Source organism: Shewanella sp. 8A, from assembly GCF_023475945.1.
In the GTDB taxonomy this organism is placed as follows: Bacteria; Pseudomonadota; Gammaproteobacteria; order Enterobacterales; family Shewanellaceae; genus Shewanella; species Shewanella xiamenensis.
In genome coordinates, this window is sequence record NZ_JAMDJP010000016.1 from 57,053 (window position 1) to 107,728 (window position 50,676).

The following is a 50,676-nucleotide window of genomic DNA, read 5'->3' on the forward strand; positions in this document are numbered from 1 at the left end:
GCTCGATGCGAACACCATTAACAACCAGCGGCACTTGTGCATCAGAGCGGAGAGTCGCAAACACGTCATATGAACCTGTCACGACAGCACCATCACTGAGCGTCAGCGGTTTAGTCTCAATGATCCGTTTGCCATCCGCATGAACAAATTCATGAGTGACAGCAGGAATCATGACCTTCCCGTCCATACCATCCGCCAACATCACCTGACGAGGCTTGTACTCGAAGCCAACAGCCTTTTGTACCGCGTTGCCTTGGGCGTCCTCTCCCGCCACAGTCAGCGAGTAAGATTCCCCTTCTTTCAAAGACGGGAACATTACCGGGTACTCAAGGCGGAATCGCCCTTTCGACTCTTCGCGCCAGGACAACTGAACCTTGTCATCGGCTGGGCCTCCGACGAGGGCAATAGAGGTCAGCTTAGGACTCGGGTCGGCAGTATCAGTCAAGGTGATTACAACATCATCCAAAGACTGGATTGGTGCTCCATCACTGATCGATACGGTTAGTGTCGGCGCTGAATTATCTATGCTCATAGCATATTGGGAGCCAGTGAATACCTGCTTAACCTCATTACCGAAAGCATCTTTAGCTACGAGAGATATGCCGGTATATGTGCCCTCTGACAGATTCTCAGCAGAAAATGTGAAAAACCAATCATTTGTGCTACTACGAAGAACTTCAGTACGAGACAACGGACGTTCTTCGCCAGTCGAGGTTATCGCAGACGCACTTGAGTTGGTAGAAATAACCCACTGGTTAACACCCCATCCGTCAAATGAATCAGGCTCACGGAAATGAGCTTTAAAAATCCGCCCATTTCGTTCTAACCCAGCAATTTCAGGAGGGTTAAGGTCATAGCAGAACGATGCCCCAATCCGATCAGACGGAAGTTCAGGCTTCCCTTCCGGTCGAGACCAATATCCAGGCCACGAACATGAGCGCCCACTGAACGATATATCCGTATCCACTTCTGCATAAGAAGCATTTGCCGGAATTTTAGTAGTAGGCAACCAAGTTCCCCATAACTCCTGAGCGTAAGGTCTCGGCTCAACATGAAATCTCAGTTTTTTATAATGGTTAACTGAGCTCATATTAATGGTTTCACCGCGGACCCACTGACCATCATCCCTAAGATATTCAACATACTTACCGTTGGGAGCCAAGCTAACCGATGGATCAGTTTTCACACTGACGGATGTATTACCAAGAGAGTTCATAACCCAGTCGTAAATAATAAACGACTTAGTTTTTGTCCCATGTTGCTGGAATACATCAGCTTGCGTCTGCCGATAATCATATGTACCGTCTTCGGCAATGATATTGCCTTCAATACAGTTTTTATAATCACACCAGTTACCGCTTTGAGCACCGTAAGGTGAAGAAGGATAGGAGTTTGTTTTGGGTATCCGGTAGAGCACCCTGTAGGTATCGGAATAAATGGTCATTCCGTTCTGATAAGGCGCAAAACCTGATAGGGCCTGACCATTAACCTTAAAAGTTGAGGCCTGCGGGTTCTTAGGGTCATACACTGCTACTGGCTCAGGATTCTCTCCAGACTTTGCACCTACTGAATCCCAAGCAATAGGATAGGCTATTGACCCTTTGTTCCCTGCTTTATCCAGGGCCTCGAAATGAAGCGTATATCGATCCTCCCCATTAGGGAACACAGTGCTCCAGTTCAACAACTGGCCTTGGCCGTTGGCGTAATTAACCGAGACAACAGGACTACTCTTGCCTTTGCTATCTACAGCATACGCCTGTATAGAGGAAACCGAAGAACCGGCATCAGATGCAGACACATCTATACCTGAAAATCGGTTAGGACCTAGCAGTAGCGTTCCATCAGAAAGCGCCCGGATCCATTCCCCTTTTACTGTCACGTTTGCCAAACTTGGCGCTGTCGTATCGACTTGAAGCGGGTATTCATCAGTCTGAACGGAACTTCCGTCTGACGCCAGTATTTCGGCCCTTAGTTTGTAGACTCCCTCGGAAGGAGCTGGTAGTTGAAGTTCCGCACCATAGTAGGATTTTCCACCTACTGTAATGCGATCTGTAGCCCCAAGAAGGTGGCTGGTCGCTGTCGAAACCACTGTTCCATCCGACCGAAGTACCGAGATCTTGACCTTTCGGTCGATACCGGCACTCAAGGCAAACGAAACGTTGCCCGTCGGGTTGGCATAGTTAGCATTCGGAGGCAGAGACCTTTGGGCACCATTTGGAGCCTTGAAGGTATATTCCAGCAACTCTGCATGAGCAGCTCCAGCGGTAAGAACCGCCAAAGCTCCCAGCAACGCCGGAAGTTTAGGCTTGAAATTGATCATCGCATTCTCCATTAGTTTGAGTTACAGGAACCCAGTAATGGAGGTTAAGGGAGTGTTGACAAAAACACGGGCTGTGAAAGTGCCCTTTTTGAGCAAACGAGGAAAGAGTTTAGATTTGTTACGACTAGACTTTTTACAAAAAATAAGAGCAGCTTTTATGCTGCCCTTATTACGCCATCATTAACGGCGAAGTATCTTTTACACACCCAATCCATTACTGAGTTGCACAACCGTCGGAATAACCTTCTCTGCATGTTCCAGAGTGGCAGACATGATGGATTCTACTACTAACGGGGAGTTGTACAGACCCATACCGCCACCGATACCCATAGCGAAGGCCATGAGACTTTGGCGAGCGATACCACCGACAACACCTACGAGGATCATCGCACCCGCAACGATCCGACCCAAAGTACCCTGGGTCCAATCCTTGAGAGTTTCCCATACATCATCAAAAGCACCGCCACCAGTACCGGCATAAGCCTGATCTGGCACGAGTAGGAATACTACCACCAGCAACCCCATAAAAAGCAAGATTGCGTTGTTTTTACTTGAGGCATTCGCCAACTGATTTACGTTCATCAAGAACATCTCCTATTTAGTTGTTTCAGACTTCGGTTCGTGTGTTACCGTTTGCAGCGGTCTCAAAACTGGCTCACTTTGCGGTGTGCCATCCCCAATTACCCACCTGCGCGGTTCGATTTCGGTGTAGACATACCCTGTCACGATGAGATCACCATTGGTGTCCTCCCAGGGAGCTACCCAAATCCGCATAACCTGCGCGGGTGTGCGAATTGGAATTGGGCGATCCGGAAGACGTGGTGCGACATAATTGTCGATAACCGAATCCCCGGAGTTAGATGAGCTCACTGAAACGTCAGAGGAACCTCCGCCATCCGCTTCCGCTTTGGCCTCGACTTCCTCAGGCTTCATTGGGCGAGGGACATTTCCGTCATTAGTTGCGGCGTAAACGTCTCTCGCTGACATACACTGAACACCACTCGGCATTCCCGGACAGCTATACTCATCGCTACCGATGTTGAGTGAGGAACAGCCCGACAGAACTAGAAGAACTGCTCCCACCCCCAACATCTTTGCGGATCTTACAGCCTGTTCCTTTTGAGCCTTGCCTCTGGAACTGCCCTTTCTGGTCAAAATGTTCAAAATTTTCATTTCTTATTGCCCCCATTGGAACGAATTTGTAACTTGGTGCCCTTTGTCACAATGATGTCTACTTGGCGGCCAGCATCAACCTCGATGACCGGGAAGATACCTTCGGCCATGTCGATGTAGAATTGAGCGATACGGTCAAGCGCCTTACTAGCCCCCTTCGCAGCAGCCCCCTGAAACATCTGTTCAGAGAAAACTGACTGATACTGGGTATTTGAGCCAGGGTTGGTGTTAACAACTGGTACAGGGTTAACATCAAAGGCCTCAGACACGCCGCCAAGAAACCCAGCCATCAAGCTCTTGGCAATAATCTGCCCTTGCTTCGATACAACGCGGCCTCGAACACCAGCTTTTCCGTCCTCACCAACCGCATAAGAATCAAGCCTCGCTTCAATCACGCCACCGTCTTCCCTGACACAAGAGAATGTCTCACCGCGTAGGTAGGCTCGTTCAGAACTAAGGTCGCCATAGCCTGAAACAATCAGGAAACACTCTCTGACATCCGCACGGAAACGATTAGGCAATATGGCTTCTTTCTGAATCCGAAGAGTTGAAGGGAATGGATCTCGTCTGGCACCTTGGGAAGTAGGTGCATCCATACCGTTGATAAGTACACCTGTCAGGATGGAACCTGACGGTAGATATAGGGACTCATCATCTTTGTCGTCTTTCACATCAACTTCTGGGGCCTTCTGTGAGTAGCTCACAATCTGAATGCCTGGCTTAGTGGCATCACGGCCATCACCTTTGCCTGTTGCTGGAGCTCCACCCTTCGAGTCAGGGAGTGGTGCGTCACGGAAAAAAGATGCAGGATCTTTGTAGTCGAGCTTTTTCTCCATGAACCGCCCATCTTCACCAGATGCAATTGCACCATCAACATCGGTTCTAGCATCCCCTGTTGAAGAGGATTTTTTTCCGCCATTTTCAACCTTCTTTGCCAGTTCCATGTTTTTCTGAGTCAGAAGCTCAATGTCTTGACGTAGACGAGTAATATCTCTACCAACATCGCTGGATTTACCGGCAGTATCCTTTGTTTGCTCCAGCTCTCTTTTAACTTTCTCCAGCTCCTTTTTCAGGTCTGAGTTCTCACGAGACACCATCTTCACATCGGCAGACAGCGAATCTATCCCTATCTCACGGGTGTTTTTGTCTGTAAGAACATGCTTGATGGTTTCTTGCCTACCGCGTTTTTCTTCCTTCTTCGGCTCACCAGAGAACATCGTCACTACTGCAAAAAGAACGAATAGGCCACCAGCAATTGCTACCCAGCGTTTCTTTTGGGGGTCTAGCTCAGTCCAGAATCGTTTGATCATTGACCACCTCCCAAAAGCGAAGGGCGCTTAGACGTTGGAGCAATTCCACGCTTTTGTTTCTTCGCTACATAGAGTTCCGTTTTCTGGCCGGGCTCAAGCACGTTGAGCGGCCACGTAGTAACAGCAGCGACATCCCAGCTTCCACAAAGAGCCTCTTTGAACTCGATAGGCTGTTCAGAAACGTTCTGTGCTACACCGATGAATACATTTAGGTGATGCCCCATCATGTATTGCCCTTTACCGAAATCCACCTTAATCCCAGGGTGTGAGCAACTAGGTACAGCGACTCCGGCAGGGATACGGTTCAACGTGTAACCCTGTGGAACTTCCCCGATGGCAATTTTCCTGAACACAGAGCGGATAGTTTCGACGTAAGGCTGACTCTGCTCCCAAGCCTCAGCCTTGGAATTAGCAAATGCCCCACTGATCCCTACACCACCATCGAGTTTGAGAAATACTTCTCTAGGCGGAATACGGCGAGGAACCATAGTCAGGCTTAATGCTTGGGCTTCTGAGCCTTTTTCCGTAATGAACATAGTCACAGGATATTGTTTATCCGTAGCAACATAGACCACGTTCTCTTTGATACAAACCTCACCGCATTGACCGTTTTCGTTTGCTCCAGTCAGGGAAGTGGAGACAATCTCTGGATTACTGAAAGGTGTTACAACACGATTGGGATGACCAATGGCAATAGGGATTATTTGGTTTACGCCGGGCTGCATCGTCAGCATGGGGTTTTCATTTACATGACCCACTACTTCACTGGCGTTTTGTCCCGACGTCACAGGGGCTGGAACGTCTTTTTTCATAACGCTTGCCGGGACAACAGGAATATCATCCGAGGCATAGGCCATTGATGTTCCAAGCGCCAAGGACAGCGCCAGAAGCGAAATTTTAGCGTTGTTCTTCATTCTTTCTCCGGTTCTCTTCTTTGCGCTGGAGTTGCTCCAAAACAGCTTTGGTGCGTGGCTTTCCTACATAGGTGTCGATGTAGTCCAGCACGGGCGCGTAGTTTGAAATCTTGATAGCGAACTCGTAGGAGCGTTCGCTACGTTCCTCGTTAGAAGAAGCCCCTTTGACATAGGAATATCCGTAGACAAAAACCTTGTCGCTCTTGGGCTCATACTCAACAAATCTCTGCTCGAACCTCATGGTTACTCGGTCGTTCTTGATCTGCTGAGCTTGAATTTCGATGGCATCAATCACGTCTTGATAGATGCTCGGGGAGAGAAGCGGGGTAAGCCGTTCCTTAACGAAATCCACAGTTCCGGGAGTCACGTTCCCAAGCAACTGGGCAAAGGCAAAACCCCAAGCCTCTTTGTATGACTGGGAGGCGTTGTTTTTTGTCACCCAGGCTTCTTCTGTCAGAGTGAACGGCTGCATAGTCACAATTGTTTCCTTGCTGAATACCTGGATAACTAGCAACAAAACGATTGCGATGAGACCACCCTGAAAGACTCGACCCCACTTATTTTCTGTTTGGGTCCCTTCCCAGGTCTTGAGATACTTTTTAAAGTTCAAGGCAAATACCTCCGGACAAACGGGTTCTTGAGAGATTTGGCCTTGGTCATGATGAACCCGGCCCAGTAGATCATGTGGAGCAGGTATCCATCCGGATGGTTATCCCTGAACCGTCGATAAAGGTTGGTTACAAGTACCCCCCCTAAAAAGCAGATCAAGGCCTTACCGATGATAACCCCTATAGTCAGTCCCAAAAGCATTGGGGCCAACTCATCTGCGCTCCACAACAGCAGATGCGGTGGCTCATCAACCCGGCGCGGTATCTTTACAGGCTTCATAGCAACCCTCTTCTTTTCCTAGTGGACTGTATTCTCATTCAAGGGCACTAATTTTTTGCCACGGCTTCGCGCCCTTTTCGGGCACTTCCAGCGACAAATAAAAAAAGGCAGCCGAAGCTGCCCCTTTTACTTTCATCGGATTGGTTATTAGTTCTGAGAAACTGCAACTGAATCTTTTTCAGAAGAAGCAACGCCAATTTCATTGGCTGTGCGAATACCGGCCAGCGCCTCCTCTTCCTTTTGGGCCTTGGCTTTAAACTTGAACATAAAACTGTACGCCGCAAGCAAAAAGAAGCTGAAAATTCCCCAGTAGGTCTGAACAGTACCCAGAGCCTTAATAGGATCACTTGCAGCTCCGTTGACTGTATCAGCGGTCAGCTTGACCCACTGACTCCAGTCAAATCCTGCCGCAAAAGCAGACAACCAAAAGGCAACCGCTACGGGAAGGATAAAGATGCACATAAGCACAGCGTTCATCAAAAACCAGAAAAATTGTTTATTAACGTTCACACTTCCTCCCATTAACCTAGAAAATTGAATACGTGTTCCAGGTTCATCCCTGCAACAACACCTATAACGAACATCACCTGCCATACAAGGAACTGCCAGGAGATGAATGAACCAGATGAGCTTTCGCTTTCTCTGACGTGAGCTTGTGCGGACATAGACCCTCCGAATAACTTGTCGTCATCACGGAGTAATCGTCTCTTAATTGAGCAATCTAGGAACAGTGCTGTTACGGCCCATTTTGGGCACTTTGTGGAGGTTTATTCGAGGAGATGATAATAGAGGGAGGCGAAAAACTTTCACATGTGAAAGTTCAAAGCGGCCAATGGCCGCTTGTTTCACATTGTTCTATTGCGCCGGAGTTCTCGATAAGCATCCCATGCTTGCTCTGATGAGACACCTCGACGACCAACATCTGTGGCGCACTCAAGGTCCATATTGTACTGCTTAACCTTCTGGTCTGCTGTATCGCCCCAGCTCATAGCTGATGGGTACTTGGAAACACTAAACACATTTTCAAGTTCAGCCTGATAGTCGTCGTTTTGTAACAGAGGTTCGGTTTCACCATCATCCAAGCGAATGTAAGCCTTGCCCTGGAGAGCTTTCAAGTGCAAAGGCACCAGTAAGGTGGAAATCACTTCGTCAGCACGGATGTCCTTGTAAGCACACCAGTGCGGCTTCACGGTGATCACGCCATTAACCAAAACGATGTCACAAGCCAGCGTTGCTTCCACATTATCGTTGACATCTTGACGAGCATAGATTTCCACATAGCCAACCTGTTTGGTATCAACCTTGTCGATGAAACTCCAAAAGCTGGGGTACGACGTTCCATCGCTGAGCGTCAACTGACCGTCATGCTCTTTCAACATACGGTTCAGTTGTGCGGTGAAGAACTCTGCTGATACTTTTCTTGCCAATGGCTCCATATCACTCAGTCGTAGAGTGGCTCCTCCACTCCCCTCATACACCTCTCCAAAAAAGAAATCTCTCTTACGCATTAGACTTTGCCTCCTTTAATTGCTTGCTGGGTCAGCTTGATCCAGTTCAATGGGTTTTCACAGTCAACATGGTTGCCAGCGGCACCAACTACTGTTTTGTATGCCTCCGAGCCTGCCGCAGTGTGTACCGCCAGCATAAACGAAAACATAGGGTCATTTTGCATAGTTCCTATCATCATTGCACTGGAGGTATCTTTTAGCTGGCAGTTTTGAACCCGAAGATTGAGCACATCTTTTGCCACCATTTCACAGTCAGGGCAAACTTTCTCAAGGTTTTTGAGCTTTGCGTCGTCATTGAGCACATCAGGTGCAGCGATGGCAGTACCGGTCATAAACAATCCCAGCGCCAGCAGATGAATTTTCTTGGTTACGTTCATGGTTTCTCTCTATATCGTTCCAATTTCGTTTCTGTAGAAGAACAGTGGCCCTGAGACTGTTCTGAGCTCGGGCGTTATTTGCTTTACTCTTGAGCAGATGCGCTGCTTGAATACGTTGTGGTATCCGTACATTGCTGGTCGTGTGAATGCAGAGTAAATGATGATGGTGATAGCCGCGCCAGCGGCCCACCCGATCACATCTGGATAGAAAAGTCCTGATACGTCAGAAATTCGCTCTGGTGCAACCATGCTGCACAAAAACAGCACCCAGAACCATGCGACTGGCATAACAAAGACCATCTTCCCGACGCAAGCAATTAACACCTTAACCAAATTCAAAATCTGCACCCAGTAAAGCCATAACTCTGACAGGGACTGGCGACGTATCAACTGATAGACATTCCGTGGAATGTCACACAGATGCACACCATCTTGATTTAAAACGGAGTAGCTCATTCCCCCCTCCTATACCCGTTTTTGTAGGTTGCCGAACGTCAGGCCTACCAGAACGCAACAGGTCATCATCGTAAGTGGAATGACAACCGGATCGAGAGCTATAGGGACGAAGAATGCGATGAACAAACCAGCCATCAAGTACATTGTTCCGCGAACGCTATAGCGATGCAAAACTGGGCTTGCGTAGTCGAAGTTGGTCCGTTTGATGCGCCAGGTCATCATCCCATCGTACACAGCCGGTACAAACAGGATGAGCATATAGGGAGCCCAAGCAGCTAACAGCGCCAGTCTGGTATAGAACTGGTAAATGACGTTAACAAAGGCCTCCATGCGTCCCTTAACCCACGCGAACCAGCCCTTTCCCATGTCCTGCATACCCTTGGATTTCTGGCGCTCTTCTTCTGAGGGGATCAACGTTTGGTACATCCCTTCATAGAAGCCAGAATCAATAATGCTCGACCGGAACCAGGTAGATGCTTTGTCCTGTATCCAGTCTCTGGCTTCGATCCCGAGACTTTGCTCCACCAGCACAGACTCTCTTTTGATAGCTTTGTCTGTCCAGTCACCTGGGATCAGCAGCAATATCGCAAGTATCTCAATAGCCAGCAGCCATGCGACCAGCAACCACGGCTTGTTCATAGTCAGTTCTCCTTAAAACAATTTTCACACTTTCACAGGTGATGAGTTCATACAGCAAGCCGCGCAAAGAGGTTTCATCCTCGTGGGGCTGCGGGTTAATAGATAATTCTCCAGGATGGGAAGACAGCCACAGTGAGAACGGTTCTCCTGAATCGACAGACCATAAATCGCCACCGCAATCGACGATTTGTGCTTCCAGCGCCCGGCAAGTCTCGGTGATGAGAGTTTCTAAAAACGCCCCTATTCGGGCTGGGTCTTCGTACTTTTCTCTCTGTTCATGGAACACAAGCTGGCTGTAGCGATGAAGAGCCTCTTCAATGATCGGGTAAATCACTGGCTCTTGATTAGCCTTAATACCGTCTGTGATGTAGCAGCTCAGCTTCTCGATGATGACCTCTGATGCAGGCCAATCGAATTGAAGGATGCTCAGGATATGAGCGTTTTTGCGTCCACGATTTTTCAATTCATTCATAACCCGGTCAAAAGGGTTCACATCGACCATGATGGCTACCTCGTAGTTTCTATACTTCTTGTTACACATAGCTCTGCTCTTACTGGGTCAATATTGGCAGACGGCCTTTTACGATAGTTCCGCCTGAAATCTTGGCTATGTATTCCAGATTCGGAAGCATTCCCAGTAATTGGGCAGGGAAAAGATCCGCTTCCTCCTCCATCAAACGCTCGCCTTGGTTGCCTCCGTGCATAATGGGTTCCTTACCATCAGAATTCTGGCCCTGTGTACGCATAACGTACTTGAGCCGCGTCTTCGGCAAGTTATCCGCGATGTATTCTTGGGTTTCCCCATCAACAATACGCAGAGCGAACGTGTTGTTGATGTTCCCCAAGACTTGGAGCGCTTTGTCTTTGCTGCCCAGTCGAGCTGCGAAATCTGCAAAAGTCTGGGTTGCAACGAAAAGACGAAGTTTCGCACCACGTCCTTTGTTCAAAAGTTGGATGAATGGGTCGTTGATCACCTCAGCAGCTTCGTCAACAAAGATGTTTACGGGCCTGTTGTTGACGCCATAGTTGTATCTATCCCCAGCAACCGCTGTAAGGTCAGAAAGAAATATTGAGCCCATAGCGCTACCGACCATGTTGTCGGTCAGCGAGTCGAGGCCCAGGTAGGCTACTTGGGCGTTATTAATGATCTTCGCAGAGTCAGTGATTTGGCGTTCGTCACTTAGGTCAGTTGAGTCTGGCGATAACAATGGCCCCAACTCTCCGGACGTCAGCATATTCATGATCGGAAGGAGGTTTGCCACCATCTTGGAAAAGTGGGTTTGGTCGTGCTGGAACATCGACAACAAACCTTCAAGGTCTGAGTTGGGATGTTCAGGCTGAATGATTTCGTAATAGAACCTCATCAAAGCGAAAGCGATCTTTTCACGAGAGCCGTTTTTTACTTTCTCTAGGAAAGGCGCAGCTTCGGCCTCCCAGTCAGGCCTAACTCGTTCTGAATAGGCTTGAACGGCTCTGATGACTAGACCAGCAGCGCCACCTTCAAGGAAACGACGGAGTTTTGTTAGGTTAGGACGGTCATGGGTGATAACAAGCCCTTGAGCAATATTGTTAAGAGCCTGCCAGCCAAATGATTTGAATGGATCAGCCCCAGCTTCGGATGGAATCAATGCAGCCAATCGACTTGCGATTTCCGTTACACGGGTGAAATTTCGCAGGGGATCGATACGCACTGATTCTTCTGGGAATGCCGGGTGGAATGAGACGAATCTTTCCGGTTGTCCCATAGCTTCACAGGCCCGTCTGGCATTGTCTCGCATCTCCTTATCACCTTTCGGGTCTATGATAATCACAGCTTCCCCGCGCAGGATGGCCTGAGAGATCAAAATGTCGAACATACGGGTCTTGCCCGAACCGGTGGTCCCTACAATTAGAGTGTGCCCCTCTGTATGCTTTAGAGGCTGCATAAGTTTTTCTTCTTTTGGCTCAACCCCGTGAATCCAAGGTTGGCCGATAGGCAACTCTTTTCTCTTACCCTGTATTCTCCGGACAACTTTTTTAACCGTCGATTCTTTTCCGACGATAGATGTCCAATCTCGTTTCAGGATCTCAAACACGCGCTGGGCATGACGGTTTTCCCACAGGAACCCACTGCCAAGCCACATATCTTCCGGCGTATCTTTGATGTACTTCTGGAGCTCCGTAATGGAGATAAACTCTAAATCTCGGCCCCTCAAATGCTTTTGCAGCAAATGGAGCTTGATAGCCTTAGGCAAACGAGCCATTGCCATCACACCACAGATCCCCGTCATCCAATAAAAGGGCTCTGGAGGCATAGTGCTGACCTGCTCCACGGCCAAAGCAGCACCGGAGGCTGCAAGCCAGCCTGCCACAGCATTTTTTTCATAGTTAGGCCGCCACGGCATCTCGTAGGCGAGCGGGTCATAACTCATTGTCATTTTTCATCTACCTCTAAATACAATTTTCCTTGACGCTTTTTGAGCAAAGGGCGTTTTTGTGCCCGGCTCAACATCCCACAGAGGATGTGTTTTTTGATGCCGATGTTTTCCCCGGCAATCATGTCGAACGCTTTATCGCTGGTGACTAAGCAGCCGTTTTCTTCCAAGACAGGTGTAACTAGCCATCTGCCCGAACGTTTCTGGATCATGTCCTTGAGGATCAAAATCGCTTTCTCAGGGGTAACGCCAGGCGGCAAAAAGTCTTCGTCTTTGATGTCTTTCGGGTTTGTTTTAGCCTTTGGTGGTTCAAACTCCCTCACCTCTTGCTCTTCCCTTTCTCGGACCTCGATGTGACCAAGTTCCTTTTCACGCTCAACTTTGGTAACTACAACAGCTTCGGGTTGAGCCTCTCTCTTGGGAAGGCGAGCCACGTTCTGTTTTTCTTCAATCGGCTTGCTTTCATGCCCCGTAACCACAGAGGAGGTATCGCCTTTTTTCTCCTTTTGAGGTTTCTGAGCAGTTTTTCCTTTCGTGTCTTTTGCCGGTGCAGCTTGACCTGAACCAGCATCAGACTTCTGTTGTTGGTTTTTTTTCTGCATCGGTTGGCTTTGTTGCTTCGGAGCAGACTTGCTCTTTCTGACATCAGCATCAGGAGGAGATACAAGCTCAAAGACATCCTGGTATCCACCCATTGACGCTTCTACTTCCTTGATGGCCGCTACGACTGCATCTGAAAGTTGTTGCGCCAACACAATTGCTTTCACACCGCTGAAATCTCGCACTTTACGACCAGGCATAATAGGATCTGGAACAATCGCATTGGCATGGGATAGCTTTGAGAGAACTTCTGACGGCGCACCTAATGACCGAGCACCTTCTGGGTATAGGATTACGGCTTGGCCCTTCATCAGACATAGAACCTCTCCCAGCGTCTTTTTCCCTTCCAGAACAGGCATGATCGCCTGCTCAAGCAGAGCAGATGCTTCGCCATAGCCAGCAAGCATCTCAGACAGCAATGTCTTAGCGTCTTTTTCCTGCTGATTAGGTATGTTCGCTTGTGACATTTCTGTTGTGGCAGAAGCCTCTTCTGACTCAACGGCCAACATAGGCAATGGTTCAATAACCCATGATGGAGGCTCATCTGAACCACTAAACATGGGGAAGTCATCGCCCTGCAGGGAGTTTTGTTCTTCTGGAACGAAGTCAGCCTTGGGCTGTTCTAGCTCTGCCTCGTTGGAGTTTTTAAGACTCACTTCGTCAGCAATGCAGGCGTCAGTCGATGCGTTGAATGCGTCAAATGGGAAGTCGATGTCACCCAGTCCACCCCCAACATCCTTGAGGGCTTGCAGAGGGTTATCGTTCGCCAAAGGTGGCGCGTTTTTGGCAATGTCCTGAGGTGACAACTCTTCTTTTGCCTCAGGTTTCTCTGTTTGTTCTTCTGTGTCTTTTTTGGGTTTGGCCTTAACCTGTTTTCCCTTGATTGGTGTTGTGGCTGATGGTGCTTTAGACGAGTCCTTTGTTTCAGACGCGCCTTGGGCTGGTGTGTCTTCGGGTTCTGTTGAAGTGCTTTTCAGCATATCCATCGCATCACCGAAACCGAGACCGGCTAGAGCTTTCTCTGCTTCCTGCTCTGCGGCCAACATGTCATCGTTCAGAGACACTCCGCCTTCATCTTGATCGTCATCACTCTCATCAGGGTCAACGAACTCAATCTCAGCATCCTCAACGTCTCCAACAACTTCTGCTGCAACGGCTGATGGTGGCTCATTGGTAAACACCAAGTCGTTTGATTCGAGGCGGAGCATCAAAATCTTCAAAGAGCCTGTTGCTTCCTGGAGCATCTCCGGCAGCACTTCCCAGTATCGGTAGTACGCTCGCTCACCTTTTTCCTGCACAGTGTTTGGCACAGCAAAACCGCGCTCGATGAGAATGTCGGCCAGCGTATCTGGATCTCTTGGAATGCCGGGGATTTTGTCTTGACTGATCAAATCATAGAGATCTCCAAGCTGTTTCCATGCGATGAAAACACCTTGGTTTAGGTGCCAAACTTTCGCGCCAGGCTCATTGACTTTCCATTTCCCAGTTTTCACCAGGCGACGGATAGCATCGAACACGTACCGCTCTACTGGCACACCATAAGAGAACTCGTCCACATCAAGACGGCTTTGGCGAAGGTCCCTTGAAACACTCTCTTGGTCAGCACGAAGCATCAGTCTTGTAACAGGCTGATTGACAGTGGTTCCCGAAATAGCTTCAAGCATCGCCTCGATGATGGAAGGACCTGACTTGGAAAGAAACTCCTGCGTCTCAGCCGGAATAATTCGATGCCAAGCCAGTAGCGAGAATTGCTCATGCCTTTTGTGTCTCTTGTCGCGCCACCGAATAAAGTAACGCTCTATTCCGTGACGGTGCGCCCAGTCATGAAGTGACTCTGAATAAGGATTCCATGTGATCGATCCGTCTTTATCTGTAATAGACACATCTGACAACGGTTTGCCCACATCATGCAGGAGCCCGGAGAAGCAACTCGCCAACCGCCAACGAGGTTCATTGTCGCGGCGTTCCCGAGGCGTTCCCTCGATTGAAAAAATAACCGACTCAGAAGCCTGAGTTGCCCAAAAGGCTACTTCAAGCCCATGCCGGAACAACCCACCAGCTCCTCGGTGATGGTGAGATTCGGAAGCTGGCAGCAAGTGAACAAAAGCGGCATACCGTTGGATCACTGGCAAAACAAGCCGGTTGAAGTCGTCCACAGTGAAACCGAGAGAGTTCCGCACTTTCTCAATTAGTTCAGCTTGGGTTGCCAGTATCTTGTCTAGTGGGGCCACTGGCAGGCCCTTGGCAAAAGGTGGGTATCGAGGGATTTCTTCATCTTCCACGTCTTTAAGCGGCAACACTCTGGCGCTTGGCGTGGCCTCGATCACTCCACTTCGCCCACCAAATAACTTGTTCAGGGCTTTCAGCATGTAGGTTGACCATATTCCTATCGTATTTTTCGTCAGTACATGCTCTCAAAACACGTTTAGATCGCACACACGCCTATCTGTCCAATTTGGGCAGTTTGAGAAACCAGCTTTCCATCTCCCCCCTTTTAGAATGGGTTCATCGACAATTTTTGATGAGGAATGACACGATGAGACAACTGATAGCAATTCTGGGAGTAGCAATTTTGGCCGGGTGTGCCTCTAACGCCCCTGAACAAAAACCCCAATCCCAAGTATCCCCTGCGGAGAATGACAAACCGGCCCGAGTTAACCGGGAACTTTCTATCGCATGGGACAATATGGGACGCGGTGGTGCGGCATTGCGCCAACCGGGTTATATCCATGTGCTGGGCGACGGTAATGTCAGCGCGACGATTAACAAGGTGAAAGATGATTCCGCTGATGCAGTTAAAACTCCGGTTGGAATAGAGCAAGAAGGGGATGTAGGCGAAGCCATCAATACCTTCAAGTCCATGAACAAAGGTAAAGGTTACTCGCTGTACGAGTTGTCACGCTGGGAACGCTATTGCGATAGCGGCAAGGGCATGGATGAGCACGATTGGCGCTTTATTGAGGGTGAAGGTGCCACAAACATACCCCAGGACGTTGTGACTGGCTGCATACCGCCTGCTCATAACTATCAAGATTACCTGAATGCCTGGACGCACTTTTGCTCCAGTCAGGCCGTAACAGACGCAGATCGCCGTATTGTGCGCGAATCCGTGCGTCCCTACTCTGTGGTGAATCCATGCAAAGCTCTGAAATAAGAAATCACACAGAGCCTGGCCGAAAGGCTGAGCTCTTCGACGCTTTATCAATCATGCTCCAGGAGGCTGGTTCGAGGGGTAATACCCACGAAGCGGCCTATGTCATTTCTGGAGTCCTCGAAAACCTTTCCAGAGACTATCCCGAGATAAAAGTTCTTGCCCAAAACTGGACTGAGCTGGCGAATCTGGAATCAAAGATGAAGGGAGCTGCTTGATGGACCTTTATATCTGCGAAAAGCCTTCTCAGGCCAAAGACTTGGCAGGAGTAATGAAAGCCTCCCAAAGGGGAGATGGATTTATCCATGATGGAGGAAACAGGGTTATTACCTGGGCCTTCGGCCACCTTCTGGAATTGTATATGCCAGATGACTATGACGAACGATACAAGTCATGGTCACTGGAGACTCTTCCGATTGCTCCTGAATCCTGGCGGTACAACGTTCGCAAGAGTGCGCTAAAGCAGTACAAAATCGTTGAAGGCCTAGTCAAAAAAGCAAGTACCATCTACATCTCTACCGATTTCGACCGCGAAGGTGAAGCTATCGCCCGTTCGCTTTTGGATCGATTCCGCTACTCAGGTCCTATTCGTCGTGTTTGCTTGACTGCACTCGATGAGTCGAGCATTAAGAAAGCGCTAAATAACGTTAAGGACGGCAAAGAAACTGTCTCGCTATACTACGCTGCACTAGCAAGGCAACGCGCCGACTGGCTGGTGGGGATGAACGTAAGCCGACTCTATACAGTATTGGCGCGAGATGTAGGTTTCAATCATACCCTCCACGTAGGTCGGGTCATTACACCTACCGTAGCTCTCGTGTGTCAACGAGATCGAGAGATCGCGGGTTTCACACCATCCCCATACTGGACTCTGGGCGTGAACGTATCCGTGCAGAATGGTCAGTTTGCCGCTCAGTGGATACCGCCAGAGGAGTGTAGTGACGAACAAGGCCGATGTATCAATAAGGCCTATGCCGAGCAGGTATCTTCTCAAGTCAACGGTGCCAATGCAGTTATCAGCAAGGCAGAGACAAAACCAGGAAAAGAGTCTGCTCCCCTTCCCTTCGATCTGACTTCATTGCAGCAATACGCAAGTAAACGATGGGGATATACAGCTCAGCAGGTGTTTGATGCAGCCCAAGCTCTGTATGAAACACACAAAGCAACAACCTACCCTCGTACCGACAGTCGCTACCTGCCAGAGAGCCAAAAGGAAGACATTCCTGACATCCTACAGGCGCTTATTTTGTCCGATCAGAACGTCTCAGGGCTGGTAGCTGGCGCAGATCCTCACCGCAAGGCCAGAGTATTCAATGACTCTAAAGTGACCGCGCACCACGCGATCATTCCCACCCCAGCAAGAACAGACATCAGTGCCATGTCTGAGATCGAGTTAAACCTCTACGACGCCATACGTCGTTTCTACATCGCGCAGTTCTACAGCGAGTTCGAGTTCACCAAAACCTCCATCGAGGTGCAGTGTGGACGTCACCTCTTTGCTGCTTCCGGTAAGACCCCGACCAAACAAGGCTGGAAGGTTTTGTTTGCTTCTGACAGCGAAAGCAGCCCCAAGGATGAAGGAGAAGATACCGACGCGCCGGTTGAACAGGAGAAGCTCCCCAGGGTTAGTCAGGGCGAACCTGCCTTGCTCAATGGTACTGAGCTGATGAACAAAATGACGCGGCCAGCACCACACTTCACAGAAGCCACATTACTTGCCGCGATGGAGAACATTGCCCGGTTTGTGACTGAGGAGAAGTTCAAGCAGATCCTCAAAGATACAGCCGGTTTGGGCACTCCAGCAACACGCGCCAGCATCATCCAGGGAGCTGTAGATAAAGGCTATTTCAAGCGTCAGAAAAAGGTACTGCTTGCAACAGATAAAGCTCATGCACTTATCGCCGTGCTTCCACCAGCAATCAAATCACCTGGCATGACTGCGGCCTGGGAACAAGAGCTTGAAAAAGTCGCCACTGGCTCCGGAAACATGTCTGTCTTCATGAAGCAGATTTCCACTTGGATTTGCCAGATGGTCGATCAGCTCAAGGTGGCTGCGCCAGTTCTGACAAAAGAAGGTGGCGCGATGGCTAAAGCATTTGAAGGCGCGAAACCTCCTTCACACGAATGCTTTAACTGTGGTGGAGAGATGCACCGAATCAAAGGTAAAAACGGCTTTTTCTGGGGTTGTCAGAACGAGGCTTGTAAAAAGACATTCCCTGATAATAGAGGTAAACCCGAGAAGCGTATCGCTGCGGAGGATTGCCCAGACTGCCCAGATTGCGGTAGCCCTATGCGCCTTAGAAAAGGGAAGGCACCAGGTAAAAAACGAGCCTCTAAGTTTTGGGGTTGCACAGCTTATCCAGACTGCAAAGGCACAATGCCTTTCAAAAAATCAGACTTAGAATAAGGAATTAACTATGTTCGGATCAATCATCCTAGCTACCATACTAACCACAAGTTCAGCCATTACCGAAGATACGGGTGAAGGTATTTCATCTGGAATAATGGCGGCGTCAGCAAGCTATTTAGCACAAAATATAATGCCTCTCACTTCTGGACTTAAAAGTAACCATAGCTACCAGACCACGGAAGCAGTTGATATGGCAAAGGCTTTGGGAGGTCTAAAAGATCTTCCTGAATTTATTTACGTCATTACTGATGTAAATGCCCACATGGCCGATATGTGTAATCGCATCTGGGAGCCACAATCTTTGGCCCTAACCCCATTCATCGTAGAGATGGTAGAACTGCGGAAAACAAATGAAAATAACGCCTACGAGAAGGTGCTATCCGAACTCAACTGCTCGCATTTAGAAGATTAAAAAAAGGGGCCTTATGGCCCCTGCTTTCAATTGCCTAAATTTCTTTGAAACCTAATTTGCCTGCCAAATACCGTTCTTATATATCGAGACATCGCATCATAATCACCTCTATTTAACCAGTCATTAATTCGGAATGGCAAGTCTGGATCAAACGTCTTTTTGTGGAGCTGTGAAACAAACGCTTTACCGGCAGCAGACAGAGAATACGCTTTGTTTCTATCTTCGGCATACACAGATAATGCTCCACGTTGCATTGCTCTCACGAATATAGCGACTCTTGACATGGGAGACCCTATTCCTTGACACAAATCGTCCTTGTATTTCCCTGAGCCTCTCCATCTATCCATCAAACGGATTATTTCACTTTCACTCATTGGGTTGGGCTTGTCGGCCAAGACACAAAGTAACCGTAGGCCATGAGCGACCCACCAGTTTTATACTTCTATGGATTTTGCTTTAGCTGCTGCCAAGCTAAAATCTAGGAAGAAGTAGTGCGACTTTGATTCGCTTACAATAAATTGAGACAGGTACTTTTCTTTTCCATCCGAAATGTAGACTGACAGGAACATGCCAAGCATAGGAACATCTGTTTTTGATGCTATATCAATTTGTAAGTGCATAGGCTCTTTGGTTTCGCTATCGACAAATGAGTGCGTACCAGCAAAACGCGACTGAAAAGCAAGGCATCGGACCGCCTCTTCAAGAGTGGTTTTTCGCCCTTTATTGTAAGGGTTATATTTGTGGACAGAGAATCTAATTGCTTGTTCGCCTTCTTTATGAAGCATTCTCTGTGCCTCCCATAACGGTACGGTCATGAATTTCCCTCTGTTACTTAATTTTCTTTATTTTTCGTAGAGTCCAATTTACTCTGTATTTCTGCTTTTGTGGCGCGATGTCCGCGCTTTAAAATAGCATCCAACAGGCATCCAGTGAAAACATCCTTACTCGGCATACGGCCAAGCAACTCGACATACTGATCTTCCGTCAAATCATGGAGCTCACAATATTTTTTCACCGCCTTTTCGTAGGCTTCTGTGTAGCCATGTGTAGAAACCCGGAAAGCAATATCCCCATTATCACATGGCTCAAAAACCAGCTCTGATCCCTTGGGAGACTGGTGCGAGACAGTTGCTACTGCCCCTAGAGGAATCATTCCCCAACCATTTTTCAGTTCCCGCGTAGTTCTGACCAGTCTACCTTTGTACTCTCGTTTCAGTTTTGGATGCGGCACTACCGCGTATTGCTTACTCATTTCCGCTCCCCAGCACCAACGGTTCAATAACCAGCGCTTGAGCCTCGTCCCAGTCGGACACCTTTACGTCACCAAAAGCAAACGCTATCCGCATAGCCACTGTTGGCCTGCCCATTTTCATCAAATAAGCAGCCGCACCGGCACACATCGACTCTTGTCCCGAAGGTGCATAGTTGCCCTCTTCATCCCATTCACCACCGTACTTTGAATGCACGGTTTTGTGGCAGTGGAACGTCGTCATATCGTTTTCAACTATGTCGTTGATGATGCCTTCCAACCTACCAGGGGCAAGTTCGATAGCCCCTTCCTTTCGGAATGGGCAGTTGGCGCAAGGTTTCTTCAAACGGAGATGATTTGCTGTCTTTGGCATATCGCTCACTTTCATAGCATCATTTTATGACCTTATGATATAGGCATATTTCATGTAGTCAATATCTCACTAACAATTACTTTAAATGGGACGCTGACACGCCCATTTTGGGAAGAAGAACAAGTTATTTGGAGGTGGGGATCACGCTAGATTGGGGATTTGAATACTTTCACATGTGAAAGCTCATTATTCTTAGTATCGTTTTATTGTCTCTTGATATTATTTTATGATGCTGTAATAATCATAAATAAGGGCCGCATCGCTCTTCTACCTTCGTTGCAGCCCTTACAACACAATCAAGCTATTAAGGAGCTTTGTTATGCTGCAAGGCAATACTAACACGAATAAGCGCATCCCGCTCGCGGCGTTCATGAAATGGCCGCTGGCGAAACGTCAGGACTTCATCGATCGGGAAATGTCCGGTTGTCCCGACTTTATCAAGACGTCTTTGCTTCGGCACTAAGGCAATCAGGAAAGCTCATACGTATGTCCTTAAGAGCTTAAACTGCTGATATATTTAGATTAGTTAGTATTTTAAACACCCCGTTTTTTTGATCCCTCTTCAAATTCTGACGCTGGCAACGTTGTGCTAAAAATGCCAATGCTTCATTTATGGCCGTCACTAAATCTGCGCCATGGCTTCTGGCAATATCTAAACAAAAGGGTAACCACCAGATATGGGCTGATTTTGCACCGGTAAACAGTGAAATCACCCGGTTATACTTTTGTTGTGCCGCGTTGATAAGCCACCGTTTTAAGGTTGCCGCAAGCAAGCTTCCCCAGATCAGTGTTTCGACTATTGTTGGATGATACGTGTCGAATTTATTCAAATTATTCATCGACTTCCATTCTTTGAATAGCAGTTCAATCTGCCAGCGGACACGGTAGAGGTCGCCGACAACTTCTGCGGGAAACTGTTGCCGATCAAGGTTGGTGCACACCAAAACATGTCTTTTTTTGTGATCTAATGCGGCAAATGCCACACAACGATAAATTGGACCATCCGGCCAATGCACGTCTAAATCCAACGCACCTGTACCGGGTAATTCTTTTAGCCATGATTTCAGCGGTTTTGCCTGCTGGCTTTTGTTGCAAACGGCCATTGGATTCACGCTGTTGCTCATGCGGATGATGAAAAAAGCGCTGGCGTCTTGCAATTCCTGGACATAAGCCTTTGAAAAATAACCCGCATCTGCCATAAATAAGCAACCAGCTAAGGATGAGGCTGATGGCAAATACTCCCGCTCTGGCGCAATATCTTCGGTCAGGCTTACGCGCTGTGGTTGTCCTTTGAACACATCATAGGTGACATGCAACTCAACCGCAGCAGGGTTGTGTACGTTAAAACGGCCTGGAAAATAGTGCATTAAGTCGCCATGCACCGCGAAACTGGTGCCATCTTGCAAAATAATACGTTCAAAAACGTCTTTATACTTCTCTCGCAGAGTAAGCATATCTGGAAGATGCACAGCCAGTGCTTTTTCAAACACTTCACGCATAAACTCAGGCGCAGCCATTTTAACCAACTGTTTATGAAAAGGTTTTAGCTGTATGTTGGTGAAGTGCATATGATTAAATTGACGGTGGATATCGGTAATAGAATTCGTAGTCCCAGAGCCAAGGGCGCTGACCAACGCCATGCAGAACTTATGCGGCGTGACCTGGCGACGACGTTTCATAAATCCGGTTTTTTGCCCAAGCGTATCAAGCTCATCTGGAGAAAAAAGTCGTTCAAAAGCGTTTAAGAATCGGCTATCTTGTTCGTGCTTCATTCGTTTTGCCTGCAAAGGTGATCTTTTTTATTCGCAAAATCAATTAGATCACGAATGAAGCACCTTTTCAAATCCTAAAGATCATACGTATGCAGGAAAGCTAAGAACCTCGCTTCGGCGGGGTTCTTCGTTTCTACCTCTTGAATGTTTCGTCAGAACAAACTGGAGAGCTTATGTCACCAGAAACACAGCAACTTACATCCAAGGCTTTATCTCTCATTGAGCAGTCCCGTTACAGAATGGGCACTTCTCAGTTTATTGAGGCCTTTATCGACCAATGGGCTTATTTGCAGACTGGCCTATACCCAGCCAAGGAGGAGATCCCGGAGGAACTACAGCCGGTCGCCTTCGAGCTTTCCCATGTTCTGTCTGCGGCAATGAAGCGCGATCCCACAAGCGATGTTCTTGGCTACGTCCTGAGCATGTCTGGCTTCCACAAGAAAGGCACTAACTACTTCCCCACCCCTCCAGAGATTGGCCGCTTGCTATCACTCATTGTTGGCTCAAAGCCTTCGGCAGACTTCTATGAGCCTTGCTGTGGCTCTGGCGTCAACGCCATTCACTGGATGGAAAACCTGATCGAGAACAAAGGCCAAGGGGCCTTAGCCGAAACCTCAATCTACCTGGAAGACATTGATCCATTAATGGTGAAGTGCTGTATGCTCCAGCTCTTTCATTATTTCGAGTCCCGTGATGCCACGCCAAAAACTCTGAGTATCGTCGGCATAGACACCCTAAGCAGACGAACCAGGAATATCGCCTACTACGCTGAGAAACCTCCAGCATCCGCCGCCACCGTGGCCGCATAAAAAAACCCGCCTGATGGCGGGTTTTCCATTCATTACTCTGCTCTATGGCACCTTACAGCTTTCCGTACCGGTTCAAGAACGAAGACCTGTCTAAGATCCCCCAATCTGTCAGTATGTAGTAGCCGGTGGCACCTCGTTCGCCGGTTGACTCCCTGACGAATAAAATGTTCATTCCGAACTCATCACGCAAAGCAGCCAACTGCCTCTTGATTGTTGATTCAGGAATATTTGTCGCCTTGTGAAGGTCCTGGAGACTTGGCTTCTCCGTTTTAGACAGGGCATTCACCAAAGCAAATTTTCTCTTCATGTCCTGCGAGATCTTCATATTCACCTGTTCTTGACAGGCCCACCCTTTTTGGCTGGGCCTCCTTTGTTAGCCTTCGACACTAAGGAGTTCAATGTCTGACACAGGCACATGAACATGCTTTTCCTTTCCTTCACTATCGAGCGTTTTGACCCAGACAGTAGATGGAACCAGAGCCACACGGTCTGTCATGATGACTCCGCGTTTAGTTTCACCATCCAGGTTAACGTTGACAGCAATAACCAAACTGTCGGCTCGGACATTCTTCCACTCTTTGTCCTTCGGCAGAGGAGGAAGAGCATCACCACCTTCATCTTTGTTCTTTCCGCTGTTAATAGGCTGCTGGACAGGCTCTTTGTCCTCTTCATCGAGCAAAGGGTCCAAATCATCGTCATTCAGACCATCACGGTCTGAACCGTCTTCCAACACATTCTGGTTATGGTTCTGCTCGGTATTACCCAGTTGCTCCTCCGTACCATTCCCATTTGAGTTTAGGGTTTGGTCATCGGTATTTCCATCACCAGGTTCATCATTGTGGCCGGAGCCAGTCAGAGGGCCTTTTTCCATTTCTTCTTTGATGCGCTTGGCATCGTTCAGAAGCTCACGACTTTGTTTCCGGGTGATCCCGTCAGACATAGCCACAGCACAGACAGCACGGCAGCGTTCTTCGTTCATATCGAACAAAAGACGAAGATTATTCAAGGTTTCTGTATCAGAACATACTTCATTATCATACAACTCGCGCACACAGTCTGGTAGTTTTAGCAATGACAAATGCGTAGATACGAAAGTGATGTTTTTCCCGAGGCGATCAGCAATGTCTTTTTGCTTCCAACCGTCTTCAATAAACAGATTCAATGCCTCGGCTATTTCTACCGGCGTTAGGTCATCTCTTTGGATGTTTTCGATCAACTCACCAGCAGTTTCGTCCAGATTATTCTGGACCTTATCATTGACAACCAGATCGATAGTATCAATACCTGCATGTTTACATGCTCTCCAACGTCGCTCCCCCTTCTGAATGACGAACTTTCCTTCCTCATTCTTAGGAAACACGATGATAGGAGACTGCTGCCCCTCGGTTAGCATAGTCGCTGCCAACTCTTCAATGTTGCGGAAGCGCTTACGCACCTGGACTTTGGAAACAACGTCGTCAACTGGCACAGTAAGAACTTCTTTACCTTTCTTGCCTTTGGCAGCTTTAGCAAGATCCGACAGGCCTCTCAAATTATTTAATGCCATCGTTTAGCCCACCTTCTCTAAAATTTCTTCTAACACCGCCTCAACCTCTCTGGCCGCGACATGTCCGTAACGCAGATCCCAAACAGGTATCCCATCCGTGGTTGCTGTATCTAATGGTGGACGGTGCATAATTTTGTTTTTAAATAAAAAATCTGGTATTTCTTTTTCCAACTTATGCAAAGACTTAGCGTGATTAACTGATCCATCCATATCATTTATAATAATTCCAAGAATGTTCAACTCAGAGTTATACGCTTCTCGAACACCAATTATTGTATTTAAAAGACCTTCAACACCGTCAACAGCAAAACCTGATAGCTTCACTGGACATGCCACATGGGTGGACATGACCAACGCAGCCACCAGCTTTCTGCCGAGGCTAGGCGGACAATCAATCAGCACGTAGTCATAGTTCTCAAAAAGAGCAGCCAAATGGCGAGCCGGGTTCATTGCTTGATCGAGAGGCACAGCCTCCATTTCAAACAAATCCGGATCGTTTTTCGGTGTATGAATAAGGTCAGCACCACAAGGGCAGTGCATAACATCAATGCCGTCCAGCTCGTAAGCGAACAGCTCAGCGGTTTTTGTTCCAGTTAGGATAGGCTCATAGTCTCCATCCTCCAGCTCTCGTCTGGGGGCCAGTCGAGAGGATGTATTCCCCTGACCATCCATATCCAAGACCAGCACTTTCTTTTTCTTCTGTAACGCCAGATAAAAGGCCTGTTGGATACAGAGGGTACTCTTCCCCACCCCGCCTTTCTGGTTGGCGAAGCTGATTACTTTTGCCATACCCACCTCAATTTTGGTTACTTTCAGGTGATTTATATCACCCCCAAACTTTCACATGTGAAAGATTGTACATACCATAAAATGATACTGCAATATCTAATTATGGTTCTGTTAAAACAAACTTGAAACAAAAAACGGCCATAAAGGCCGCGTTTTTAGAAGGGTTGTACTGTCAGCGCAATTGCAGGGCAGCACCAAGCTCATTCGCCAATTTCGGTATCCTATTACTTATTTAGAATAAATGCTTTTACTGCCAGCTTTGCTCTAAACCAAACACAAGGCTTCTCTTTGTAGTGAAAATTAGCATGGTCATCACAGGCAAGCGCGTACTGCGCCTTATCAAGCCTACAACCGAACTGCAAAATCTCCACAAACAGGCGCAGCAACTCAGGCCCACGAATAATGAGCGCAATGATAAAGAAATCCATAAAACTCAAAATCATTTTACGGATTCCTTACTTGTTGGTTTCAACAAGGCCTTTGGCTCGTAGCACAGCTAGAGCTCTCTCAATTTTCCAAAGTGGTTGACCCAGTAAAGCGGCCAATTGCTGTGCTGACATACAATTTCCCTTCATTTAGATTTCAAAAAACTCAGATATTGACCCCAAGCCTGCCCTGTCAGAAATGACACTAGCTACTACCAAAAAAACAATTGGAATATACCAACCGCTCATAGTCAAACCTCCCGCCACCCAAAGTGTGAGCAGTGCTGATACAGAAGCAATCAATGCAATAAGAAGGACTTTTGTTACGTTCATACAAACCTCATTTTGTTATTAAATAATATCAACTAAGCTATTTCGACAATTTATAGCCCGTGAGAGCGGATAGCAAAATTTTCATCTCTTGTGTTAAATGCCTGGCAGCAACCACATCATCACCTTCATCACAAGGATGAACTTCTACACGGTCTAGCTCTCCACGAAGCACCGCTTTGGCCGCCAACTCTAAGGGACTAGCATCTAGCCCTATTGATTCTAATAAATCACGCTTCATGAATATTGGCCTGCTCCCGTTCCTACCATTCCTATTGCTGGGTTCATCCAAAATCCATCAAAGCCGGTGAACATTTCCGCCTGGGTGCGAATGTACTCAAGGATGATGTCACAAGCGATCCAGCGCCGGTTATTCCTTTCTGCGGCCAACCCGCTCTTATTCGACCCACTGAACGGGTCAACAACCAGGTCCCCTTCTTCTGTCAGGAAGCGGATAGCCATCTCAGGAATGTCTGTTGGGAACATGGCCGGGTGCGGCGGCAATCCCAGTTCTTTAGCGATCCTGCGAAGCTCCAGCGTATCCGAACAACGGTGGCCGCGCTGGATAACGTTCTTCGGTATCCGTCCTTCGGTAACATTAGAGAATGCGTTCCCTCTCAGTCGATAGGCCCCGTCACCATAACTAACCACCCTGCTATCACCGCCTTGGGCCATCAGCTTCTGATGCTTCTCTGTATGAGGGATTAAGACCCTCCTGTTGTCTGAGCGCACTCTGTCAGGGTCGTTGGTAAACCAATAAACAGGCTCCCACCCGGAACACAACTGGTAACGGTTCACACAAGCCCACTGGGTAGGACTTGGTGGTTTGGACAGATTGATCCACGGCCATCTATCCATGAGAGACAGCCCGAGCCGGTCATGGAGCGCCAGCACCATTCTCTCAACGTAGAGAGATCTGGAGGGGCTCTTGGCCTCGAAGATGTCATTGCTGACATTCAGAACAACACTTCCACCAGGCACAAGGTTCTTGACTATCGGTTCGAGCGCCTGAGTAATGAAATCCACCCATTTGGCTTCATCAACGTTTCCATAGCCACGCTGTATCCGGAGCGGGAACGGCGGCGATGTAACACACAGATGAACCGGCTCATCGAGGTCAGAGAAAAAGCTCCTGTTGTTTGACCACACTGCCAGTCCAAGATTTGTTGAATAGGCGACAAGTCGAACGCCGCCAAGAGCCTCATGCAGGCCCTTCTTGGTTTTGCTTGATAGCTCCCAGACACCCCGCTCGCCGTCTACCTTTTGGATAAGGTTCATCGACTTGAGGGTTTGCTGATACCAGCGGATCTGCCTTTTCAGCTTGCTTCGCTTGACCTTTGCCTTGCCAATTTCACTTTGTTCATTCAGAGCGCTTTTAGGAATCCCTGCGAGCTCCGCCACTGAATCGTAGAGTTCGTCATTGGATAAAGGTTTATCCGCCTTGGCATACGCTTCTTGGACATGGAAGAGCTCTAACTGGTTACTCATCATGTCCCTCCATATTCTGGAATATGCCATTGAACACAGAGGTTGCTTCGGCACTACTTACGTTATGCTCGGTGTAAAAAGGCCACAAGGTTAACCCACCACCTTCAAACCAAGAGCAGCGAAACTGGATTGTCTGGTTATAAAGGACTTTGAACTCGACATGCTGTGGTTTGTCATAACGGCACATTTCACCGAGATCTAGGTCAAATTTTTCTATAACCAATGCGGATGACATCGCTCCCTGACTCAATCCTTCGCTGTTAACCCAATAAATCCTGTTAGCAGCACCAATAATGCCGATGAACAAGAAAGCCAGTATTGCCCCGGCCTTTAACCACACAAAAACACTTTTCACAATCATCGTTTTCTCCACCCAAAGATGTCTCTCACGTCCCGCACACAGAAGAACCAACTTACTTTTGGCAGAAACGCATCGACCAACACTCCTAAGGCGATAACAAAAAATGGTGCCATCAGGATGAAGCCCAAACGTGCAACGATCCCATATATACCTGCACAGATGAGTACGGCTGCGATGACAGTGCAAACTAGCTTATGCTGACGCCTTAGTCTGGTTAGTTCAGACGATCTTTGGTCACTGTTCATCATCAGTCTCCGAAAGTTGAACACTGACACTTACTGCCGCTGGAGGGGAAAACTGTACTGTCAGTCCAGACTCAAGCCTGATAGAGGAAACTACCAGCGCACCTGAGTCGGATGAAGCAGCTATTACCGCAACAATAGTTCCTCCTTCCAGCAACTGGATGGCATCCTCAACAGTACAGCGCCCCATTACTGATTACCCGCCAGATCCAGCTCTTGCTGGTCCTCATTGGGTTCTTCGGCCTTTGGCTCCAGCTCAGCCAGCTTGGCTTTCAGTTCCTGAAACGCATCGACATCTTCCCGGCTAAGAGTCAGAGTGAACGTTTCCCCGTCATCGTTCGGCTTGATGTTATCCAGGCGACTGGTGATAGAGCTCACGCCTCGGTGCATAGCCTCAACCACTTTTTTTCCCAGACGAGGACCTTTCTCGACAGACTTTTTGGTCAGTTTTTTTGGAGTCTTCTTACCGTCATTGCCAGTGGTTTGTTCTTCCTGTGCTTTTTTCAAGATCTCAACGGCGTTGGTGCCATGCTCGTTGTAGAGCTCCTGAGCATAGGTAGCGGCCACTGCCCCTTCCTGAATCATCCGTTTCAGCTCCAACGGCATCTCCAGAAGGGCACGAGCAATGCGAACGTGCTCAGCCGAGCGGCCAACACGTTGGGCAATCATTTGGTCACTCCACCCCCAGCTTGCAAGCCGGGCGTAGATCACGGCTCGCTCAAGTGGAGAAAGAGGGAGCCCATCGTTGCTGGTGGCGATCAGAAGGCTCTGTTCAGCTTCATCGCCTTTGTGCTCTACGACCTGCACGAACTGGATGTCCGCGCCTTCCTCGATAGCGAGTAACATGGCACGGCGACGGCGATGCCCTTCACGGACATATACCTTACCGTCGATAACCTTGACGATGATCGGCGGAACATAGTCGCCACGCTTGTAAGCATCGGCCAGAACTCGAATTCCAGCCTTAATATCCGGGCGCTCGTAGTAGTTCTCGCAGAAAGCACCACGGGTGTTAAACCCTTCCTCTTCAAGAAGAAGCTGAGGAGCGATAGTGAATCCATCCCCTTTTTTAAGTTCTTCGGGGGCGGTAACGCCTTTAAGAGCGCGGAGTGAATTGATAGCAGCCATTCGTTGGTTCTCCTTGTGACTTTCTCACTTTATAGCATCACTTTTTGATACTGTAAATATTCAATTTCCAACTCTGTAGCGGTCTACAGAGGATTCAAACAGCTTGACAGATACGTCTACACCACTTGCCACCAGCAGCTCACGCCACTGGCTACAAACCTGCTGTTTTAAGCCAAAGAACTCTTCGTTAACACGGGCATACTCTGCTGCCGAATTGGAGGCGGCTCGTTTTAGATCTGGCATCAGTGATTCAACGCGAGACTCTACTTTGTCCAGAGACGAACTAGCAGACGACAAGCTGAACAGCGAGAAGACGCTCCCAAAGTCGAAACCATCATTCAAACCGGCAAAGTCCATGCCTAGATCGATAAACTCTGTTGCCATTGAGTGGTGCAGCGAGCCCACAATGTCACGATGCTCCCCCAGGGTATTTGCGAAGGCTTTCACAGCTCTTTTCGCATCGTTTATTTCACTGCTGGCCGAGGAGTTGGACATCGACGACATGACGGAAATCCCCTTGTTGTCAGTCACAAGGTCGAGAACTTCCATTGATTGTGCTGACGAAACACTGGAGGAGGCCTCACTGATTTCGCGTAAGGCTTTTTGCCCCATGTCCACCAGTCGCTTATTGCTCTCGTGGAGCCGAGATGCAGCGTCAAGCCTATCCTGAGCTTGGGTGATTCGTTCCAGAATTTGGCTACCATCAATCGCTTGCTTAACAACCCGAGCAATCAGAGCCTCCTTGAGGCTTTCCCTCTCCCGATGCAAATTTCGTAAATTGCTGTTACAGCCTTTCAGTGCTGACCGTATAACGGCGATGTCCCTGCGAAACTGCCAGAATGTTTTGATTTTTTGCCAGAACCCCAACGATGCGCGCTGCCGACAGAACGCATCGTATTCCCCCCCTTTTTCTTTAACCTGACTAAGGGCACTGGCAATCCTATCCAGGTATTGCTGGTCTTTAGCCAAGTAATTTTGAATCTCTTGTTCCATCCAGTTCCCCCCAAAACTTTCACATGTGAAAGTTCATTCTTGCTTTGTTCTGCTAGTACAAAGTATTTTGCCTCAGTACCACACCTTATCCCTTTCCTGTTCACGCCCATTTTGGGCAATTACAGGCTCAATTGTTATAGGGTTATAAAGTGACCCTATAATAAACAAATAAAAACGGCATAGCCGATTTACGTTACTCTCCTTTGCTCCTGCCCCCGCATAGCGCATTACCAATGCGTGACGAAAAATCCTTCCATTCAGGACTGTTTAGGTAGTGTTCCTGTGTAGTTGTTTGTTCCTGTCCTGTTGATACAAATTGATCGAGAGCGTCCGGGCACGATGAGCAAACCCCCAACCCTTCCACTCGATTTACACGAAGCCAGTGGCATGGTTGACCATTTTCAACACAAGCATGATCATCTGTGCATCCGCACCCTATACATTTCGCAGTAAGCATAATCGTCTCCAAAAATAAATTTACACAATCATAGTATCATTATGTGATACTGTAAATATTAAAAAGAAAGCGGCCAAAGCCGCCCTTACAAAATAGTTGTCCTTTAGCTACTTCTTTACATGAGCTTCAATCATTACCATAGTTATTTCCCTCCCAGAGGGTAAGGCGTGTCGAGTATCCAAGCATCAAAGGATGTTTCGGATCTCCTGACCCAGTAACACCGAATGTCATGACCGGCTTACCAGATGCAACCAGCCGCTCAAAAAGTCTATCCAGATGAATGTGGAGAGGCTTAGGCAATTTAGTTCGGCTCCCCCAACAGGGCACCAGCACATCAGCATCTCGAATAATCCTTTCCAGGTGAATTTCATTTTCAGGCCCGACAGGATCAACCGCCGTAGCCAGCTCACGAACGTCGGTCGCCCGAAAAGCAAAAGCATTACCGACTATGAATCGCCTCCCTCCGTTGACCTTGGTAAACCCTATCCACTTTCTGACTGTGTGATCGTCCTCGGTAGCCGTGGCCGTAGAACCGTTTACACCAAAATAACCGAACACAAGGCCTTCGGGTTGCACATCCCTTTCCAGACGGTATCGGTACATGCCGCACTTGCTGATAATTGCACTCAAAATATCACCTCTTTTGGTCTGAAAAACGCCTATTCACGGTTGCATTTTTTAATGCTGTGATAGGATGAAAGTGTAAATTGAAAAGGAGAAATAACCATGAAACATGTACTGAATATCGCGCTGATGGCTTTTGTTGTTCTTGGACTGGCTATGCTTGAGGCTACCAATTGGGGTTACGCAGTGCTCGCTATCCCGGTAGTTGTTTGGATCAAACCAGTGCTTAATCTTCTGCACAAACTGCCAGTTCTGGCGGCTGCTTTTTGGGTTCTGGTTGCTGTTTTCGCATGGCAAGCGGCTCTTGCTGGTATCCTGTTCTATGGCGTACTTGCTACCCCTAAAGCGCCAGCTCCAGCAAACACCAATGGCAAGAAAAGCCGCAAAGCCAATCTGATGGGCACGTATAGCTACGACTTTAAAACCGGCGAATGCTTTAGCTAAGACTGGCTCCACGGTTATTTCTCCTCAGCCTTCATGATGGGCGCTCTCAGCGCTCTCAGGACAGCTTCTTCAAGAGCTGCGGCCCCTGCTCTATCACGACGTTTTATTAATGCCCCATATTGCTTCCTGATGGGTAACATCACCTCTTCGAGTTCATTGCGCTTCCTATCGTCGGCTTCAAGTTTCTCGCTCCGCGCCAAGGCTTCGGCTTGCTCGCTTTTTGCTTGCCACTCTATCTGGGCGCCCTGCACCTCCCATGCTTTAACGTAACGAGCATCATCCAGACCCTTTGCTCCGCTGTCTGAAAAAGAGGCCCCTGAGTAAATGCCACCGACAACCCAGCGCCTTTTGCTTTTGGCTTTTGAGAAATACATCTCACGGCCTAAAACGCCATCGCGCAAAGTAGCTACCGAGATAAAGAGCCCAGCGTCCCCTTTCCTAAATCCACAGAACACAAACTCAAGCGGTTCGTATAAATCACTCATGCTGATCACTCCGAAGAGCAGATAAGGCCTTTTCTGCTCGCTCCTGGAGGTCTATCAGTTCGGCAGCATCATGACCGCTCAATGACATGTCCCCGCCATAGAGGCGATACTCAACGCTGTCCATCGCCTGGCGAAGCAATCCCAGAAGAGCATTCACGCTTGCCGATGCTGATAGGGCGACTGCTTCACCTTTCAACTCCCGGCCATTAAATTCCGACCACTCGGCTATGCCTGTCAGTTCGCAACAGTTTGAGCAGGACATACTGGCAACATTCTGTGGATCGTCTGGACAGTGTTCATTGATGACAAAGTTCATCTCGTGACTGCCACACTTTCCGCAAATGATATGTACTTTTTTGCCCATGCTGCTGCCCTTAGTGGAGAGTTTGCTCTTCCACAACAATTATTCCGTCAACCAAGCTGATTGTCGCGGGACCGCAGTTACCCAGCACCTCAGCTTTTACTCCATTGTTCAACGCGACATAAAGCCGTCGCGCACCATTGGTAATGCGGATGCCTTTCTGATCGAGTTGTTCAATCATTTCTTCGTAGGTGATTTTTTCGTCCATCAGTTCTCCTCAGCAAGAATCTCGTTGATGAGGTTCTTTGCTATCAATCTGGCTTCCAAAGGGGCTGCCAGGTTGTCAATTCCGTCTCTTTCGTAGGCAACAATGAGTTGCGCCTTCCAAGCGATCCCGGAAAGAGAAGCATCAGGCTCTTTACCTGAGTTTCTCATACATCTTGCTTTTCGGTACGCCGCCAGCCATTCAGGTCTGGCTGAGTTATAACGCCCAAGGCCAGCTTTTCGTTGGAAGCACATTCATCTCGCACCTTTACAGATTCACTTTATGATACTGTAAACAATAAAAAGACGCCTTGCAAGACTTTCACATGTGAAAGTTTTCTTGTTTACACCTGCTCGCTTGGATCAAACCCCAGTCGTCGATTTTTCTTGATTATAGGTTTGAATCTATATAGCATTGCACCTATATTAAGTAAGGAGGAATCATGTGGGCCATCGAGACAACCGACACCTTTGATGAGTGGTTCGATGCTCTGGATGATACTGATAGAGCCAACGTCCTTGCTTCGATGATGGTACTTCGTGACAGAGGTCCTATGCTTTCGAGGCCATACGCTGACACTGTGAACGGTTCATCCTACAGCAACATGAAAGAGCTACGGGTTCAAAGCAAAGGAGATCCTCTCAGAGCGTTCTTTGCATTCGATCCAAAGCGTAAGGGGATTCTTCTCTGTGCCGGTAATAAGACTGGGGATGAGAAACGATTTTATGAAGTAATGATCCCAATTGCAGACCGTGAATTTGCGGCGCACTTGGATAAATTAAAGAAGGAGTAAACGTTATGGCAAGAACTCTTGACCAAATGCTGGCAACAGAAAAGCCTGATGTTGTTGCCAAAGCACAGAAAGCGGCGACTGAAATGTTGCTGAACATCCACCTAGCAGAGCTTCGCTCTCGCATGAAACTCACCCAAGGTGAAATTGCTGCTTCTCTGGGGGTTAAACAACCGACAGTCTCTGATATGGAGAAACCTGGACGAGATCTAAAACTTTCGTCCATTAAGCGCTACGTTGAGGCATCCGGCGGTAAGCTGCGACTCGATGTGGAACTGCCGGACGGCACCCACTACGGTTTTTCTGTTTAACATGTAATACGCCCCGGAGCGGGGCGTATTACTTCTCCTGATCTTCTTCTAGCCGCTTGCGGTATATCTCTCCTGCACGTTCCCTTCCATCTTCGGTTAGCTTAAAAGCCAGCTTTAGAGAAGGGTTCCTGTACTTACTCAATAAACCATTCTCCACCAGCGTGTGGCATGATGTTCTGAAATTCGTTCCATGAATACCGCTATGACGCGATGAGTTGATCATCTCCAGTATTTTCACGCCAGGAACAGGCTGGGCTTTTCCACCAGCCTCAATTGCGTATAGAATGAACAGAACATCCTTCTGCGTTGACGACAGTCTCACGCCGCCCCCCTTATTCATGTCTGATATGAATAAGGCTCCCACAAAAGGAGCCTTATGTAAATCTTATTCATGTGTCACATGATTAAGAGCTAGTTAACGGAGTCTTTTAGCCCCTTACCAGCTTTAAACCCAGGTATCTTGGCCGCAGCGATTTGGATATTCTCACCAGTCTGGGGATTTCTCCCGGTTCGCGCAGCGCGTTCCTTGACTTGGAAAGTACCAAAACCAGTGAGCGCCACAGTTCCACCTGATTTAAGCTCCTCTGTCACTGAGTTGATCAGCGCATTCACCGCAGCTTCGGCCTTTGCTTTGCTAATGTCAGCGTCTTCGGCCACTTTCATAATCAGTTCGCTTTTGTTCATATCGTCCCCTTAGTGCAAATTAATTTGAACAATTCGTTTGTTTTTCAATATTTGAGGATCTACATCCCCAATGTTTTGTGATGTTATGACTACCTTCATATCATGACTAATAGCCAGCGCCAGCACATGATCCAATTCATCGCCTTGTTGGTAGCAATGAATTTCGTCTATCAATAACGTTCCATTTTCCGTCGGTTGAAAATAGTCGCTACTGGAGAGCTTTTGTCCTTTTTTTTCCCAATAGAGTTCGATTATCTTGTCGCCCGATTCGTAAGGCAATCCAAGAGCTCTTGTGGCAAGGACACTTTTTCCTGTTCCTGAGCTACCGACCAGTAACGGAATTTTCCCTTGATTAAGAGCTATGCTTATCGCATTTTCTATCCCAGGGTTTCTGCTATTTATATCGGCCACAGCTTCCTGTATTAATTTTCTCATTCTTAACTCCTGCATTTGTGAATAAAATCGACTAAAACTTTGACCATCAGGTACAGCGCATCAAAAACTTAGTCTTTCCTACGCCATTCCCAAGGTGGGGTTCTCTCTGATTCTGGTAACGCCCAAAGGCCTCGCTTATCTGCTTTAGCCTCGGCCTCCAGCTTGAACAGCTCCGGTGTTTTGGCGTACTGCCGGTATACCCACGCACTACCAGAGCGAACCATTTCCGCATTGACCCACTTGCCATCGACATAAAGATTGGCAACCAGGCGGCCATAACGGTCTTTGTCGATTTGCTCCACCTTGATCATTCGACCAAACACCAGATCTGATAAGGCCTGCTTCGCCTTTGAGCCGTATGGCTGCTTTTTCTCTGGGGTATCGATCTCCGCGAGCCTTACTCGGTACTGGATCTTGCCACTCCGGCAGTCTTTCCCGGTATCGCAGCTTTGTTCCGTTAGCACTTTGACCGTATCACCATCAGACACCCCCACAACCTTTGCAGTGAAGGTCTCTGCCCACACATGAGGAGCCAGCACCAGCATTGCTGATAGGAACGCTGAAATCCCCATCTTTTTCACAAAACCCACAGTCATAGTCACTCCACCAAATTAATTGTTTTTTCAGCAGGCAATGCCTTGGCCCAGCAGAGCCTTGTCTCATTCACCTTGCTATCTACGATTCGACAAGCATCCCATTTAAGTGATGACCAGTTTGCTATGGTTGAGGCTAACCAGTACCAAGGTGCAGTAAACACCGGCTGCCCACCTTCCTTCGTTTTAAATACATGGTATCGCATGTTGTTTCTCCTGTTTGATTGAGGCTTATGCCTCGTAATAGAAATTCTTCGTGTCCGGGTAAGGCTTGAAGCAATGAGCTGTGGCTCTCCCCAGAGAAAGAACCGTAGCCTCAGCTTCCGTCTCTTCCTCGGTAACTTCATGAGACTCCCCACCAAGTTGCGTTACCCATTCGGCAGCGAGTCGCACCCCCTCATCAAACGGCACTTTGTTCTTTTGGAGCACATCAAGATAGGCAAGCAGCAAGCAGTGAGGCGTGATGACAGAGGAATTCCAATCGGTTGCTAGACGTATATCGTTCATGTCAGCATACCAGGCATCGACTTGATGCTTTAATCCAACCTCGGCCATCATGCCGTGCTTACCGGCGACCTTTCTGCCTTCATCTACCACATCAACTGGGGCGTCCCAGTAGAGAACTCCCCCGTCCGCATCTTGGGTCGCACACGTTGCACCTTGCGGCCAATGCCTCCGTTCCATAATGAGCTCGCAGAGTGTTTGGTTGCCTACAGGAGCCTTGTAGTCCTCATCGAGATTCACCACGATGGTTTCCGGCTCCCGTTCAACAGGTGGCAGGTATTTTGCGACCAGAGGCATTGTCAAAATCACAGCCCCATCCATATGAAAGGATGTTGGTGCCTTCACTATCCTGTCTATCACCCAGCACCAAGCATGAAGCAACCGATCCTCCACCTTGTCGTCAGCCTCAATCTCTTGAACGAACTGGTTGAAACGAGCCTGACTGTCCAGAAACAGGCCTGTGCTTTGACACTTGTCGCTAATCGTATGAATGAGCTCTGCCTGCTCCAGAAGCATTTCTCGGGTGACTTCTTGTGCATCACCGAATGCGTCAAACAACTTTGTCATGTAGTCACGAATTTGCATGTTCTTCCCTCTCGTCATCGAACTGCTTTGCAAGCTCAGGATCACCGGCCCAGCGAAGGGCGTCTCCCATATGCGTGAAAGCGCGTTTATTGTCATCCTGCTTATTCACCCTGACCGGCGTCTTTTGGTCACGAGGCTGTAGTAGCCAATATCCGGTCTCTTCCTTGATTAGTTCTGCGGCTACCAGCAAGCCGCTCTTCGTTGCAATGATCATCCTCAGCTCCCGTGGTTAAGCCAGTAGGCGTAGACAGTGATCGAAAGGCCTCCCGCGAGCACAATGACTGCGGCGGTACGCTGGACCCACTTCGATGCACCAAACCGCGCAAGGAGCCTCCCCAGGAACTGGAATGGTGCCGTCTTTCCGATAGAGCGAATTATCCAGGTAACAACAAGCATAAGCAGAGCCGTCGCGGGGTATACACCAATCCCTAAGAGATTCATCTCTCCGACCGCGAGCTGATAGATGAATGCCAACAGCATGGCTACCGCAGTCAATACGGCTACAACCTTGGTCCCGTTTCGCCAGTCCCACGCTCGACGTGCGTCACTGGTAAAAATCACCATCGAGACAAGGAACGGCATAAATGGCAGGTTCATGCTGGTGGGTTTATCCATGAATGCGTCAAGACCCACAAACATGGCCGTCATCACCACATAGAACAACAGGGCGGGGACAAGCATGTCGCGTAAAGACCGAACCTGGTTGGCGTTCGCGTTTTGAGTATTCGTCGTCATTGTGTTTGCCCCTTCAACATTCCCCATAGCTGACGGTGAAGATCAGCGATTACCTTGTACGTCCCCTTCACGGCTGGTTGCTCAAGGGTCTTGAGCATCCACAAAGCAATAAACAGGCTGGAAAGCAGTGCCACCACCAACTGGATGTTGTGGCTACTCAAATAGACGGCATAGCCGTTTAGGCAGGCACTCAATAGCAACCAGACCCTGGCCGTCATCAGTCCCCAGCGGTGATAGGTCACGAGCAGGTAGGCTGTTACGACAGAACAGAGTGTCATTGCACCAGAAGTGGCTAGGTAAACGACCCATGTACTGGCCTCGCCAGTGACGTAAGTGCCACCAACGGAGAAAGACAAGCCAAAAATCCAAATTGCTGCATTCCGGAGTAGGGCATCAACAATGATGTAACTAGCAGCGAGATTGATAATTCCGCGTTTTAGCATTGCCCTCTCCTATAAATCTTGACTGCCGACAAAGAACAGTGGCTGGTAGTCTGGGACCTTCACGAGTTGCAGCTCTTCATCGACTTCAAAACCGTTATGCTTGAACCAGGCAACAGCCATCTTGTTGACAGAGACGATTGCCTCACCAGTGGCCTTGTTCAGGGCCTTTGACGTCGCTGTCTGCTGATAACGATAAATTTCAGGAGGGACCGCAAGAGCGAATGCTGTAGTGGCTTTTACAGGGCACGTAATTGCCATCACTCGAAGGTATTCATGCGTCATTGTGTCGAACCGGGTGTGGGCCATCACGCGCTCTTCGACATCAACATCCTGAACATCGGCGTAATAGTTCTCCTCTGCTAAGCGCAGCTCATCAGGAATGTTGCGAGAGAACCTTTCCCTGCTCGGGGCTACAGTCCTCATCACCGCGTCGAGATTGGCATTAACCCAGTCAACCCAGAGTGGAGACTCTCTATCTATCCAAGTCCCATCAGATAGCTTCTGGAGCAGCCATTGGCGACCGGATACCAAACCGATCAGAACGCTGACAGGAACCCAGTCACGCTTTCCAATAGCAAAACCGTTCACATCACCGATGTAGTAAAAGTAGAAGTGCCCCTGCTTGGCTTCGCCATAGTCAAATTCTGCTTCCTGCGCCAAGTGCGAGTTTTTTTTACCTTCCCTATTAAGGAGGTAAGTATTAAGTTCGCTGGGATATTCTGGGAGGGTCGAAGGCCCAAGAATTGGAGGCTTCTGCCTTACAAATGGATCTTCCTCAGGCCACTTGGAATGCACCTGGTAGTAGAGTCGCATCAGGAAGTCGTCCTGTGTAGCAAGATGCCCTATGTGCCATTCACACTGCGACAATAAGGTGGTCTTGCTGGCTATGGCTTCGACCAGTTCCCGATGCTCATCAAGACGTTTGGCAATGTTTCTCGCGTAGTTGAGCTTTTCCACCGGCATGTAGCCAAACTGACGAGCTCCCTGATGAATTAGGCTTTTAATCATGTCTCACTCCCTTGGAATATTTCTCCAGCTCAGCTTTGAGCCTACTATTTTCATTTGTTGCTTCCATCAGCTTCTCCCGGTACTCCTTGAGCTTCTGTTGCGAATGCCAGGATTGTCCATTCGATACTGACTTCGTGATGGCGGCGACCTCATCCGGCGTTAACCGGGTGAGCTGCTCTTCCGGGTAGATCAGGATGGTGTTGCTGTCCCAATCAAACCCAGCATGAATTGCTTTCACCCCTACGGTAGGGGTTCCACCGATCCCTCCAGGCTGGTGGATGACTAACCTCAAAGGCGCTGAGGCCTTGTGAGGATGAAGGCTATCGAGAGCCTCTTTTGCTTCTTGTAACTCCATAGGTTCACCTCATAGTGAAATCAGGCCCCGGAGAGCCAGACTTTCACATGTGAAAGTTAATTTGCTTTCTGCTGTCTGGCAGAAACCTTCAAGGCCAGCACCTTTTGCATATCGGGCTGCTGGAAACGAATCTTGGTCCGTTCAGGCCAAGAGTCCATCTCATTGCAACTCAGGGTGTCTATGGCTGCGTCACGATAAACCTGATAGAGATCGGTTCCACCAATGGAGTTAATTGCCATCATTGCTGCAAACATCGGGTTGCTATTCATGACTCCGGTAAAACTCTCAGGGGTCATCGGGGTATTGCATGACTTGTTAAGGGCCACCAGCAGGTCATTACCAACCAAAGCACATGCCTCACATAACTGTTTTGTATCATCCAGAGCCATCTTGTATTCGTTGCTTGGCTGAGGGGCGCTGGAACAAGCCGACAGGACAAGCAGCCCCCCAAGCAAACATCCCAATTTAGTTGTTGTATTGATCATCAGTTCTCACTCCACTTTCACATGTGAAAGTTTTATTGGTTCGCTGAGTCGTCTTGTTGCGACTCAATCATCATTTTTCGCATCACCGCCATGATGGCTTGTGCTGGTTGAGCACCACCAAGTAACTGACTCTTACCTGTCTGGTTGTCTACAACAAAGGTGGCTGGAGTACCATTAACGCCGTAACTCTTGGCTTTCTGGATGTCAGCTTGAACTTTATCTTCGTACTTGCCAGAGCTGAGGCACTCACGGAAAGCATCCAGATCAGCACCTACGCCAGTGACAACGGAAGCAAGGTCTTCAACGCCGCGCCCGTTACCTTGGGAACGCTGGAATACATCATTAATAAAGACCCAGAAGCCTCGGTTGCCTTTCTGCTCTGCAATACATTCAGCGGCCAGAGCTTCCTTGTGAGCAGCCGGGTTATGGAAATCGAGGGGCATGTGCTTCCACTGCCAGTTCACATTCCCTTTACTGGCATCCACAATCTGTTTTGGTGTGTCATGAAATTGCTTGCAGTACGGACACTCCAAATCAGAAAACTCCACCAGCGTGAATCGGGCACCAAGGTCCCCATAGATGTGCTTGCCATCCTCAACCTTTTCGGGAGCCCCCTCAAACTGGGCATACTTTTGATCGATGTCCGATTGCTGTTTTTGCTCGACAAACTTGTTGATGCTTGCCGCCACAGCCGCATCAAACTCGGCTTTGCTCTTGAAAGTGACGCCTTCGGCATCCTTCACCTGGTTCACAGTGGATTTCACGCTGGCGATTTCTTGCGCCAGCTCTTTCTCTTTCACGAATTGGTAAATCCCGAAGCCGGTTCCTACAAGCCCTAAAAAAACGGCGGCAATAACCCCGATGCGTAGTGTTTTGGTACTTTGTTCTGTCATATCAAATTGCTCCTATCAGTAAACTTTCACAGCGCTGAGTTCTTGCACGAACGAGTTGGCTTCGAGCTTGGCTCGTTGAGTCAGTCTCCGGATGATGTCTTCGGTTGGTGTGTAATCCACTAGGCTGGTCTGGTGAATGACGTCTCGCGCCACTGAGTTCAAACTACCCAGCCCATCAATCAAACCAATCTCTTTGGCCTGCTCACCATTCCAGAGCAATCCAGAAAACACCTTTTGGTCGTCTTTCAGTCGTTCCCCCCGACCAGCCTTCACTCGCTCGATGAACTGCTGGTGGGTTTTTGATAGAACTCCTTCCCAGAACGTCTTCATATCAGCGGTAAGAGGGGAGAAAGGATCGAGAAGTGCTTTGTGCTCTCCGGAGGTGATAGCCCGTCGCTCAATGCCGAGCTTGTCCATCAAGCCGGTAAACCCGAACCCGGAGCTGATAACGCCGATAGAACCAACCAGACTGGCGCGGTCTGCATAGATTTCATCCGCCGAAGAGGCGATGTAATAACCGCCTGAGGCACCAATGTCATCAATGATGGCGTAAACCTTTTTCTCCGGATGCAGAGCCCGTTGCGCCTTCACCTCCTCATAAATCCGTCCAGCCTGAACAGGGCTACCTCCTGGGCTGTTTATGCGAAGAACTACCGCTTGAGAGTTAGGGTTGTCGAATGCAGCCTGAATGGACGGAATAAGATGGTCCGCGTCTGCCAGCGTTCCTGCTGCAATCTCGCCACGGATGTTGATGTAGGCGGTATGGGGAGCTGCTGCTTTGGCGCTTTGCCAAGGCATTCCACCTGGATTGGAAGCTAGGATGATGAAGCCGACCATGAGAAGTACGAAGCCTGATGCACGAAGCACACGCAACATTGTCCGCCAGCGACGATCTTTCACTTGCTCTTTGTGAAGGGTGAACATGTATTTCTCAATGAGTTCTCTCTCCCAGGGGATTTCTTTGTTTTCTGCCATTAGTCGTTCCTTTTGCATGTTTCAATAATCTGTCCCCAGAACTCCTCATCAGTGCTATCAGCCCGATCTTTGACTTTCTGGTAAACAAGGTTGCTGTTGAGCTGATGCTCACGACAGAACTGAGCAATATTGCTGTAGGTTCTATCCTGGTAGGTGAAGGGTTTTCCTTTACCTTTTTTCTTGGAGAGGATGAGTTTCCACTCATCATTGGTGAGTTTTTCTGCGGTCTTTCCGGTATCCGCAATGCGTCTCCGCACTGTAACCGGATCAAGTCCATGTGCTCTGGCTATACTGGCAATGCAATTGAATTTCCGACCATCAATCATGACAGTAGGCAAATCACCAGAAGCCGCTTCCTTGAACCGGAACCCTCTGTAACCAGGTTTGAAGATCCCTGGAGCAAGTTGTTCACGGAACTCTATTGCTTGTTCTGACCGAACAAATTTGCTGTCGATCTTGCTCAGCATATATTTGGCCCGAGCTATCACTTGGTAGAGAGTCTTTTCCAAGAGCATGGCATCAGCAGCTCGACTCGGAAGACCAATATCATCTTCTTGCTCGATACCCAGCATTTCTGCATGGCTGGAGCCTTCTGCATGTCGAAAACACCCGTCATACTCAAAAAGAAAGGAGGCCAAACCTCCTCTCAGCTTTGCTTTGAACCGGGTATTGGCCGCATTCTCTGGCGCTGGAGCCAGAGAGGATATTTCAATCCCTAATTTGGAGGCCAACGCTCGCAGGTCTTCCTCTCCAATCCTGCAACCGGGCTGCATGATCTTAGCCAGAGCAGATTCATCACCGCCGCGTTCTTTAAGCTCAGCCAAGAGATAGGGAGCTCGTACTAGCCCCATAAGCTCAAGCCCCCTGAATCGCGTGGATCACAAGCTCACAGAGCTTCCCGTAAACAGGTGCAATACAGAGTGAAGCCATCACCATACCAAAGGCTTTCGACGGGGCTTCTTTAGCGAATTTAGTCAGCCACGGCATCATGCCGCATAAAGCTGCAACCATAGCGCCAGCCATCCCCAGGGAAGGGAAAGCAAGCGCTTGGGCCAGAATGAAGATACACTGGGCGTATGCCGCATGGGTCATCGCTTTTTTATCTTCAACTGTGAATTCCACAGCATCTACGTTTTTGATTTTTTCCATCACATTTTCCTCATGCAACATCAGGTTTTCCGAAAAATTTCTCATACACTTCGAGGTCAAAGGCCAACATAGTCTTTGCTGCCTTTTCACTGAGCTGGTGGAGACTGAGCATCTGAACTTTGTTAGTACCAGTCACTTGCAGGTCAACTGCGAACCAGGTTCCACCTTCGGCTACTGCCAGAACTTGTACCGCCCAAGGTTTATCAAGTCTTTCTGCCGGGGTAAGCATGTTCGACACTTTTGCAACCGTCGCGGTTGAACCTACCCAGTGCTTGTCGAACGCAATGACGTTCAACGTTTCAAAAGCATTCTTCGCAGCCTTGAAACGACTCTGGACAGCATCTTGTTGCTTCCAAGCCAAGAACTGGAGAAGGGTTATTCCACCAGCCATAAGGGTGATAAAGCTCAACCCATTAGCGGCAGCTACAACTGTTGCCATCAGGGACCCCAACATGACTAAGCGGTTATGTTTAAGTTGAGCCACGATTCACCTCCTATGCCAACCAGCGTACAGGACTTTTTAAAAATGCAACCCCGCCTAACTGCCCAATTCGGGCAACCGATTTTTCACAAAAAAAACTTTCACATGTGAAACTTTCCGCCACAGGAACAGGAGGGTTTTACCTGACCAGAACGGATCGATTGGTAGCGGTGCCACAGCTTGACCACTTCTTTTTCGCTAAGAAGGGTTGTTTTGATGTAACGGACTTTATCTCCGTCTGCTGTTTCCACAACGGTTCGGACATAGCCGTACTTGGCAACGGGCACTTTGTACTTGTGTGACAGAATTACCTGATAAACAGAGAGCTGGATAATGTCTGACTCATAGATGTGGTTTATCTGACGTAACTTTGTGTCCAGGGGGATGAGAATTCCTCTCTTTGTTTGGTACACCTGATCAACCCTGCCGTGCATTGGCACCGGCAGAGTGGTTGATACATCCTGCTCGGACAGAAACAAAGTGGCTGATCGTAGCTCCGGCGGCATGTTCTCTGATTTCCACCACGCCCAGGTGTCTCCAATACCGCGCTTGCGCCACTGGTCCCCTTTCGCAATGACGAAAGGGGCGATGATCAGGACGAATATCCAGAGAGCTGCCTTCATGACTACCTCCGGCCCCTAAACCACTCAGGATGATTAGATACATCCATGCCTTTAACCTGCGATGAGAATGCCAACACCTCTTGGCTCGTCAGGACGGTCTTAGGAGCCCGAGCAATGAAAGGCCTCAACAATCCAGAACCGGCGTAAATGTTGATTACCATGTGCAATCGCTCTGCTGCCCCTGACACTCTTCGCCAGCTCCGGTAAGTTTCCGTTGATTTGGCATAGCCGACCAAGGCCGGAGCCAGCGTATCGGACTCCTTAGCATTCAATTTTCCTTTTGCAGCCTTTGATACGAACTCAGCGATCACCGAAGCCAGCATGTCGGAGGTAAGGTGAAGGGGGAGTTTTATGGTGTCGAAGTCAGCCTGCTTGATTGTGAACAGACGGATGTGATCGTTACGATAATCACGTACATAGATGACATGACTCTCAAATGGATTGGAGTGGTTAAAGGCATCCATACCCCAGCCAGCAGCCTCAAGATGTGCGTTTGACACTGATTTGTCGTAATCAAATTCCACGCTATTATTCTCCGTCTTGTCGTTCAGGAACTTTCACATGTGAAAGTTTTCCGTCGGTCATGATGTCCAGGACAGCTTTGCCCAATCTCATCCCTTTATGGTTTTGAACAGGGTCTCCCTTGTAGAAAAATCCGGGCTCGTTATCGGTATGAAATACCCCGTGAGGAATGTTGTCGTGATCGCCAAGCCACATGCGAAGCCTAAGATCCACCAGCCAACCATCATCCAGGACAACCCAAAAATGAGGTGTAACGATGTCCTTGGTCTGTTCGTTTCGCACAAATCCATACATGCAGTCATGCGGGACACCAGCTTCGTTCAGTAGGTGACTTACCGCCCATGTCATGCCGTCACATTCCATTTGGCAGTCGTCAAGTGTCATAAGGACAGCTTCCAGCTCTCGGTGCCACTCTGTCATCTGTTTAGCCACTGGCTTCACCACCAGCTCGTTTTTGTTCTCAGCCAGGATGATGTCATCTTCATCAATACTGCATTCGTCTATAGCTTCTGAGCGGATGGATACAGCTTCATCCCAGTCATCGCTTGAACCAAAAATGCTCCAGCCCTCAAGCCCGTAATTAACCCATATGATGAACCGCTTAATCGCTTTCATGTGCGGCCCCCTTTATCCGTGCAATGTTCCCACATACTCATCTCCAAACTGTAAACCCACCAAAAAACCACTTTCTAATGACTTTTAACTAATTGCGACAGGTGCCACCTGAACACCAATCACCGAAAAACCACCTTTAGATTGCTTTTTGGTGCTTCTCAAGTTCTCCTGAGTGATTAGTCGATCTGAAAACTTTACTTTTCACAGTATCATTTTATAATACTGTAAATCATAAAAACAACCCAGTAAAGAAAAAAATCGGCTTATGTTAAAACGAGAAAATCAACGAGATCTGTTCGATGACCATGTGATCTTGCCATCCTTGGAATCGGTTCTTACCGGTATGTCTTCAAAGCAGGTTTGTGATGAAAGAACAACGTACTTCTCTGCTCCGGATGTGGACTTGAGTTTGTACGACCACATCATTGTTTGTCTGTCAGGTGGCAAAGACTCAATTGCTGCGTATCTGCGACTGGTAGACATGGGGGTTGATAAGTCAAAGGTGGAATTCTGGCACCATGACGTTGACGGGCAGGAAGGTAGTTCTTTGATGGATTGGGCCTTTATGCGTGATTACTGCCGTCAGCTTGGGGATGCACTGGGTATCACAATGCACTTCTCATGGCTTGAGGGCGGTTTTGAGGGGGAAATGCTCAAGGAGAATACCTACAGCCACCCCCATCGCGTAGAAACGCCTGAGGGGCTTCTGGTGCTGCCTAGAGACCATAATAGATCTAAGCCTGGCACACGCCTTCGTTTTCCACAGCAATCGCCGTCATTGCAAACACGTTGGTGCTCATCTGCCTTGAAGATTGATGTGGGCCGTAGGGCGATTAATAACCAGGAGCGCTTTAAGGAGAAGAAGATCCTTTTTATCACTGGTGAGAGACGTGAGGAAAGTGCAAACAGATCGAAGTATAACCAGCTCGAAGCCCATGCTTGTGACAGAAGATATGGGAAGACTGCACGGTTAGTGGACGCTTGGAGACCAGTTCTCCACTGGAGCGAGGAGCAAGTCTGGGAGGTGATAGAGCGTCATCGTATCCTGGCTCCAGTTCCATATCGGCTTGGCTGGAGCCGGTCGTCATGTATGACTTGTATCTACAACTCACAACGGATTTGGTCCACGATCCGTCACTACTGGCCTGATAGAGCTTGGAATATTGCTCGGTATGAACAAACCTTTGGTGTAACGGTATCAAGGAAAAAAATTGACGTTATTGATTTAGGTTCTGCTGTTGCGCCGATACATATAAGTGATATTGAAGCGTTGGAGCAGGTATCCAGAGAAAGTTACACACTCCCTATTTTCGTACCTGAGGGTCAGAGGTGGGCTCTTCCTGGTGGTGCGTTTGGCCGAGAGGCCTGTGGTTCTGATTGATTTGTGCTGAGGTGGCAATGTTTGATTTTGTTCTTTTGGTGTTTTTGGGCTTAGTTATATCTACTGTGCTGGTGCGCCGTTCTTCGCGGAAGGCAATGGATCTTGATTTGACATGGGTTCAGTCTTTTAAGGTAGTGCTGGTGCGAGGAATCGTTGCTTTAGGTCTGGGTTTTGGAATAGGCAAACTCGTATTTTTAAGTATCCAGTACGGTCTGTTGAGTGAGTCTGTTCTGAGGGATCATTCTTTTGTTTCTGTGGTGGTAGTGTTGCTCTGTGGTCTAGGTTCGTTCGTTGCATATCAATGGATCGTTGGGCGGATCTCTGGAAGATCAATACGCATTACCTCATTGATCAAAACAGTGCTGTATGAGTCGGGTTACTTTGTGCTGTCTATGTTTGTATTGTTGGTGATACTAATCGTGTTTGGCCTATTGCACGAGACTTTTTTCTAAAAAAACAAAGGTGATTACTTTTTGTTCAGCGATCATAAGGATAAATATAAAGATCTTTGATCTTTGTATAAAGGATTAAAAGCGGTTAAAGATAGGTTAGCCGCTCTAAATATGCCGTCAACGCCTTGATATTATTGAGAATCCCCTGTTTGTACCGTGCAAAGAACCCACATAGTTACGTGCAGCGTTCCCATAGGTTGCCGTGCAGTGTTCCCATATGCCTCTGGATCTTATCCACTGTTATCCACACGGAACCCCCTTTTTTTCCACAAAATCTTTAAAAAACAGACCGTTCGTGCAGCGTTCCCATATATTTGTGTTGTCGTTCGTGCAACGTACCCATATGTTTTCCCTTAAACGTGCAGTTGCCCCATATATTTTCTACTAACGTGCAACGTACCCACATATCAAATTTGGTCGTTTTTTGCACCGTGCAGCATACCCACATGTAGTCGTGCAGCGTACCCACATACCAACCTCGTGCTTATACACAGGAAATGTGGATAACTTTTAGCCTTTCTCAGCGTGAACATGGTCACACTTTGGACTGTCAGGGTAATTTTGACCACTTTTGGTGTTTGTCCTGTCCTGTCAATCTTTGTTCTGCTTTGTCAATCGTGCAACGCTCCCATATATCAAACCCCATAACGTGCAGCTCCCCCACACATCAGCCCTTTAAGTATCAATGTCTTACAAGTTCAGCTTTGGTCTTGCGAGACTCCCTATTGCAGAGTTTCTACCGAGCTTGCACGGTTTTAAGGTTGCACCGTTATTTAACGTGCAACAAACCCATATATAGAGCGAAAGTCCCCGCTGCATATGGTCTCCAGTTCGTTGTATACGTGCAGGTTTCCCATATGCCGATGTCATCCCGTTTTCTGGATTTGACTGGAAGCCTTGGAGATCGAATTTCCTCTACGCATGAAAAAAGGCGCATCAGCGCCTTTTTCATGATCCCTCAGCAAGGAGATGCTGGCAGCTATCGTCCCTTACGCTGGCGCTCATCAATGATGTCGTGATCAATCATGCCTTGCTTAATGGCTCTTAGTTCTGTTTGCTGCTTACGCTTGTTGGATGCCATTACCTGCTTCACGAAGTTCTCGTGAGGCCTTATGACGTAACGCACGTCGATGACTTTGCGGCCATCCTTAATCTGGTTCGCGTCGTAATCACTTATGACCTCTTGTTTGATGAGAGCTTCCAGCGCGAGCTTCATGGCCCTGACGTTTTCTGGCATACGTGGGCTGAGCTCACGAGGGCTCTGGGTCAGAAAGCTGATAAGTGATGGCGTGTATGGCGAATCTGGGGATGCTTGAGTCCAGTAGTGACTCATTCTTTTGTAGATGTACCGGGCGAGAGGGGAGCGGATTTGCATTCCGATCTTGTAGTTGTACTGACGAAACGACAGATTCATGATCGATTCGTTTACCAGAGGGTTAAACTGCACATAGCACCTGGCGTTACCACCTTTCTTACGGAACTCACCTCTGGTGGTCAAGCCCACCATCGGGAAGAAGCTGGAGCTGATGAAGGCTTCGCCGTCATTACTAATACATTCGAGTGTTGCACCGCGACAAACTTGAATGGCTTCCTTGATCTCGTTCAGGTTGTAACCGTGACCCATCTTTGACAGCTCTTTTTGGAGTTCGTACAGAGTGAACATAACTCCGGCTTTGCCTTCGATCATGTGTCCTTTGCCGTTCACCGCGAGCTTGCGTAACGCATCCTCAAGGATTTCCTCTCGCTGTCCTGCATAGATCAGAACGGTTCTACCGTCATCTTTCTCGATGATGGCTGGTTTCACTTTTACTGTGAACTGCTGACCTCTGATTGAGCATTGTCTCGTCACTACAGCGTTAGAAAGGTCTTCGTGTTCTCTCTTTTGGTCCCAGATGTACTTGGGCAGCGCATCGTAAATTTCGATGGTGTTGGAGTAGTCGTCCTTTTTGGCCGGAGACTCAATGATCTCAAACAGGCTCATTTGTGGTGAGTCTTTGATTACGTCTAATTTCTCCACGTCTTTGTCTTTGGTTCTCTTGCTCATGATTGTTCCGTCGATACTATCTAGCTGGTGGTCCATGCCGCCAGCAGTGTCAATACTCCCGCTGCTACCGTTGCTGCAAACACTAACTGGTAGATGCGACGCTTAGCCCCCGCAGCACTGTTCATGAAGCGCAGGGCAGCAGCTTCATACCGAAAATGGGCGAACTCACCTCTAAGGGTGTTATCGGTTCCCTGTGGCGATTGTGGGCGTTTTGCTGGGGCAGGGCGAGGATGCTTAGCAAATCTTTTTATCATCGTTTCGCATTTGCCGAGCTTCGCCAGCTCAGTGGCCGCTACAGATACTGTCATGTTATTACACATCTAGACCGACATGGAGCCTGATGGCTTGTTGATTATGTTATGAATATATTCGCAATTTTCCCTAATGACCAGCAAACATGCCTAAACGGAAATCAACTTATTAGATTGAGGATACAAAAAAGCCCTGAAGATTCAGGGCTGTTTTAATCAAACTTGATATTACATCTTGTAGCTCATTTGAATACCCGCTAACCAGACATTACCACTGGCTTCACCGTTAAAGTTAACAGTCGCGAGGTTTAACAGATTTTGCTGCTCGTTAATTGGCGCATCACCCGTGGCGCGGATATAAGTCAGCGCGAAATCAACATTCAGGTTTTTAGTCGCCTGATAACCTGCACCAACAGAGAACCACAGACGATCTGAGTCAGGGATAGTTGTTGTACGCCATTCATTAGTTGCCGCCGTTTTATCTAAGGCCACACCCGCACGCACTAACCACTCATTGTTCACTTGATAAGTCGTACCTAACGCAAAGCGCCAGTTATCTTCAAAGTGCTCTTCTTTCACTAAGTCAGACTCTAAACCACCCTTTGGTTTTACTTCGCCAGGGAAGTACGCCACTAACTGATCGAATACACTCCAATCGGTCCAGTTAACACTGGCGTGCATCGCCCAGTTATCCGTTAATTGGTGATAGGACGACAGTTCGGCAAACGCAGGTAACTCAAGGGGTAAATAACCTTCGATTGATAGATTTTGACCACCATCGTAAATCACCCCTGAAGCATGACCATCTAGATCAAGCTGCACACCACTATGGTAAGCCAAACCTAAACGATGGGCTGGGTTAATTTGCCAGCTAGCACCGAGTTGCCAACCGTAGCCAATGTCATCACCCTTCATGCTTTTAAGTTCAGTGCCACCAGGAGGCAGCATACCAGCTACTTGTGGAGGTAAACCGGGTTTAATTTTATCCACCCAGCCCGGTAACGAAGCACCGATTTCACCTTCGCCATAAACGATACGCACACCACCACCAACGCTGACGGCATCATTGATGCGGTACGCAATGTTTGGATTAAACTCAACGGTCGTTACTGATGTCTTGTTACCAAAAATGGCCGCAGCATGAGTCGCTGGCAATTCAGTGGCAAGACCATAGTTAGAGTTTATCGCTAGACCCCAAGTCCATTGGTCATTTAACTGATTGGAATAATAGAAGTTAGGTACCAAAGCGTCATCGGCGACATCGATAGCATCACCGTTCATCACGATTGGATTAGGACCAAGCAGAGGCGAGCTTAGGCTTACATCACCTTTTACATCCACATTTGGCATCACATAGATACCACCAGCAGATAACTGGCGACCTTCTAAATAGGTCAGCATCGCAGGGTTGCGCGCTTGTGCCGAAGCATTATCCGCCATCGCAGCTTCACCAGCGAAGGCACGGCCTAGGCCAGTTGCTGAGTATTCGGCAAGTTGAAAACCTGCGGCATGGACTTGAGTCGTTGTACTTAATAGGGCCGCAGTCACAGCCAAAGTCAGAAGACGTTTTTGCATCATTATTCTCGAAAAATATTATTCCTAAATTCCACGTGTGTTTTTTATTAGCTTCAAAAATCACTATTTCACGAAGAATTTAGACTGCTTCTCACACATTGTAACATTATTTACAACCACCTTTCAATCATTTT

Annotated in this window: 68 protein-coding genes (1 of these 68 running past the window's edge); 10 read left to right on the plus strand and 58 right to left on the minus strand. The window is 48.3% G+C overall.

The window, feature by feature from the left end; genetic code table 11:
• The 15 genes from M0413_RS13640 to mobH all read right to left on the minus strand — a co-directional run.
• On the minus strand, positions 1–2,320 hold the 5' end (the start) of the coding sequence (locus M0413_RS13640) for an Ig-like domain-containing protein (protein WP_249554577.1). The gene continues 3,212 nt to the left of window position 1, outside the view; the window shows 2,320 of its 5,532 coding nt (coding positions 1–2,320); its start codon is at positions 2,318–2,320; its stop codon lies beyond the left edge, outside the window.
• 198 nt (positions 2,321–2,518) lie between these two features.
• On the minus strand, positions 2,519–2,902 hold the full coding sequence (traA, locus tag M0413_RS13645; RefSeq protein WP_263212276.1) for a TraA family conjugative transfer protein: 384 nt from the start codon (positions 2,900–2,902) through the stop codon (positions 2,519–2,521).
• A 12-nt stretch (positions 2,903–2,914) separates the two neighbouring features.
• A complete protein-coding gene (traV, locus tag M0413_RS13650) occupies positions 2,915–3,493 on the minus strand; it encodes a type IV conjugative transfer system lipoprotein TraV (protein WP_210146623.1) in 579 nt (192 codons plus the stop codon).
• Entirely contained in the window at positions 3,490–4,800 is a 1,311-nt protein-coding gene (locus M0413_RS13655) for a TraB/VirB10 family protein (RefSeq protein WP_210146636.1), read from the minus strand. Before M0413_RS13655 ends, traV begins: the two co-directional genes overlap by 4 nt.
• The gene (locus M0413_RS13660; RefSeq protein WP_210146622.1) at positions 4,800–5,717 is read right to left on the minus strand and encodes a TraK domain-containing protein; all 918 of its coding nucleotides are present in this window, start codon (positions 5,715–5,717) and stop codon (positions 4,800–4,802) included. Before M0413_RS13660 ends, M0413_RS13655 begins: the two co-directional genes overlap by 1 nt.
• Positions 5,701–6,327, minus strand: a complete 627-nt coding sequence (locus M0413_RS13665; protein WP_210146621.1) for a TraE/TraK family type IV conjugative transfer system protein — start codon at positions 6,325–6,327, stop codon at positions 5,701–5,703. The genes M0413_RS13660 and M0413_RS13665 overlap by 17 nt, the downstream gene beginning before the upstream one ends.
• Positions 6,324–6,605: a type IV conjugative transfer system protein TraL gene (traL, locus tag M0413_RS13670; RefSeq protein ID WP_210146620.1), complete on the minus strand. Its 282-nt coding sequence runs from the start codon at positions 6,603–6,605 to the stop codon at positions 6,324–6,326. The genes M0413_RS13665 and traL overlap by 4 nt, the downstream gene beginning before the upstream one ends.
• Before the next feature lie 147 nt (positions 6,606–6,752).
• Positions 6,753–7,115: a hypothetical protein gene (locus tag M0413_RS13675; RefSeq protein WP_249554579.1), complete on the minus strand. Its 363-nt coding sequence runs from the start codon at positions 7,113–7,115 to the stop codon at positions 6,753–6,755.
• A gap of 335 nt (positions 7,116–7,450) precedes the next feature.
• Positions 7,451–8,113: a hypothetical protein gene (locus M0413_RS13680; RefSeq protein ID WP_249554581.1), complete on the minus strand. Its 663-nt coding sequence runs from the start codon at positions 8,111–8,113 to the stop codon at positions 7,451–7,453.
• Positions 8,113–8,490 carry a hypothetical protein gene (locus M0413_RS13685; protein ID WP_013141541.1) on the minus strand — a complete coding sequence of 126 codons (378 nt, stop codon included), beginning with the start codon at positions 8,488–8,490 and terminating at the stop codon, positions 8,113–8,115. Before M0413_RS13685 ends, M0413_RS13680 begins: the two co-directional genes overlap by 1 nt.
• Positions 8,491–8,499: 9 nt before the next feature.
• Positions 8,500–8,946: a hypothetical protein gene (locus M0413_RS13690; RefSeq protein WP_210146618.1), complete on the minus strand. Its 447-nt coding sequence runs from the start codon at positions 8,944–8,946 to the stop codon at positions 8,500–8,502.
• 9 nt (positions 8,947–8,955) lie between these two features.
• The gene (locus M0413_RS13695; protein WP_022635537.1) at positions 8,956–9,585 is read right to left on the minus strand and encodes an IncC plasmid conjugative DNA transfer DtrJ family protein; all 630 of its coding nucleotides are present in this window, start codon (positions 9,583–9,585) and stop codon (positions 8,956–8,958) included.
• Positions 9,542–10,087: a hypothetical protein gene (locus M0413_RS13700; protein WP_249554583.1), complete on the minus strand. Its 546-nt coding sequence runs from the start codon at positions 10,085–10,087 to the stop codon at positions 9,542–9,544. Before M0413_RS13700 ends, M0413_RS13695 begins: the two co-directional genes overlap by 44 nt.
• A gap of 49 nt (positions 10,088–10,136) precedes the next feature.
• A complete protein-coding gene (gene traD, locus M0413_RS13705; RefSeq protein ID WP_432289761.1) occupies positions 10,137–11,996 on the minus strand; it encodes a conjugative transfer system coupling protein TraD in 1,860 nt (619 codons plus the stop codon).
• Positions 11,997–11,998: 2 nt separating this feature from the next.
• Positions 11,999–14,968: a MobH family relaxase gene (gene mobH, locus M0413_RS13710; protein WP_210146615.1), complete on the minus strand. Its 2,970-nt coding sequence runs from the start codon at positions 14,966–14,968 to the stop codon at positions 11,999–12,001.
• A gap of 167 nt (positions 14,969–15,135) precedes the next feature.
• Here mobH and M0413_RS13715 point away from each other — a divergent pair, with 167 nt between their 5' ends.
• The 3 genes from M0413_RS13715 to M0413_RS13725 all read left to right on the plus strand — a co-directional run bounded on the left by M0413_RS13715 (position 15,136) and on the right by M0413_RS13725 (position 18,572).
• Entirely contained in the window at positions 15,136–15,753 is a 618-nt protein-coding gene (locus M0413_RS13715; RefSeq protein ID WP_210146614.1) for a hypothetical protein, read from the plus strand.
• Positions 15,754–15,967: 214 nt separating this feature from the next.
• A complete protein-coding gene (locus tag M0413_RS13720) occupies positions 15,968–18,157 on the plus strand; it encodes a DNA topoisomerase III (RefSeq protein ID WP_210146613.1) in 2,190 nt (729 codons plus the stop codon).
• Between the two features lie 10 nt (positions 18,158–18,167).
• The gene (locus tag M0413_RS13725) at positions 18,168–18,572 is read left to right on the plus strand and encodes a hypothetical protein (protein WP_114822864.1); all 405 of its coding nucleotides are present in this window, start codon (positions 18,168–18,170) and stop codon (positions 18,570–18,572) included.
• A gap of 26 nt (positions 18,573–18,598) precedes the next feature.
• On the opposite strand, the gene M0413_RS13730 is transcribed toward M0413_RS13725, so the two are convergent.
• The 4 genes from M0413_RS13730 to M0413_RS13745 form a co-directional block, all read right to left on the minus strand.
• Entirely contained in the window at positions 18,599–18,856 is a 258-nt protein-coding gene (locus tag M0413_RS13730; protein ID WP_249554585.1) for a hypothetical protein, read from the minus strand.
• A gap of 150 nt (positions 18,857–19,006) precedes the next feature.
• Positions 19,007–19,387 carry a hypothetical protein gene (locus tag M0413_RS13735; RefSeq protein ID WP_114822865.1) on the minus strand — a complete coding sequence of 127 codons (381 nt, stop codon included), beginning with the start codon at positions 19,385–19,387 and terminating at the stop codon, positions 19,007–19,009.
• A 17-nt stretch (positions 19,388–19,404) separates the two neighbouring features.
• Positions 19,405–19,824 (minus strand): hypothetical protein, encoded by a 420-nt coding sequence (locus M0413_RS13740; protein WP_240310219.1) that lies wholly within the window; start codon positions 19,822–19,824, stop codon positions 19,405–19,407.
• Positions 19,817–20,209 (minus strand): hypothetical protein, encoded by a 393-nt coding sequence (locus tag M0413_RS13745; protein ID WP_349628460.1) that lies wholly within the window; start codon positions 20,207–20,209, stop codon positions 19,817–19,819. The genes M0413_RS13740 and M0413_RS13745 overlap by 8 nt, the downstream gene beginning before the upstream one ends.
• Positions 20,210–20,513: 304 nt before the next feature.
• Between M0413_RS13745 and M0413_RS13750 the strand changes: the two genes are divergently transcribed.
• A complete protein-coding gene (locus M0413_RS13750; protein ID WP_000939033.1) occupies positions 20,514–20,657 on the plus strand; it encodes a hypothetical protein in 144 nt (47 codons plus the stop codon).
• Positions 20,658–20,694: 37 nt separating this feature from the next.
• Here the strand turns inward: M0413_RS13750 and M0413_RS13755 are convergent, their stop codons facing one another.
• A complete protein-coding gene (locus M0413_RS13755; RefSeq protein ID WP_249554586.1) occupies positions 20,695–21,966 on the minus strand; it encodes an IS4 family transposase in 1,272 nt (423 codons plus the stop codon).
• Between the two features lie 140 nt (positions 21,967–22,106).
• Between M0413_RS13755 and M0413_RS13760 the strand changes: the two genes are divergently transcribed.
• The gene (locus M0413_RS13760; protein WP_349628461.1) at positions 22,107–22,775 is read left to right on the plus strand and encodes an N-6 DNA methylase; all 669 of its coding nucleotides are present in this window, start codon (positions 22,107–22,109) and stop codon (positions 22,773–22,775) included.
• 52 nt (positions 22,776–22,827) lie between these two features.
• On the opposite strand, the gene M0413_RS13765 is transcribed toward M0413_RS13760, so the two are convergent.
• The 11 genes from M0413_RS13765 to M0413_RS13815 all read right to left on the minus strand — a co-directional run bounded on the left by M0413_RS13765 (position 22,828) and on the right by M0413_RS13815 (position 31,164).
• Positions 22,828–23,100: a helix-turn-helix domain-containing protein gene (locus M0413_RS13765; protein ID WP_041982374.1), complete on the minus strand. Its 273-nt coding sequence runs from the start codon at positions 23,098–23,100 to the stop codon at positions 22,828–22,830.
• Between the two features lie 48 nt (positions 23,101–23,148).
• The gene (locus tag M0413_RS13770; RefSeq protein ID WP_022635573.1) at positions 23,149–24,321 is read right to left on the minus strand and encodes a ParB/RepB/Spo0J family partition protein; all 1,173 of its coding nucleotides are present in this window, start codon (positions 24,319–24,321) and stop codon (positions 23,149–23,151) included.
• Between the two features lie 3 nt (positions 24,322–24,324).
• Positions 24,325–25,110: a ParA family protein gene (locus M0413_RS13775; protein ID WP_022635572.1), complete on the minus strand. Its 786-nt coding sequence runs from the start codon at positions 25,108–25,110 to the stop codon at positions 24,325–24,327.
• A gap of 224 nt (positions 25,111–25,334) precedes the next feature.
• A complete protein-coding gene (locus M0413_RS13780) occupies positions 25,335–25,553 on the minus strand; it encodes a hypothetical protein (RefSeq protein WP_249554589.1) in 219 nt (72 codons plus the stop codon).
• Between the two features lie 132 nt (positions 25,554–25,685).
• Entirely contained in the window at positions 25,686–25,868 is a 183-nt protein-coding gene (locus M0413_RS13785) for a hypothetical protein (protein WP_249554591.1), read from the minus strand.
• Positions 25,869–25,905: 37 nt separating this feature from the next.
• Positions 25,906–26,106: a hypothetical protein gene (locus tag M0413_RS13790; RefSeq protein ID WP_249554593.1), complete on the minus strand. Its 201-nt coding sequence runs from the start codon at positions 26,104–26,106 to the stop codon at positions 25,906–25,908.
• Complete coding sequence (locus M0413_RS13795; protein WP_249554595.1) at positions 26,103–27,353, minus strand: DNA-methyltransferase; 1,251 nt, start codon at positions 27,351–27,353, stop codon at positions 26,103–26,105. Before M0413_RS13795 ends, M0413_RS13790 begins: the two co-directional genes overlap by 4 nt.
• Complete coding sequence (locus M0413_RS13800) at positions 27,346–27,714, minus strand: hypothetical protein (protein WP_219921394.1); 369 nt, start codon at positions 27,712–27,714, stop codon at positions 27,346–27,348. The genes M0413_RS13795 and M0413_RS13800 overlap by 8 nt, the downstream gene beginning before the upstream one ends.
• 431 nt (positions 27,715–28,145) lie before the next feature.
• On the minus strand, positions 28,146–29,084 hold the full coding sequence (locus M0413_RS13805) for a ParB/RepB/Spo0J family partition protein (protein WP_249554597.1): 939 nt from the start codon (positions 29,082–29,084) through the stop codon (positions 28,146–28,148).
• 60 nt (positions 29,085–29,144) lie between these two features.
• Complete coding sequence (locus M0413_RS13810; protein WP_071681513.1) at positions 29,145–30,077, minus strand: hypothetical protein; 933 nt, start codon at positions 30,075–30,077, stop codon at positions 29,145–29,147.
• Between the two features lie 583 nt (positions 30,078–30,660).
• Positions 30,661–31,164, minus strand: a complete 504-nt coding sequence (locus tag M0413_RS13815) for a DUF1643 domain-containing protein (protein WP_071681517.1) — start codon at positions 31,162–31,164, stop codon at positions 30,661–30,663.
• Positions 31,165–31,260: 96 nt separating this feature from the next.
• On the opposite strand from M0413_RS13815, the gene M0413_RS13820 reads away from it, so the two are divergent.
• Positions 31,261–31,602: a hypothetical protein gene (locus tag M0413_RS13820; RefSeq protein ID WP_249554599.1), complete on the plus strand. Its 342-nt coding sequence runs from the start codon at positions 31,261–31,263 to the stop codon at positions 31,600–31,602.
• Positions 31,603–31,616: 14 nt separating this feature from the next.
• On the opposite strand, the gene M0413_RS13825 is transcribed toward M0413_RS13820, so the two are convergent.
• From M0413_RS13825 to M0413_RS13840, 4 genes are read right to left on the minus strand one after another with little or no spacing between them, the layout of a single operon-like run.
• Positions 31,617–32,087, minus strand: a complete 471-nt coding sequence (locus tag M0413_RS13825) for a hypothetical protein (protein ID WP_249554601.1) — start codon at positions 32,085–32,087, stop codon at positions 31,617–31,619.
• Positions 32,080–32,451: a hypothetical protein gene (locus tag M0413_RS13830; RefSeq protein ID WP_249554603.1), complete on the minus strand. Its 372-nt coding sequence runs from the start codon at positions 32,449–32,451 to the stop codon at positions 32,080–32,082. The genes M0413_RS13825 and M0413_RS13830 overlap by 8 nt, the downstream gene beginning before the upstream one ends.
• Positions 32,452–32,461: 10 nt before the next feature.
• Entirely contained in the window at positions 32,462–32,656 is a 195-nt protein-coding gene (locus M0413_RS13835; RefSeq protein ID WP_071681524.1) for a hypothetical protein, read from the minus strand.
• Complete coding sequence (locus M0413_RS13840; RefSeq protein WP_249554605.1) at positions 32,656–32,823, minus strand: hypothetical protein; 168 nt, start codon at positions 32,821–32,823, stop codon at positions 32,656–32,658. Before M0413_RS13840 ends, M0413_RS13835 begins: the two co-directional genes overlap by 1 nt.
• A 272-nt stretch (positions 32,824–33,095) precedes the next feature.
• Here M0413_RS13840 and M0413_RS13845 point away from each other — a divergent pair, with 272 nt between their 5' ends.
• Both M0413_RS13845 and M0413_RS13850 read left to right on the plus strand, forming a co-directional pair.
• Entirely contained in the window at positions 33,096–33,446 is a 351-nt protein-coding gene (locus M0413_RS13845; RefSeq protein ID WP_013141682.1) for a type II toxin-antitoxin system RelE/ParE family toxin, read from the plus strand.
• 5 nt (positions 33,447–33,451) lie between these two features.
• Positions 33,452–33,754, plus strand: a complete 303-nt coding sequence (locus M0413_RS13850) for an XRE family transcriptional regulator (protein ID WP_071681528.1) — start codon at positions 33,452–33,454, stop codon at positions 33,752–33,754.
• A gap of 28 nt (positions 33,755–33,782) precedes the next feature.
• Here the strand turns inward: M0413_RS13850 and M0413_RS13855 are convergent, their stop codons facing one another.
• The 20 genes from M0413_RS13855 to M0413_RS13950 all read right to left on the minus strand — a co-directional run bounded on the left by M0413_RS13855 (position 33,783) and on the right by M0413_RS13950 (position 44,839).
• A complete protein-coding gene (locus M0413_RS13855; protein WP_502957300.1) occupies positions 33,783–34,118 on the minus strand; it encodes a chromosome segregation protein ParM in 336 nt (111 codons plus the stop codon).
• Positions 34,119–34,165: 47 nt separating this feature from the next.
• Entirely contained in the window at positions 34,166–34,438 is a 273-nt protein-coding gene (locus tag M0413_RS13860; RefSeq protein ID WP_249554607.1) for an HU family DNA-binding protein, read from the minus strand.
• A 9-nt stretch (positions 34,439–34,447) separates the two neighbouring features.
• The gene (locus M0413_RS13865; protein ID WP_210146606.1) at positions 34,448–34,873 is read right to left on the minus strand and encodes a P-loop NTPase family protein; all 426 of its coding nucleotides are present in this window, start codon (positions 34,871–34,873) and stop codon (positions 34,448–34,450) included.
• Between the two features lie 68 nt (positions 34,874–34,941).
• On the minus strand, positions 34,942–35,469 hold the full coding sequence (locus M0413_RS13870) for a thermonuclease family protein (protein WP_210146605.1): 528 nt from the start codon (positions 35,467–35,469) through the stop codon (positions 34,942–34,944).
• 2 nt (positions 35,470–35,471) lie between these two features.
• Positions 35,472–35,672, minus strand: coding sequence for a hypothetical protein (locus M0413_RS13875; RefSeq protein ID WP_249554609.1), 201 nt, complete (start codon positions 35,670–35,672; stop codon positions 35,472–35,474).
• Between the two features lie 25 nt (positions 35,673–35,697).
• On the minus strand, positions 35,698–36,555 hold the full coding sequence (locus tag M0413_RS13880) for a hypothetical protein (protein WP_249554611.1): 858 nt from the start codon (positions 36,553–36,555) through the stop codon (positions 35,698–35,700).
• Positions 36,542–36,769 carry a hypothetical protein gene (locus tag M0413_RS13885; protein WP_210146603.1) on the minus strand — a complete coding sequence of 76 codons (228 nt, stop codon included), beginning with the start codon at positions 36,767–36,769 and terminating at the stop codon, positions 36,542–36,544. Before M0413_RS13885 ends, M0413_RS13880 begins: the two co-directional genes overlap by 14 nt.
• Positions 36,770–36,771: 2 nt before the next feature.
• Positions 36,772–37,290 (minus strand): nitrite reductase, encoded by a 519-nt coding sequence (locus M0413_RS13890; protein WP_210146602.1) that lies wholly within the window; start codon positions 37,288–37,290, stop codon positions 36,772–36,774.
• Positions 37,287–37,733 carry a Fe3+-siderophore ABC transporter permease gene (locus tag M0413_RS13895; protein ID WP_000919345.1) on the minus strand — a complete coding sequence of 149 codons (447 nt, stop codon included), beginning with the start codon at positions 37,731–37,733 and terminating at the stop codon, positions 37,287–37,289. Before M0413_RS13895 ends, M0413_RS13890 begins: the two co-directional genes overlap by 4 nt.
• Before the next feature lie 9 nt (positions 37,734–37,742).
• On the minus strand, positions 37,743–38,741 hold the full coding sequence (locus M0413_RS13900) for a hypothetical protein (RefSeq protein ID WP_249554613.1): 999 nt from the start codon (positions 38,739–38,741) through the stop codon (positions 37,743–37,745).
• Positions 38,734–39,096: a hypothetical protein gene (locus M0413_RS13905; protein ID WP_089140468.1), complete on the minus strand. Its 363-nt coding sequence runs from the start codon at positions 39,094–39,096 to the stop codon at positions 38,734–38,736. Before M0413_RS13905 ends, M0413_RS13900 begins: the two co-directional genes overlap by 8 nt.
• A gap of 56 nt (positions 39,097–39,152) precedes the next feature.
• Positions 39,153–39,581 carry a hypothetical protein gene (locus M0413_RS13910; protein WP_210146601.1) on the minus strand — a complete coding sequence of 143 codons (429 nt, stop codon included), beginning with the start codon at positions 39,579–39,581 and terminating at the stop codon, positions 39,153–39,155.
• A 32-nt stretch (positions 39,582–39,613) separates the two neighbouring features.
• The gene (locus M0413_RS13915; protein WP_071681551.1) at positions 39,614–40,474 is read right to left on the minus strand and encodes a DsbA family protein; all 861 of its coding nucleotides are present in this window, start codon (positions 40,472–40,474) and stop codon (positions 39,614–39,616) included.
• 15 nt (positions 40,475–40,489) lie between these two features.
• Positions 40,490–41,449, minus strand: coding sequence for a signal peptide peptidase SppA (gene sppA / locus M0413_RS13920; protein ID WP_162598456.1), 960 nt, complete (start codon positions 41,447–41,449; stop codon positions 40,490–40,492).
• Entirely contained in the window at positions 41,449–42,273 is an 825-nt protein-coding gene (locus M0413_RS13925; protein WP_349628462.1) for a hypothetical protein, read from the minus strand. The genes sppA and M0413_RS13925 overlap by 1 nt, the downstream gene beginning before the upstream one ends.
• 31 nt (positions 42,274–42,304) lie before the next feature.
• Positions 42,305–42,598, minus strand: coding sequence for a hypothetical protein (locus M0413_RS13930; RefSeq protein ID WP_162097871.1), 294 nt, complete (start codon positions 42,596–42,598; stop codon positions 42,305–42,307).
• Between the two features lie 10 nt (positions 42,599–42,608).
• A complete protein-coding gene (locus tag M0413_RS13935) occupies positions 42,609–43,082 on the minus strand; it encodes a hypothetical protein (protein WP_013141668.1) in 474 nt (157 codons plus the stop codon).
• Positions 43,083–43,180: 98 nt separating this feature from the next.
• On the minus strand, positions 43,181–43,702 hold the full coding sequence (locus tag M0413_RS13940; RefSeq protein WP_249554615.1) for a hypothetical protein: 522 nt from the start codon (positions 43,700–43,702) through the stop codon (positions 43,181–43,183).
• A gap of 2 nt (positions 43,703–43,704) precedes the next feature.
• Entirely contained in the window at positions 43,705–44,226 is a 522-nt protein-coding gene (locus M0413_RS13945) for a hypothetical protein (RefSeq protein WP_071681557.1), read from the minus strand.
• 4 nt (positions 44,227–44,230) lie between these two features.
• Entirely contained in the window at positions 44,231–44,839 is a 609-nt protein-coding gene (locus tag M0413_RS13950) for a hypothetical protein (protein WP_162598458.1), read from the minus strand.
• Positions 44,840–45,104: 265 nt separating this feature from the next.
• On the opposite strand from M0413_RS13950, the gene M0413_RS13955 reads away from it, so the two are divergent.
• Both M0413_RS13955 and M0413_RS13960 read left to right on the plus strand, forming a co-directional pair.
• Positions 45,105–46,220 carry a phosphoadenosine phosphosulfate reductase domain-containing protein gene (locus M0413_RS13955; RefSeq protein WP_249554617.1) on the plus strand — a complete coding sequence of 372 codons (1,116 nt, stop codon included), beginning with the start codon at positions 45,105–45,107 and terminating at the stop codon, positions 46,218–46,220.
• A gap of 17 nt (positions 46,221–46,237) precedes the next feature.
• A complete protein-coding gene (locus M0413_RS13960; protein ID WP_071681561.1) occupies positions 46,238–46,672 on the plus strand; it encodes a hypothetical protein in 435 nt (144 codons plus the stop codon).
• Positions 46,673–47,651: 979 nt separating this feature from the next.
• On the opposite strand, the gene M0413_RS13965 is transcribed toward M0413_RS13960, so the two are convergent.
• The 3 genes from M0413_RS13965 to M0413_RS13975 form a co-directional block, all read right to left on the minus strand.
• A complete protein-coding gene (locus M0413_RS13965) occupies positions 47,652–48,716 on the minus strand; it encodes a plasmid replication protein (protein ID WP_349628463.1) in 1,065 nt (354 codons plus the stop codon).
• A 20-nt stretch (positions 48,717–48,736) separates the two neighbouring features.
• Positions 48,737–49,024 carry a hypothetical protein gene (locus tag M0413_RS13970; protein WP_041573997.1) on the minus strand — a complete coding sequence of 96 codons (288 nt, stop codon included), beginning with the start codon at positions 49,022–49,024 and terminating at the stop codon, positions 48,737–48,739.
• A 171-nt stretch (positions 49,025–49,195) separates the two neighbouring features.
• Positions 49,196–50,542, minus strand: coding sequence for an outer membrane protein transport protein (locus tag M0413_RS13975; protein WP_249554619.1), 1,347 nt, complete (start codon positions 50,540–50,542; stop codon positions 49,196–49,198).
• Positions 50,543–50,676 lie beyond the last annotated feature (134 nt).

Bases quoted from the DNA above. Each gene is read 5' to 3' on its own strand.
- M0413_RS13660 (WP_210146622.1), bottom strand. From the start codon at position 5,717: ATGAAGAACAACGCTAAAATTTCGCTTCTGGCGCTGTCCTTGGCGCTT.
- M0413_RS13900 (WP_249554613.1), bottom strand. From the start codon at position 38,741: ATGATTAAAAGCCTAATTCATCAGGGAGCTCGTCAGTTTGGCTACATG.
- M0413_RS13915 (WP_071681551.1), bottom strand. From the start codon at position 40,474: ATGACAGAACAAAGTACCAAAACACTACGCATCGGGGTTATTGCCGCC.
- M0413_RS13960 (WP_071681561.1), top strand. From the start codon at position 46,238: ATGTTTGATTTTGTTCTTTTGGTGTTTTTGGGCTTAGTTATATCTACT.
- M0413_RS13870 (WP_210146605.1), bottom strand. From the start codon at position 35,469: ATGACTGTGGGTTTTGTGAAAAAGATGGGGATTTCAGCGTTCCTATCA.
- M0413_RS13785 (WP_249554591.1), bottom strand. From the start codon at position 25,868: ATGAACGTAACAAAAGTCCTTCTTATTGCATTGATTGCTTCTGTATCA.
- M0413_RS13700 (WP_249554583.1), bottom strand. From the start codon at position 10,087: ATGGTCGATGTGAACCCTTTTGACCGGGTTATGAATGAATTGAAAAAT.
- M0413_RS13975 (WP_249554619.1), bottom strand. From the start codon at position 50,542: ATGCAAAAACGTCTTCTGACTTTGGCTGTGACTGCGGCCCTATTAAGT.
- M0413_RS13715 (WP_210146614.1), top strand. From the start codon at position 15,136: ATGAGACAACTGATAGCAATTCTGGGAGTAGCAATTTTGGCCGGGTGT.
- M0413_RS13955 (WP_249554617.1), top strand. From the start codon at position 45,105: ATGTTAAAACGAGAAAATCAACGAGATCTGTTCGATGACCATGTGATC.
- M0413_RS13765 (WP_041982374.1), bottom strand. From the start codon at position 23,100: ATGAAGATCTCGCAGGACATGAAGAGAAAATTTGCTTTGGTGAATGCC.
- M0413_RS13780 (WP_249554589.1), bottom strand. From the start codon at position 25,553: ATGATTTTGAGTTTTATGGATTTCTTTATCATTGCGCTCATTATTCGT.
- M0413_RS13685 (WP_013141541.1), bottom strand. From the start codon at position 8,490: ATGAACGTAACCAAGAAAATTCATCTGCTGGCGCTGGGATTGTTTATG.
- M0413_RS13830 (WP_249554603.1), bottom strand. From the start codon at position 32,451: ATGGGCAAAAAAGTACATATCATTTGCGGAAAGTGTGGCAGTCACGAG.
- M0413_RS13810 (WP_071681513.1), bottom strand. From the start codon at position 30,077: ATGGAACAAGAGATTCAAAATTACTTGGCTAAAGACCAGCAATACCTG.
- M0413_RS13875 (WP_249554609.1), bottom strand. From the start codon at position 35,672: ATGCGATACCATGTATTTAAAACGAAGGAAGGTGGGCAGCCGGTGTTT.
- traA (WP_263212276.1), bottom strand. From the start codon at position 2,902: ATGAACGTAAATCAGTTGGCGAATGCCTCAAGTAAAAACAACGCAATC.
- M0413_RS13840 (WP_249554605.1), bottom strand. From the start codon at position 32,823: ATGAGAAACTCAGGTAAAGAGCCTGATGCTTCTCTTTCCGGGATCGCT.
- M0413_RS13890 (WP_210146602.1), bottom strand. From the start codon at position 37,290: ATGACGACGAATACTCAAAACGCGAACGCCAACCAGGTTCGGTCTTTA.
- traL (WP_210146620.1), bottom strand. From the start codon at position 6,605: ATGAAGCCTGTAAAGATACCGCGCCGGGTTGATGAGCCACCGCATCTG.
- M0413_RS13950 (WP_162598458.1), bottom strand. From the start codon at position 44,839: ATGAAAGCGATTAAGCGGTTCATCATATGGGTTAATTACGGGCTTGAG.
- M0413_RS13850 (WP_071681528.1), top strand. From the start codon at position 33,452: ATGGCAAGAACTCTTGACCAAATGCTGGCAACAGAAAAGCCTGATGTT.
- M0413_RS13800 (WP_219921394.1), bottom strand. From the start codon at position 27,714: ATGATTGTGAAAAGTGTTTTTGTGTGGTTAAAGGCCGGGGCAATACTG.
- M0413_RS13910 (WP_210146601.1), bottom strand. From the start codon at position 39,581: ATGATCAATACAACAACTAAATTGGGATGTTTGCTTGGGGGGCTGCTT.
- M0413_RS13845 (WP_013141682.1), top strand. From the start codon at position 33,096: ATGTGGGCCATCGAGACAACCGACACCTTTGATGAGTGGTTCGATGCT.
- M0413_RS13745 (WP_349628460.1), bottom strand. From the start codon at position 20,209: ATGAAAGTGAGCGATATGCCAAAGACAGCAAATCATCTCCGTTTGAAG.
- M0413_RS13680 (WP_249554581.1), bottom strand. From the start codon at position 8,113: ATGCGTAAGAGAGATTTCTTTTTTGGAGAGGTGTATGAGGGGAGTGGA.
- M0413_RS13965 (WP_349628463.1), bottom strand. From the start codon at position 48,716: ATGAGCAAGAGAACCAAAGACAAAGACGTGGAGAAATTAGACGTAATC.
- M0413_RS13825 (WP_249554601.1), bottom strand. From the start codon at position 32,087: ATGAGTGATTTATACGAACCGCTTGAGTTTGTGTTCTGTGGATTTAGG.
- M0413_RS13930 (WP_162097871.1), bottom strand. From the start codon at position 42,598: ATGGAAAAAATCAAAAACGTAGATGCTGTGGAATTCACAGTTGAAGAT.
- sppA (WP_162598456.1), bottom strand. From the start codon at position 41,449: ATGGCAGAAAACAAAGAAATCCCCTGGGAGAGAGAACTCATTGAGAAA.
- M0413_RS13970 (WP_041573997.1), bottom strand. From the start codon at position 49,024: ATGACAGTATCTGTAGCGGCCACTGAGCTGGCGAAGCTCGGCAAATGC.
- M0413_RS13865 (WP_210146606.1), bottom strand. From the start codon at position 34,873: ATGAGAAAATTAATACAGGAAGCTGTGGCCGATATAAATAGCAGAAAC.
- M0413_RS13750 (WP_000939033.1), top strand. From the start codon at position 20,514: ATGCTGCAAGGCAATACTAACACGAATAAGCGCATCCCGCTCGCGGCG.
- M0413_RS13770 (WP_022635573.1), bottom strand. From the start codon at position 24,321: ATGGCATTAAATAATTTGAGAGGCCTGTCGGATCTTGCTAAAGCTGCC.
- M0413_RS13820 (WP_249554599.1), top strand. From the start codon at position 31,261: ATGAAACATGTACTGAATATCGCGCTGATGGCTTTTGTTGTTCTTGGA.
- M0413_RS13720 (WP_210146613.1), top strand. From the start codon at position 15,968: ATGGACCTTTATATCTGCGAAAAGCCTTCTCAGGCCAAAGACTTGGCA.
- M0413_RS13895 (WP_000919345.1), bottom strand. From the start codon at position 37,733: ATGCTAAAACGCGGAATTATCAATCTCGCTGCTAGTTACATCATTGTT.
- M0413_RS13940 (WP_249554615.1), bottom strand. From the start codon at position 43,702: ATGAAGGCAGCTCTCTGGATATTCGTCCTGATCATCGCCCCTTTCGTC.
- M0413_RS13775 (WP_022635572.1), bottom strand. From the start codon at position 25,110: ATGGCAAAAGTAATCAGCTTCGCCAACCAGAAAGGCGGGGTGGGGAAG.
- M0413_RS13725 (WP_114822864.1), top strand. From the start codon at position 18,168: ATGTTCGGATCAATCATCCTAGCTACCATACTAACCACAAGTTCAGCC.
- M0413_RS13805 (WP_249554597.1), bottom strand. From the start codon at position 29,084: ATGGCTGCTATCAATTCACTCCGCGCTCTTAAAGGCGTTACCGCCCCC.
- M0413_RS13730 (WP_249554585.1), bottom strand. From the start codon at position 18,856: ATGTCAAGAGTCGCTATATTCGTGAGAGCAATGCAACGTGGAGCATTA.
- M0413_RS13880 (WP_249554611.1), bottom strand. From the start codon at position 36,555: ATGCAAATTCGTGACTACATGACAAAGTTGTTTGACGCATTCGGTGAT.
- traD (WP_432289761.1), bottom strand. From the start codon at position 11,996: ATGAGTTATGACCCGCTCGCCTACGAGATGCCGTGGCGGCCTAACTAT.
- M0413_RS13795 (WP_249554595.1), bottom strand. From the start codon at position 27,353: ATGAGTAACCAGTTAGAGCTCTTCCATGTCCAAGAAGCGTATGCCAAG.
- mobH (WP_210146615.1), bottom strand. From the start codon at position 14,968: ATGCTGAAAGCCCTGAACAAGTTATTTGGTGGGCGAAGTGGAGTGATC.
- M0413_RS13695 (WP_022635537.1), bottom strand. From the start codon at position 9,585: ATGAACAAGCCGTGGTTGCTGGTCGCATGGCTGCTGGCTATTGAGATA.
- M0413_RS13790 (WP_249554593.1), bottom strand. From the start codon at position 26,106: ATGAAGCGTGATTTATTAGAATCAATAGGGCTAGATGCTAGTCCCTTA.
- M0413_RS13735 (WP_114822865.1), bottom strand. From the start codon at position 19,387: ATGACCGTACCGTTATGGGAGGCACAGAGAATGCTTCATAAAGAAGGC.
- M0413_RS13860 (WP_249554607.1), bottom strand. From the start codon at position 34,438: ATGAACAAAAGCGAACTGATTATGAAAGTGGCCGAAGACGCTGACATT.
- M0413_RS13835 (WP_071681524.1), bottom strand. From the start codon at position 32,656: ATGGACGAAAAAATCACCTACGAAGAAATGATTGAACAACTCGATCAG.
- M0413_RS13690 (WP_210146618.1), bottom strand. From the start codon at position 8,946: ATGAGCTACTCCGTTTTAAATCAAGATGGTGTGCATCTGTGTGACATT.
- M0413_RS13740 (WP_240310219.1), bottom strand. From the start codon at position 19,824: ATGAGTAAGCAATACGCGGTAGTGCCGCATCCAAAACTGAAACGAGAG.
- traV (WP_210146623.1), bottom strand. From the start codon at position 3,493: ATGAAAATTTTGAACATTTTGACCAGAAAGGGCAGTTCCAGAGGCAAG.
- M0413_RS13905 (WP_089140468.1), bottom strand. From the start codon at position 39,096: ATGGAGTTACAAGAAGCAAAAGAGGCTCTCGATAGCCTTCATCCTCAC.
- M0413_RS13885 (WP_210146603.1), bottom strand. From the start codon at position 36,769: ATGATCATTGCAACGAAGAGCGGCTTGCTGGTAGCCGCAGAACTAATC.
- M0413_RS13755 (WP_249554586.1), bottom strand. From the start codon at position 21,966: ATGAAGCACGAACAAGATAGCCGATTCTTAAACGCTTTTGAACGACTT.